The following is a 57671-nucleotide window of genomic DNA, read 5'->3' on the forward strand; positions in this document are numbered from 1 at the left end:
ACGTGTCACAGGCGCGGACGGAAGAACGCGAGGTAGAACTGGCTCGCGCCCGTGCCGAGCGAACCCGGCTCGAAAGCGCCACCAAAAATCTGCTGATCCTTATTGAGCAGGGCACCATGAGTCCGCGCGATCCGGCGTTCGCTGAGCGGATGGCAATAAACCGGACGGCATTGGCGGGTGTGATCAGCCGCATCGACATTCTTGAGGCCCAGTTAGCCAGGGGTAAGCGGAAGATCGACGAACGAACCGTCGACCGCTTCGGCGATATGCTGCGAGATAAGCTTCGCGGCGAGGACAACAGCTTACGCTCGGCCTATCTGCGGATGTTCGTTGCAGAGGTTAGGGTTGGACCGAGCGAGATCATCATCTCAGGTCCATTGTCGGCGCTGGAAAACGGCCTTGCTGTTGGACTTCCCGTCAAAGAGGGCACGGTGCCCATCTTTGACCGGGAGTGGTGCCGCTTACAGGACTCGAACCTGTGACCCCCGCATTACGAATGCGATGCTCTACCAACTGAGCTAAAGCGGCCCTGGACGGAATGCCGTCTGGAGGCGCGCGCTTACCAGCGGGTGGGGCGGGTGGCAAGGGGATTTGCGTTTTCCGTCGTCATGCGCCCGTTTTACCGGACGTTTACTCCGGTAGGTTCACAACCCGACCCAATCGGGCAGACCGCCCATGGGGACGGAATATGGACATCGTGCGCGGACCGAACGAACAACCGGGCGGTGACGACGATCGCGAAGGCGTCGGCGGCGACGTGTTGGTCGTGGGAACCGACGAGCGGCGGATGCATGTCCGCGCCTATAACCACTGGGTGTCGCTGCTGGCCGGGCGTCCGTGCCCCCTGATCGATGCGCTGGACCCGGCGGGAATCGCCGATTTCGGCCCGAACAGCGTGCTGCTGGATTTCACCGATGGGCACAATGACGGCGTGATCCGCTTTCTGGGCCACGCGCTGCGCGAGGAAAGCGGCACCGATTCGTCGATCGTGCGGCTGAGCCAGGTACCGCCACGGTCGCTGCTGTCGCGATTGACCGACCATTATATGCAGATCATCGCCAATCGCGCCCCGATCGGGTTCGAGGCGGAGTTCGTCGGCCATCGCGGGTTCCCGATGCTGTATCGCGGCATCCTGATGCCGTTTTCGTCGGACGGCGACACGATCGACTATCTGTACGGCGTCATCAACTGGAAGGAGGTGGTCGACACCGCCACCCAGTCGCAGCTGACCGCCGAACTGGCCGAATCGCGCCGTGCCGCACCGCGCCGGACGCTGCCCGCAGCGGCCTGGGCCGATGGTCCCAGCGCGGGGCTGTCCGAACCGGCGATCGCACCGTCGCTGGCCGAGCGGCTGGTCGAGGTTCGCCGCCAGGTCGAGGTCGCGCGCGGTACGAGCGATTCGTCGCCGGCGACGCAGGCCGCACTGGCCGCCGCCTATGATTTCCTGCTGTCGAGCGAGCGCGACTCGGCGGGCTATGCCACGATGCTGGTCGGTGCCGGCCTGACCGTCGATCCCCGCGCGCCGATCGATGCGCTGGTGCGGCTGACCTTTAGTGAGATGAAGGACGGCCATGCCCGCCTGCTGGCGCGCGCACACCGGGCCGGGGTGGGCGAGGGGGAGTTGTGCGACTGGATCGAACGTACTGCGGGCCGACCGGCGGCGGCGCCTGCCATCGTCGTGCCGGTGGCGCCGGGCGACGAGGGCTATGTCCTGTTGCTGGCGCGCGCGGTCGACGCCGGGTCGGTCGAGATAGTGGGCCGGGTCGATGCGGATCCGGCGCAGATCGCCGCTGCGCGCGACCAGTTGGGGGCGTAGAGCCTGCCTGCTTCATCGTAATATAATTACCGCACTGCGACATTTTGTTCGCAAGTGCCACAGGGGTTGAGCCTGTCGGCGAGGCAGCGCATAGCCCGCGCATGACACCGCAAAGCAAGCTCGCCCGCCCCCTGGAAACGCTGCTGGTCGACAGCGCCCTTCCCGGCGAAATCGAAGGTCTGGACGCCGCCGGGCGCGCCGATGCCGCGCAGTTCGTGGCGGCGACCGCCGCGCATCGTTCGCCCGGCACGGTCAGCGTCGCGCTGGAAACGCTGAGCCGGGGCGACCAGCGGCGGATGCGGCTGGCGGTGATCAACGACGACATGCCGTTCCTGGTCGATTCGATCGGCAGCACGATCGTCGCCCATGACATCGCGATCGACCGCATCCTGCACCCGGTGATCGCAGTGACCCGCGATGCCGCCGGTACGCTGACCGGGCTTGCCGGCGAAGGTCGTCGCGAATCGATGATCTATATCGAGATGGAGCGGGCCGAGGCGCGCGTCCGCCACGCGCTGGTCGCCGAGATCGAACGCAATCTGGAGCATGTCCGCGCGGCCGTCACCGATTGGCGGGCGATGCAGGCTGCGATGCAGGCCGATGCCGCACGGTTGACCGCGAATGCCGATACCGCCGAGGATGCGGCGCTGCTGAACTGGTTCGTCGCCGGCAATTTCACGCAGCTGGCGCATGAGAAATGGTCGCGCGACGGCGTGATCGGCGACCGGTTGGGTCTGTCGCGCGCGCGGCTGGAGGTGCCGCTGCTGGCCGATGCGTCGCGCCAGCGGGCGATCGAATGGTTCGATGCCGGCAATGTCCAGCCGCTGCTGCTGAAGTCCAACTGCATTTCGACGGTCCATCGCCGCGCGCCGGTCGACCTGGTCCTGGTGCCGCTTCGGGAGGGCGACACGGTGACCGGCGTGTCGATCCATGGCGGATTGTGGACCAGCGCCGCGTTGCAGGCCGATCCGGCCGAGGTGCCGGTCCTGCGCCGCAATCTGGCCGCGCTGCGCACCAAATTCGGGTTCGATCCGTCGGGCCATGCCGGCAAGGCGCTGAACCACGCCATTTCGACACTGCCCCATGATTTGACGACCGCGTTCAATCCCGAATCGCTGGAGCAATTGGCGCTGACCGCGATGTCGGTCGCCGACCGTCCGCGTTCGCGGCTGGTCCTCATCAAGTCGGCGCTGGGCCGGCACCTGTTCGCGTTCGTCTGGCTGGGTCGCGACGACGTGACGACGCAGCGCCGCCTGTCGATCGGCGACATGCTGGCGCAGGCGGCGAACGCGTCGATCCTGAACTGGTCGATCGCGATGGAGGATGGCGAGGCTGCGTTGATCCGCTACGTCCTCGACCTGCGGCAGGACGGTCGGATGCCCGACACCGCCGATCTCGACCGGCGGATCGAACGCATGGTGCGCGGCTGGCGCCCGGCGGTCGAAGGCGCGCTGGCGGAGATGGTGCCCGAGGGGGCGACGCGGATGGCGCTGCGCTTCGCCAACGCCTTTCCCGCCAATTACCGCAATTCGAACCAGCCCGAGGAAGCGGCGCGCGACATCGTGCGTGTCGCGGCGCTGACCGATGCGACGTCGCGGTCGGTCCGCATCCTGCCGGGCGACGGCGACCGGATGCGGATCAAGGTCTATCGCCGCGGCGGTGCGCTGGCGCTGTCGGACGCGGTGCCGGTGTTCGAGCATTTCGGCTTCCGCGTGGTCGAGGAACTGCCGACCCGGCTGGAGGATGACGAGAAGAGCTTCATTCATGACTTCGAGGTCGCGGTCGCATCGGGCGCCGCGCCGAAGTTCGACGTGGGGGTCGTCGAGCGCGCGATCGAGGCAGTGCTGGAAAACCGTGCGGAAAACGATGCGTTCAACCGCCTGACCGTCGAGGCCGGCATTGCGCCCGCCGCCGTCGTGCTGCTGCGCGCATGGTTCCGCTATCTGCGGCAGACGGGGCTGAGCTACAGCCTGGTCACTGTGGTCGACGCGTTGCGCCGCGCACCGGGCGTCGCGACCGCGCTGATCGAGCGGTTCAATGCCGCGCACGATCCGGCGCGTGGGGACCGTGAGGCAGGCGTGGCCGCCGCCGATGCGGCGATTGAGGCGGGCCTCGATGCCGTGTCGGCGATCGACGACGACCGTATCCTGCGCAGCTATCGCGGGGTGGTGGCCGCCACGCTGCGCACCAACGCCTTTGCGCCTGCCGCGCAGGAGGCGCTGGCGTTCAAGATGGATAGCGCCAAGGTGCCGGGCCTGCCGAAGCCGCTGCCGTGGCGCGAGGTGTTCGTCTATTCGCCACGGGTCGAGGGCATTCACCTGCGCGCCGGCCCGGTGGCGCGCGGCGGCCTGCGCTGGTCCGACCGGCGCGACGATTTCCGGACCGAAATCCTGGGGCTGATGAAGGCGCAGCGCGTCAAGAACGCAGTGATCGTCCCGACGGGCGCGAAGGGCGGTTTCTACCCCAAGCAACTGCCCGCGCCGTCGAACCGCGACGCGTGGCTGGCCGAGGGGACAGAGAGCTACCGCATCTTCATCCGCTCGCTGCTGTCGATCACCGACAATATCGTCGATGGCAAGGTCGTCCATCCGACCGGCGTCGTGATCCATGATGGCGAGGACCCCTATTTCGTGGTCGCCGCCGACAAGGGCACGGCGACGTTCAGCGACGTCGCCAACGCGCTGGCGCTGGAGCGCAAATTCTGGCTGGGCGACGCGTTCGCCTCCGGCGGTAGCGTCGGCTACGACCATAAGGCGATGGGCATCACCGCCAAGGGCGCGTGGATTTCGGTACAGCGCCATTTCCTCGAGATGGGCGTCGACGTGCAAACGCAGTCGATCGATGTCGTCGGGTGCGGCGACATGTCGGGCGACGTATTCGGCAACGGGATGTTGTTGTCGAAGGCGATCCGGCTGAAGGCGGCGTTCGACCATCGCCACATCTTCCTCGACCCCAACCCCGATGCGGCGGCGAGCTGGACCGAGCGGGATCGGCTGTTCCAACTGCCGCGCTCGAGCTGGGCCGATTACGACCCGACGCTGATTTCGGCAGGCGGTGGCGTGTTCCCGCGCACGGCCAAGACCATCCCCTTGAGCGAACCGGTCCGCGCGATGCTGGGGGTGAGCGAAACCGAGATGGAGCCGACCGCGCTGATTTCGGCCATCCTGCGCGCGCCGGTCGACCTGATCTGGTTCGGCGGTATCGGCACCTATGTGAAGGACCGGACCGAAAGCCATCTGGATGTCGGCGATCCGGCCAACGACCGCATCCGGGTGGACGCACAGACGCTGCGCGCGAAGGCGATCGGCGAGGGCGCGAACCTTGGCGTGACCCAGGCCGCGCGCATCGCGTTCAGCGCCCATGGCGGACGGATCAACACCGACTTCATCGACAATTCGGCCGGCGTCGATTGTTCGGACAACGAAGTGAACATCAAGATCGCGCTGAACCGCGAGGTGATCGAGGGGCGGCTGGCGATCGACGATCGCAACGCGCTGCTGGCGCGGATGACCGACGATGTCGCGCATCTGGTGCTGGAGGATAACCGGCTCCAGACCCTCGCGCTGTCGGTGATGGAGAATGACGGACCGGTCGCGGTGCCAAGCTATGTCCGCGTGATCGAGATGCTGGAGTCCGCCGGCAAGCTGGACCGGGTGGTCGAAGGCCTGAGCGCCAATGACGACTATGTGCGCCGTGCGCAGGACGGGCGGGGCCTTACCCGGCCCGAACTGGCGGTGCTGCTGGCCAGCGTGAAGCTGGCGTTGCAGGAGGCGATCGAACACGCCCCCATCGCGACCGATGCGGATATGGCGGGCGACCTGCTGGCGGCCTTCCCCAGGGAGATGCAGGAGACGCAACGCCAGGCGATCCTCGACCACCGGCTGCGCGGGGAAATCATCGCGACGAAGCTCGCCAACCGCATCGTCAACCGGCTGGGCGTGCTGCACGTCTTCGAACTGGCGGAGGAAGAGGGCGAGGCGCTGGCCGATATCGCGGCGATGTTCGTCGCGGCGGAACGGCTGTTCGACATCGATGCGCTGTACGACCGGATCGAGGGCGCCGATATTTCGGAACGCGCGCGCATCGCGTTGCTCGACGAGGTTGCGGTCGGCGTGCGTTCGCAGATCGCCGATCTGTTGCGCGCCTTCCCGGCCGGGACCACTCCGGCCCATGCCGTCGCGCATCTGCAAAAGGGGGTGGCGAGCCTGGCCGGGCAGACCAGCTCGTTGCTGCGGGCCGAAGCGGCGCAGCAGCGTGACCGGATCGCCGGGGTGCTGCAGGATGCCGGTGCGCCGCAGGAACTGGCCGGACAGGTCGTGCGCCTGTTCGAACTGGACGGCGCGGTCGGCCTCGCCGATCTCGGCCGGCGGTTGAAGCTGGACGAGACGAAGCTGACGCTGGCGTTCACCCATCTCGGCTTCGCGCTGGGGCTGGACTGGGCGCAGGCGGTGGCGGCGCGCATCCAGACCGGCGATCCGTGGGAGCGGTTGCTGATCGCCGGCTTGGCACGCGATTTCCAGCAGCTGCGCTTCGATTTCCTGAACCGCAACGCTGGCAAGGACCCGCAGGCGGCGGTGGAGAAGTGGCTGGAGGCGAACCGCGACCGCGTGGCGCAGTTCGCCGCACTGGTCCACCGCGCCCGGCAGGCGCCGGTGGCGAGTGCGGCGATGCTGGCGCAGATCGCCGGACAGGCGCGGGTGCTGCTGGCGCGGTAAGGCTCACGCTACACGGCGTATCCCCGCGCAGGTGGTGGGCCATGCCAACGAAGAGGCAATAATGGACGCTCGCAAAGCCCGTATCCCCGCGTGCGCGGGGATACGGGCTTTGGAGTGGAGACGGATCTCCCCATAGCCCGTACCCCGGCGGAGGCCGGGGTCCAGTTACGCCGGTCCTTCCGCATTTCGCGAGCGGCTCCTAACTGGACCCCGGCCTTCGCCGGGGTACGGCTTCTGAGTTACACCAACCCCGCCCCCTCCAACCGCACCACGGGCAGCATCGCCCCGGCGGGCGCCGGCGGCAACGACAGCGTCAGCCCGGCATCGCTACGCTGCATCTCGACGCTACCGCCCCCTAGCAGCGTCGCCCGCTCGATCCGCCCCGCCGCCCGGTCACCCAGCGCGGCGATCGTCACCGGCGCATCGGGCCAGCCGAGGAAAATCGCGTTGAGCGCGCCTCCCTCCGTCGTGAACCGCACGTCACGCGCGCCGAGCTTCGCGACCTGCCCTTCGTTGAACATGCCGCCGGCCAGGTCGGTCGGTCCTTCGCCGAACATCCGCCACGGCCGCGTGCCGTAGATCGCCGATCCGTTGACCCGTAGCCACGCGCCGATCTGGTCGACGATGCGTTCCTCCTCGCTGTCGATCGACCCGTCGCCACGCACCGGCACCGACAGCAGCAGGTTGCCGTTCTTCGACACGATGTCGGCCAGCCGCTGCAACACCGCGCGGGCGGGCACATAGGATTTCTCCTCGAACCGCCGTCGGTTGTAATGCCATTCGCCGATGCAGGTGCAGGTCTGCCACGGCTCGGCGCGCAGCCGGTCGGAAAAGCCACGTTCGATATCCTCGACCAATGCCTGCCGCTGGAACGCGGTCAGTTGCTTGGCGGTCAACACCACGTCGGCGCGACCGGTGCGTGCCGCCGCATGGTTGTAGAAATGGGCGATCGCCTCCAGCCCTACGGGTCCGAACGGCACGCCGAAGTCATCGAAATAGACGAGATCGGGGTCGTAGCGCTCGACCAGCGCCTTTTGCCGCGCCAGCCAGTTGGTCACGAAGCGCGGATTGGCGGCGGGCGCGAATTCCATCCATCGCCCGCTGGTCGCGCCCGCCCACGCGTCCATCTGCGCCTTCGTCGTGAAGCCATCGGGCGCGGCCAGCGTCTCGCCGGTATAGAGGTCCTGCGGGTCGAGGCCGTCCCACCATTTGCCGGCACCGTCCGCTTTGGTCCGTCGCGCTGCGTCATAGCGCTGCCCGGCACGCGGTCCTTCGGGATCATAGTTATACGCGACCTGATACCAATGCCACGCATGGCTCGAATGGTTGCTGACGCCGAAGCGCAGCCCCTCCGCCCGCGCCGCGTCGCGCCAGCCGGCGATCAGGTCGCGCTTCGGGCCGACGCGGGTGCTGTTCCAGGGGTGCGGGCTGTCGAACAGGTCGAAATTGTCGTGATGGCACGCCATGCCGACGAAGTAGCGCGCGCCCGCATCCTTGTAGCGCCTGACCAGCGCCGCCGGGTCCCAGCGTTCGGCGCGCCACGTGCCGATGATGTCCATGAAGCCGGTATCGGCCGGGTGGCCATATTTCTGGATGTGCAGGTCGTACGGCCCGCGCCCCTGTTCATACATCTGCCGGGCATACCAGTCGCCGGCCTCCGGCACGCATTGCGGCCCCCAATGCGCCCAGATGCCGAATTTCGCATCCCGGAACCAGTCGGGCACGGCATAGCCATCGGCCAGCGACGACCAGTTGGGCGCAAGCGGTGCGGCCTGTGCCGCGACCGGCCCGGCGGCGGCAAGGGCGGCGGTGCCGCGCAGGAATTGGCGTCGTTCCATGGACCATCCTCTTCCGAAAGCCGCGGCCGGCTGTTCCGATCCGCGTCGCGCCATGATAGCGCTAAGAACCAATTGTATGACATAGAAATCCTGCGTAAAGAGGCGTGACAACGCTGTCGGGTTCCGGACAACCGAGACCATGAATGGCGATCGAGGGTGAGGCGGGAGAGGGCGATATGGCGGCGTGGCGCAAATGGGCGATGGCGGGGGCGGCGCTGGCGATGATCGCCGGTCCGGTCGCCATCGCGAAGCCGGGCGATGCGCCCCTGCTGGTCCGCAAGGATGGTCGCCACGCGCTGCTGGTCGACGGGCGGCCGTTCCTGATGCTGGGCGTGCAGGCGAACAACTCCAGCAACTATCCCGACATGCTGCCGCAGGTGTGGCCGATGGTCGAACGGCTCCATGCCAACACGCTAGAAATCCCGGTCGCGTGGGAACAGATCGAACCGGTCGAGGGCAAGTTCGACTTCAGCTATCTCGACGCGCTGCTGCCGCAGGCCCGCCAACACGGCGTGAAGCTGGTGCTGCTGTGGTTCGGCACGTGGAAGAACACGTCGCCGGGCTATGTCCCCGCCTGGGTCAAGACGAACAATGCCCGTTTTCCCCGGATGCGGACCAAGGAAGGCAAGACGCATTATGCACTGTCGCCGCATGGGCAGGCGACGTTCGAGGCGGACAAGAAGGCGTTCGTCGCGCTGATGCGTTACCTGAAGGACCACGACCCCGACCACAATGTCATCATGGTCCAGCCGGAGAACGAAACCGGCGTGTACCAACAGGCGCGGGATTACTCGCCCGAGGCGAACCGGTTGTTCGCCGGTGACGTGCCGCCCGAACTGGCGAAGGCGACCGGTAAGCGCGGCAGCTGGACCGCGGTCTATGGCGACAATGCCGAACCGGCGTTCAACGCGTGGTACACCGCGCGCTATATCGACCGGATCGCCGCTGCGGGGAAGGCGGTGTGGAAGCTGCCGATGTACGTCAACGCGGCGGTCGGCGGCCCCTTCGCCCCGCCCGGCAAATCGGGCGGCGCGAGCGGCGGTCCCGACTGGCAGGTGATCGACGTGTGGAAGGCAGCGGCGCCCAACATCGATGCGGTCGCGCCCGACCTCTATACCCGCAGCGCCAAGGATTATCTGAAGTTCCTCGACCATTATAGCCGGCCCGACAATCCGCTGCTGGTGCCCGAAACCGGCAACGCCGCCGATTTCGCACGCTTCCTGTGGCCGACGATCGGGCATGGCGGTATCGGCTGGGCACCGTTCGGCATGGATGCGACCGGCTACTACAACCATCCGCTGGGCGCAGTGACGCTGGACGATGCGACGATCGAGGCGTTCGCCAGCAAATATCGCTTCCTCAACCCCATGGCGCGCGGCTGGGCGACGCTGGCGTTCCAGCATCCCGGCTGGGGCACGGCCAAGGGTGCGCCGGAGGAGGAACAGGCCAAGGTCATGGGCCGCTGGCGCGTGTCGGCCAAATATGGCGAATGGCAGTTCGGGTCGATGGACTCGCCATGGCTGAAGGCCGAACCGCCCGCCGCCGCCGCACAGCCGGTCGGCGGGGCCGCCGTGCTGCAGCTGGGGCCGGACCAGTTCCTGGTGACCGGCACCGATGTCCGCGTGTCGTTCGACGTCGCCGACAAGGCGAAGGGCGATACCGCCATGCTGATCAAGGTCGAGGAAGGGACCCTCAACGATGACGGCAGCTTCCGCGCGCGCCGGGTGATGAACGGCGACCAGACCGATTATGGATTGAACTTTACCGCCCAGCCGATGCTGCTGCGCGTGACCATGGGAACGTACCGCTGATGAAGACGCTTCGCTGGACGCTGTTGTCGCTGGCCCTGTCGGCCTCGTTCCCGGCGCTTGCCGCCGATGTGGCGAAGGTGCCGGGCGGGGTGGTCATCACCCCCGATGCGGGTCCTGCCAAGCGGGTGCGGGTGCTGGTCTATGGCCCCGACCGTTTCCGCGTGACGGCGGTGCCGGATGCCAGGCTCGACACGCCCGACAGCCTGATGGTGACCGCGAAGCCAGCGGGCGACTTCACCGTCAGCCAAGTACGCGGGGTCGTGGTGGTGAAGGCGGCGGGCGGTTCGGCCGAGATCGACCTGAACGACGGGCAAGTGCGCTTCCGCGATGCGGCGGGCAAGCTGACGCTGGAGGAAGCGCCGCGTGCCGGCTTCGTACCGGTGACCGCCGGTGGCGAGAAGTTCGTGGCTGTCCGCCAGCAGTTCAATCGCGGGACGGACGAAGGGTTCTACGGCCTTGGCCAGCACCAGAACCGGCAGATGAACTATAATGGCGAGGACGTCGAACTCGCCCAGCACAATATGGACATCGGCATCCCCTTCGTCGTGTCGACGAAGAATTACGGGGTGCTGTGGGATAACAACGGCATCACCCGCTTCGGCAATCCGCAGGCATACCGGCTGGTCGGCGACGGCATGAAGGTGATGTCGGGCGGCAAGCCCGGCTGGCAGGCGCAATATTATCTGGGCGACAAGCTGGCCGTCACCCGCACCGAGCCGACGATCAACTATCAGTTCATCAAGGACCAGGCGAACTGGCCTGCCGCCGCCAAAGCGCAGACGGTCGCCGCGACCACCGGTCAGAATACCGCCGGCAATGCGGTACAGACGCAGAAGGTCGTGTGGACCGGCACCGTCATGCCATCGGTCACCGGCGTTCAGAAATTCCGTCTCTATTCGTCGAGCTATGTGAAGGTGTTCGTCGACGGCAAGGAGGTCCTGAACCGCTGGCGGCAGAACTGGAACCCGTGGTTCCATAACTTCGACCTGCCGATGACTGCCGGCAAGGCTGCCGAGGTGCGGATCGAGTGGGAGCCGAATGCCGGCTATATCGCGCTGTTCCAGAACGATCCGCTGCCTCAGGCCGACCGCCATTCCTTGTGGTGGTCGTCGGACGTCGCCCATGCGCTCGATTATTATTATGTCGGGGGTAAGAATATGGACGGCGTGATCGCCGGCTATCGCGCGCTGACCGGGAAGGCGGCGCTGATGCCGCGCTGGGCGTACGGCTTCTGGCAGAGCCGCCAGCGCTACAACACGCAGGACGAACTGCTGGGCGTGGTGCGCGAATATCGCAAGCGCGGCCTGCCGATCGACAATATCGTGCAGGACTGGTTCTATTGGCCCGAGGACCAGTGGGGCTGCCACTGCTTCGATCCGAAACGCTTCCCCAAGCCGCAGCAGATGGTCGACGAGATCCACGCCAGCGACGCGCGGATCATGATTTCGGTGTGGCCGAAATTCTATCCGAACACGAAGAACGCGCAGGAACTGGCCGCCAAGGGCTATCTCTATCAGGGTAACCTGATCGCCAAGGAACGCGACTGGGTCGGCAAGGGCTATCTCAACACCGATTACGATCCCTACGCTCCCGGAGCGCGCGCGATCTATTTCCGGCAGATGAAGGAGGCCTTGGTCGACAAGGGCTTCGACGCATGGTGGATGGACGCGACTGAGCCGGACATCCATTCGAACCTGTCGATCGAACAGCGCATGGACCGGATGGGACCGACCGCTGAGGGGCCGGCACAGGAGTTCTTCAACAGCTACCCACTGGTCCATGCCGAGGGCGTGGCCGATGGCCTGCGCGCGGCCAAGCCCGATGTGCGGCCGTTCATCCTGACCCGGTCGGGCTATGGCGGTATCCAGCGCGCCAGTGCCGCCTTGTGGTCGGGCGACGTCGCATCGCGCTGGGACGATCTGCGCGACCAGATTTCGGCCGGGGTCAACCTGTCGATGTCGGGCATTCCCAACTGGACGCACGATATCGGCGGCTTCGCGGTCGAGGATCGCTACAGCAAGAAGGACCCGGCGCATCTCGCCGAATGGAAGGAACTGAACCTGCGCTGGTTCCAGTTCGGCGCGTTCAGCCCGTTGTTCCGCAGCCATGGCGAGACGCCGTTCCGCGAAATCTATGAACTGGGTGCCAGCGATCCGGCATTGTATCAGGCGCTCGGTAATTACGATCGCCTGCGCTACCGGCTGCTGCCATACATCCTGTCGCTTGCGGCCGAGAACTGGCACCGCGACGGTACGATGATGCGCGGGCTGGTGATGGACTTCGCCGCCGATCGCAAGACGTGGGGCATCGACGACCAATATATGTTCGGTTCGGCGTTCCTGGTGGCGCCGGTAACGCAGTTCGGCGCGCGCAGCCGGCAGGTCTATCTGCCCGCCGGGGCCGACTGGTACGACTTCGCCACTGGTGCGTATCTGAAGGGCGGGCGGACGATTACCGCTGCCGCGCCGCTGGCGATGATGCCGCTCTATGTCCGCGCCGGATCGATCGTGCCGACCGGTGCGGCGGTGCAGTCGACCGCCGAACAGCCCGATGGGCCGTATGTGCTGCACGTCTTCACCGGCAAGGACGGCAGCTATACGCTGTTCGAGGATGACGGCCTGTCCGAGGGCTATCGCAAGGGCCAGTCGGCGCAGATTCCGGTGACGTGGAACGAGACGAGCAAGACGCTGACCATCGGCGCGCGGCAGGGCAGCTTCCCCGGCATGGTCGCACAGCGGGCGATGTCGGTGCGCTTCCACACGCCGGGGAAAGCGGTCGCGCCGGACTTTGCTGATAGCAAGGCGACGACGTTCGTCTATGACGGGCGGGCGGTGACGGTTCCGCTGTCGGGGCGACCGGTCGTTCGTTAAGCGGCGTCACCCCGGCGTATCCCCGCGCAGGCGGGGATTCAGGGCCACCAGCGGACAGGTCGGTATGCTTGGCCCTGGACCCCCGCCTGCGCGGGGGTACGATGCTGGTCGTGACGGCCGAGTTGGAGAGTGTGCATGACGAATGCGGAGCGCGTGACCTTCGGTACGCTGGACGGCCAACCCGCCGAGGCGATCGAACTTACCGCCGGCGCCCTGTCCGCGCGCATCCTGCCGCTGGGCGCGACGCTCCAGTCGCTGTGCGTGCCCGACCGCGACGGCATGGTGGCCGACGTCGTGCTGGGGTTCGACGACGTGCAATCCTATCGCGACCGGCCCTCGTGGTTCGGGGTGACGGTCGGCCGCTATGCCAACCGCATTGCAAATGGCCGGTTCACCCTCGACGGCACGACCTACACGCTCGAAACCAACAACGCGCCCAACCACCTGCACGGCGGATCGGACGGGTTCGATCAGCGGCTATGGAATGTCGCGGAGGTCGGGCAGGACGCTGACGCGGCGTGGGTTCGCTTGACGCTGAGCAGCCCGGATGGCGAGGCCGGCTATCCCGGTACGCTCCATGCCAGCGCGACCTATACCCTGACGCCGGAGGCGCTGACCATCGCCTATGCCGCGACCAGCGATGCGCCGACGATCGTCAACCTGACCAACCACGCGTTTTTCGACCTGGGCGGGCAGGGGGAGGCGATGCGCCACCTGCTGACGATCGAAGCCGACCAGTTCCTGCCCGTCGATGCAACCTCCATCCCGACCGGGGAGCGGCGCGCGGTTGCCGGCACCCCGTTCGATTTCCGCGAAGTCCAGGCGATCGGCGCGCGGGTGCGCGACGGGCACGACGACCAGATCGCGATCGGGCGCGGTTACGACCACAACTTCATCGTACGTGGTGATGCGGGCGTGCTGCGCCCGGCGGCGGTGCTGGCCGATCCGGCGTCGGGACGGGTTATGACGCTGTCGGTGACGGCACCCGGTCTGCAGCTCTATGCCGGCAATTTCCTGAACGGGGCGCAAGCGGGCAAGGGGGGGCGATTGTACCGACAGGGCGATGCCGTCTGCCTCGAGCCGCAGGCATGGCCCGACACACCCAACCGCAGCGACTTCCCCCCGGCCAGGCTGGACCCCGGACAGAGGTGGGAAAGTACGATGCGGTTCGCCTTTTCCGTACGGTAGCGGTATCGGCTGCAGCGCCGCAACGATGTTGCGCGCCGCACAACGCGCCTTGACGAAATCGGTTGCATTTGCGAACGACCCCCTATGAAGCACCCCCTTCTCCTCGCCGCCACTGCCGCGGCCTTCGCCCTTTCGGCCTGCGGTCAGCAGCAGCCGGAACAGCTCGACACCCGCGCGCCCGATCCGCTGGCATCGCAGCTCGCCAACCGCGCGCCGATCGAACTGCCGCCGCCCGTCAAGGCGAGCGTGACATTCCGCTGCAAGGACAACAGCCTCGTCTATGTCGACTTCTTCGAAGGCGACACCCAGGCCAATTTCCGCGCGAAGCAGGGCGAGATGCCCGTCCGCCTGAAGGCTGCCGAAAAGGGCAAGCCGCTGACCGCCGAGGGCGGCTACAGCCTGACCGGCACGCCGAAGTCGATCACCCTGACCCAGCCGGGCAAGGGTGCGCAGACCTGCAACGCCTGATCCGAATTACCGGTGGCGGCTCCCTTCCGGGCCGTCATCGTTCGACATGACTGACGGCCGGCGGAGCGATCCGCCGGCCGTTTCTTTTTGCGAATGGGGTGCGCCTGTCGATTGCGTCTCTTACCCCACCAACCACGTCACCCCAGCGCAGGCTGGGGTCTCTCGCGGCTCCTGCCGCGCGCCATCACAGGGAGACCCCAGCCTGCGCTGGGGTGACGCTGTGGGCGCGAAGAAGGTGCCCGCCGAACCCCTCAATATTTCACCCGCGTCGCGCGCAGCTTGTAGCGCTTCAAGGCGTCCTGCACGCTGCCGCTGCCCGCCAGATGGCCGGCGCCGACCGCGACGAACACCGTGCCGGGGCGCTTCATCCGCTCCTCGATCCACTTGGCCCAGCGGGCGTTGCGGTCGGTCAGCAGCACGCGCTTCAATTCGGGGGAAACGGTCATTTCCTCGTTCATCGTCGCCGCCAGCGCGTCGGGATCGCCGCGGCGCCATTGATCGACCATCTTGTCGATCGACTGGCCGGCGGTCGGTAGTTCCTTGATCGTTTCGGTCAGGAAGGTGACCTGTGCCGCATCGGACAGCGAATCGAAGAAGCCGAACTGCTGTTCCAGCGTTTCGAGGCCGGTGACCGGCTTGCCCGCTGCCTTGGCGGCTTGCGAGATCGTCTGTTCCGCGCCGCTGGCCGGATCATAGCCCTGCTTCTGCAGCGTAACGAGCGTCAGCGTGGACGCAGCGAACCACGGGTCTAGCTGTTCCAGTGCGCCGGCCGGCAGTCCGGCATCGGCGACCGCCTTGGCATAGGCGGGACGTTCGGCGGCGGGCAGCTTTTCGCTGAGCTTCGGGCCGGTGACGTTCACCGCCGATTTCATCACCGCCGCCTGCGCCTGTTCCTGCGTCGGCATCGGGATTTCCAGCACGACTTCCCCCGACTTGTCGAACGCGGTCTTTACCGCTTGGTCGAACCACGACAGGCCGGGCTTCAGGACGTGGATCGTCCCGAACAGATAGATGGTCGTGTCCTTGTCCTTGACCACCCACAACGCGGGATCGGCCTCGCCCGCGGGCAGCTCGGCCGGCGCGGCGGCCGGCTTCGGGGCAGTCTGTGCCCAGACGGGCGCGGCGGTCATCAACGTGAATGCGGCGGCGAAACGCAGCAGGATCGAGGACATCATCGTCTCCATGGCGCCGGCGGTGCCGGCAGTTGTTCCGTCATAGCAGCGCGACCGGGGCCGCAACAGGCAATTTGCCGTTCATCGATAACGCAGGAACGTCCGGCCATCACGCTTCGTTGAGCCGATCCACCCCCCCTGATGTCAGGGCCTTGCCGGGAATTCCGCAATGTCGAACGCCTTTGCCCCCGACCCGTCCGACGCCGGGGGCGCACGCGTTCCGATCGGCCCTGTCGCCGCCGCGCTGGCGGGCAAGGTCACCACGACATCCCTGTTGTTCATCGCGTCGGACGAGGTGCGCGCGGCGGCGCTGTCCGATGTACTGGCGGCGTTCGCCCCCGACGCTGTGGTCGTCCATCTGCCCGCCAGTGACGCGCTGCCCGGTGACGACGCCCCGGCATCACCCGGCAACGCAGGGGCGCGGGTCGCCGCGCTCCGGCGGCTGCGCATCGCCCATGGCGAACGGCGGCCGATCGCGTGCATCACCACGCCGGAGGCGACCGCGCTGCGCATCGCCCCGCCGGCCGACTTCGACGCCGCGCCGCCGGTGCTGCGCGTCGGCGACGCCATCGACCTTGCCGACATTGCCGACCGCGCGGAGGAACTGGGCTATGTCCGCGACGACCGGGTCGATGAACCGGGCGAGGTCGCGGTGCGCGGCAGCGTGATCGACATCTTTCCCGCCGATGCCGAACAGCCGATCCGGATCACGCTCGAGGAGGATCGGATCGCGTCGATCCGCAGCTACGACCCGGCGAGCCAGCGGGGGGCGGCCGACCTGCCCGAGGTCACCATCGGCCGCGCGGCGGAACCGGCGGTGGGGAAGGGCGCAACGTTGCTCGACCATCTGCCCGATGCGGCGGTCGCGATGGATGGCGATGCCGCCCGGCGGCGCGAACGCTTCCTCGAACTGGCGCAGGACGCCACCCGTCGCCGGCGGTGCGATGCGGCTGCGCTGGTCGATGCCGCGCGTTGGGACGTGTTGTTCGACAAGCGCGAACGGATCGCCCTGCCGGACGCAGTGCGCGAGCCGCCGCGCTTCGTCACCGCCCGTGCCCCCGCACGCGCCTTCGGCAAGTTCGCGCGTGACGTGCTGGAGGAACAGCGACTGGTACTGGCGGGTAGCCCGCGCGACCTTCGTTTCCTGCGCAAGAAGCTGGCGAAGCTCGCCCGTACCGAGCCGGTGACGATCGGGTCCTGGGAGGAAGCGGTGGCGGCCAGTCCCGGTACCGCGATGCTGCTCCCCGCGCCGCTCGATCGCGGGTTCGTGATCGATGGCGTGACCGTGGTGACCGGCGGCGACCTGCTGGGCGGGCGGGCGCGCGGCGACGAACTGGCCGCGGCCAGCGCGAACCCGCTGTTCGCCGAAGCGGGCGAGCTGCGTATCGGCGATGTGGTCGTGCATGAGGATTTCGGCATCGGCTGCATCGCCGGGCTGGAGCCGCTGCCGGGGGAGGCGGCAGGCGACGCCATCGTGCTGACCTATGCCAAGGGCGCCCGGCGGCTGGTGCCGGTGATGGAGGCCGACCGCATCTGGCGTTACGGCGCGGATGGGGATGCGGTAACACTCGACGCGCTGGACGGCGCCAGTTGGCAGAAGCGGCGCGGGGCGATCGACACCGCCATCGCCGACAGCGCGCGCGAGCTGGCCGCGATCGCTGCGGCCCGCGACCAGCAGCGGGTCGACCCCATCGAGGTCGACATCGCCGCATACGAACGCTTCGCCGCCGGTTTTCCCTTCACCGAAACCCCCGATCAGGCCCGTGCCATCGCCGCCGCCCGCGCCGATCTGGGCGCAGGCAAGCCGATGGACCGGCTGGTCATCGGCGATGTCGGCTATGGCAAGACCGAGGTCGCGCTGCGTGCCGCCGCCATCGTCGCGCTGTCGGGCCGACAGGTCGCGATCGCCGCGCCGACCACCGTGCTGGTCCGCCAGCACGTCGAAACCTTCCGCCGCCGCTTCGAAGGGACGGGGATCGAGGTTGCCGGCCTGTCGCGCCTGTCCGATGCGGCGGAGAAGAAGCGGGTGAAGGCCGGCCTTGCCGACGGATCGATCGGGGTGGTCGTCGGCACACAGGCGGTGGCAGGCAAGGGCGTCGCCTATCGCGACCTCGCGTTGGTCGTCATCGATGAGGAACAGCGGTTCGGGGCGAAGGACAAGGCACGGCTGCGCGACCTTGCCGACCATGTGATGACGCTGTCGGCGACGCCGATCCCGCGTACGCTGCAAAGCGCGCTGATCGGGTTGCAGCAATTGTCGGTTCTCGCGACGCCCCCGGCGCGGCGTCAGCCGATCCGCACCGCCGTCGCCGATTTCGACGAGGTGACGGTGCGCACCGCGTTGCTGCGCGAGCGGACGCGCGGCGGGCAGAGTTTCGTCGTCGTGCCCCGGATCGAGGACATCGCCCCGCTGGAGGCACGACTGCGCAAGCTTGCCCCCGAACTCGATCTGGTCGTCGCGCATGGCAAGATGCCGGCGGCGGAGATCGACGCAGCGATGGTCGGTTTCGCGCATGGCGCCGGCGACGTGCTGCTGGCGACGAACATCATCGAGGCCGGGCTGGACGTGCCGCGTGCCAATACGATGATCGTCCACCATGCCGACCGCTTCGGCCTCTCGCAGCTGCACCAGCTGCGCGGGCGGGTCGGGCGCGGCGGGCGGCGCGGGCAGATATTGCTGCTGACCGATCCCGATCAATCCATTGCCGACGCCACGCTGAAGCGCCTGCGCACGCTGCAAGCCTTCGACCGGCTGGGCGCGGGCTTCGCGATCAGCGCGCGCGACCTCGACCTGCGCGGTGCGGGCGATCTGGTGGGGGAGGCGCAGGCCGGGCACATGAAGCTGATCGGTATCGACCTGTACCAGTATCTGCTTGGCCGTGCGCTCCGGGCCGAACGGGGCGAAAATGTCGACAGGGTTGTCCCCGAACTCCATGTCGGCATTGCCGGGGCCCTCCCCGAAGCGTGGATCCCGGAGGCCGAGGTTCGGCTGACGCTCTATGGCCGGCTGGCGCGGATCGAGAGCGAGGGTGCCCTCGACGCATATGAGGAGGAGCTGGAGGACCGGTTCGGCGCGCTGCCCGACGAGGCGCGGCTGCTGATCGAACTGGCGCGGGTCCGGTTGCTGGCGCGCGGTGCGGGCGTGGCGAAGGTCGATGCCGGCCCCGCCGCGATCGCGCTCACCCCGCAGCATCGCGGGGACGCGCCCACGGGGATGACCGAAAAGAACGGCCGCTGGATCATGCCCGCGCGGATCGACGATCCCGAAGAACGCCTCGCAAAGGTCGGTGAGGTATTGGAGGCGGTGGCCGCGTAACTTTGCTGGCGTTGCGGGCGATCCTGCCCGATGCTGCGCGGATGACGAAAGCGATCTTCATTACCGGCGGCGGGTCGGGCATCGGACGCGCGGTGGCGCGATTGTTCGCGGGCAACGGCTGGCGGATCGGTATCGCCGACGTGAACGCCGCCGGCTTGGCAGAAACAGCGGCGCTGTTGCCGAACGGCGCGCAAACCTTCGTCTTCGACGTGACCGATCGCGCCGCATGGGACGCACCCTTGATCGAGTTCGCGGGCGACGACGGGATCGACGTGGTGTTCAACAATGCCGGCATCGCATCGGGTGGCATCTTTGCCGAAATGACCCCGGACGCGGTCGAGCGGACCATCGCCGTCAACCTGACCGGCGTGGTCCATGGCGCGCACGCCGCGCACCGCTACCTGAAGGCCAGCGGCGGGTGCCTGCTCAACACCGCGTCGGCGGCAGGTATCTACGGGACGGCGGGCGCGGCGGTCTATTCGGCGACCAAGTTCGGGGTGCGCGGCCTGACCGAGGCGCTGGATGGCGAATGGGCGGCGGACGGAATCCGCGTGCGCTCGCTGATGCCGGGCTTTATTGACACGCCGCTCCTCGACGCGTCGCTGGCCGGCACGAACTACAATGTCCGGCAACAGGTCCGCGCGGCGGGGCTGGAGTTCACGCCCGTCGAGGTCGTGGCGCAGGCGGCATGGGACGCGGTGCAGGGCGACACGATCCACACGCCGGTCGGCCCGACCGCGAAGCGGATGCGCTTCGCTGCGCGCTGGATGCCGGGGAAATTGCGCCAGCAGATGCGGCGGCGCTGATTACTCGACCAGCGCGTCGATCGCCTGGGCCATGTCGATATCGCGATCCGACAGCCCGCCCGCGTCATGCGTGGTCAGCAATATGTCGACCCGGTTATAGACGTTCGACCATTCGGGATGATGGTCCGCCTTTTCGGCCAGCAGCGCGACCTGCGTCATGAACGCGAACGCCTGGCTGAAATTGTCGAAGGTGAAGCTGCGGACGATCGCGTCGCGGCTCGCGTCATGGTCCCAATCGGGCAGGCCGTCCAGCGCATCGGCGCGCTCTGCCTGGCTCAGCGGTTCCATTCATGCCCTCCCTTGTCTCGTGGTGGCGATGGCCTATTGCTTGGGCCATGTCCGATCAAGCGCGAACCGCCCCGAGTGCGGAAGAGATGGAAAAGCTCGCCCGCGCCGCGCTGGCGCGCATCCCCGCCCCCTTTGCCGGCCACCTGTCCGACATCGTGCTGCTGGTCGAGGAGTTCGCCGACGACGAAACCCTCGCCGCGATGGAGATGGAGCCGTACGAGCTGACCGGCCTGTATCATGGCAGCCCGATGGGGGAGAAATCGGCGTTCGACGGAATGCGCCTGCCCGACCGTATCCACCTGTACCGCCAACCGCTGCTGGCCGAATGGTGCGAGACCGGCGTCGATCTGCGCGACCTGATCCGCCATGTGGTGGTGCATGAGGTCGGCCATCATTTCGGCCTGTCCGACGACGATATGCACGCGCTGGAAGACGCCGATTGACCCTGTCGTTCACGCAAGTGACCGGTGCGCGGGGCGGGCGGGTGCTGTTCCGCGACCTGTCCTTTACGCTGAAGTCGGGCGGGGCGCTGTGGGTGCAGGGGCCGAACGGCGTAGGCAAATCGACGCTGGTGCGGATCGCTGCCGGACTGTTGCCGCCCGCCGATGGTGATGTCATCCGTAACGGGGCCGTCGCGCTGCTCGCCGAAGCGGCGGCACTGGATAGCGCGGTCACGCTGGGCGCCGCACTGGCCTTCTGGGCGAAGCTGGACGGCACGCGCGACCGGTTGGACGCGGCGATGACCGCAATGGCGATCGAGGGGCTGGCCGATGTGCCGGTGCGGATGCTGTCGACCGGGCAGAAGCGCCGCGCCGCCATCGCCCGCGTGATCGCCAGTGGCGCGCCGCTGTGGCTGCTCGACGAACCGGCCAACGGGCTGGACGCCGCCTCGCTCGACCGGCTGGAGGCCGCGATCGCGTGGCATCGCGGCGAAGGCGGCGCGGTGCTGGTCGCGAGCCATGTGCCCATCGCGCTGCCTGACGCGCAGGTCGTGGCGCTGTGATCGCGCTCATCGCCCGCGAGTTGCGCATCGCGTGGAGCGGCGGCGGGCTGATGCTGCCAGTCGCCTTTTTCCTGCTTGTTGCCACGCTGTTTCCCTTTGCGATCGGTCCCGATGCGGCGCTGCTGGCGCGGATCGGCGGCGGGGCGGCATGGGCGGCGGCGCTGCTCGCCGCGCTGCTGCCACTCGACCGGCTGGTCGCGCCCGACCTTGAAGCTGGGGTGGTCGATCAGCTGGCGGTCCGTGGATGGAGCGAGACGAGCATCGCGGTGGCCAAGACCATCGGCCACTGGCTGGGCTTTGCGCCCGCCGTCATGCTGGCGGCCGCGCTGTCGGCGGCGTTGCTGGGGATGGACGGGCCGACCCTGCTGGCGCTGGAGGTTGGGTTGTTGCTCGGCACGCCGGGGCTGGCGGCGCTGGGGGTGGCGACGGCGGCGCTGACCGCCGGCTTGCGCGGCGGCGGGGCGGTTGCGGGCCTGGTGATGCTGCCGCTGGCGTTACCGCTGGTGATCTTCGGCGCGGGCGGTCTGGAAGGCGGGGCAGGGGCGATCAAGCTGCTGGCGGCGACCAGCCTGCTACTCTGCGTCGGCGGGCCGATCGTAGCGGGCGTGGCAATGCGGATCGGGCGGACCTAAGTTCCTCCCCGCATAGCGGGGAGGAACTTAGCGGGACCACCGCGCAAAAATCGCCGTTGGCAGGGTCAGACCGCGCGTTTCCTCGCGTACGCCCAGTTCCCCGCATTCCACCGTGCCGCCCAGATCGCCGAGCGACTGGCGCAGCAATTCCCCGATCGCCAGTGCTGACATCCTGACCGCGTACACCGTCAGGAACAGGAACCGCGACTCATTGTCGAGCAACTGCCGGCAATCGGCGATCAGGCCGGGGAGATGCTCCTCCAGCTTCCACACCTCGCCATTCGGCCCGCGTCCCCATTTGGGCGGATCGAGGATGATGCCGTCATAGCGCCGCCCGCGCCGCACCTCACGGCTCACGAACTTCGCGGCATCCTCGACCAGCCAGCGCACCGGCTTGTCGGTCATGTCGGACAGCGCGGCATTGCCGCGCGCCTGCTCGACCGATTTCTTCGATGCGTCGACATGGACCACGCGCGCGCCCGCTGCCGCCAATGCCAGCGACCCGACGCCGGTATAGCCGAACAGGTTCAGGCATTCCGGATCGCTCGCCCCGTCGATCCGCCCGCGCATCCAGTCCCATACCGGCGCCATGTCGGGAAAGAAGCCGAGATGCCGGAACGGCGTGTTGCTCGCCGAAAAGCGAACCTCGCGCCATGTGAGCGGCCAGTCGCGCGGGGGTTGCTTGAAGAACTGCCAGCGCCCGCCGCCATCCTCGTCTGACCCCGGCACGAACTCGCCATGCGCGTCCCACTCCGCCAGCGCGGGTGCCCACATCGCCTGCGGTTCGGGCCGGATGAAGCGATAGGGGCCATAGCGTTCGAGCTTGCGACCATGGCCGCAATCGATCAGCCCGTAATCGCTCCACGGCTCCCCGATCAGCGCGATCGGGTCCATCAGGCGCGCGGCGTCGCGCGCTGCGCGATCCAGTCCGTCACCGCCTCGAACGTGGCGGGCAGGGTGACATAGCGCTCCTCGCGTTCGAACAGGTCGCCGACGCGGGGTGGCAGCGTCGCGCGGGTGCCGATCGCGCGTTCCACCGCATCGGGGAACTTCGCCGGATGCGCCGTCGCCAGCGTCACCATCGGCGCGTCGATCCCGCTGTCGAGCGCGGCGGCCAGCGCGATGGCAGTGTGCGGGTCGATCGTCTGCGCGGCATGGTCGCACGCCCAGCGCATTGCCTGTGCCATGCGGTCGGCATCGACGCGCGCGCTCTGGAACAGCGCGGCCGCACCCTGCTGCTGCGCGTTGGTCAGCCGCATCGCGCGCGTGCCCTCGAACCCGCGCATCTGTTCGCCCAGCGCCACGCCGTCGCGCCCGCCCAGATCGTGCAGGAGTCGCTCGAAGTTCGAACTGACCTGGATGTCCATCGACGGTGTGGCGGTCGGCGTCACCGTCGCGCTCGAATAATCGCCGTTCGACAGCGCGCGGTGGAGGATGTCATTGACGTTGGTCGCGACGATCAGCTTGGCGATCGGCAGCCCCATCTGCGCCGCGACATAGCCAGCGAACACATCGCCGAAATTGCCGGTCGGCACCGAGAAGGCGATCGCCTTGTCCGGCCCGCCCAGCCGTACCGCGGCGTAGAAATAATAGACGACCTGCGCCATCAACCGCGCCCAGTTGATCGAGTTCACCGCTGACAGCCGGAAACGCCCCGAAAAGCCGGGGTCGTTGAACATCGCCTTGACCAGCGCCTGCGCGGTGTCGAAATCGCCCTCGATCGCGATGTTGTGGACGTTGGGCGACAGCACGGTCGTCATTTGCCGCCGCTGCACGTCGGACACGCGGCCCGCCGGGTGCAGCATGAAGATGTCGATATTCTCGCGCCCCGCCACCGCATCGATCGCCGCAGAGCCAGTGTCGCCGCTGGTCGCGCCGACGATGGTCAGCCGGTCGCTGGTGCCGGTCAGGAACTTCTCGAACAACAGCCCCAGCAGTTGCAGCGCGACGTCCTTGAACGCCAGCGTGGGCCCATGGAACAGCTCCAGCAGCCACTGGTCATGGTCGAGCTGGACCAGCGGGGTCACCGCCTTGTGGCTGAACCGGCCATAGGCGGTTTCGCACAGCGCGCGCAATTCGGCTGCGCTCAGGCTGTCGCCGACGAACGGCAGCATCACGCGCACCGCCGTTTCGGCATAGCTGAGGCCCGCCAGCCCGGCAATCTCGTCGTGGGTCAGCGTCGGCCACTGCGTCGGGACATACAGCCCGCCATCGCGCGCCAATCCGGCCAGCGTTGCGCCGGCGAAGTCGAGTTCGGGCGCATCGCCCCTGGTGCTGACATACCGCATGGGCCTGCGGTTAGCGGCTGCGGCGACGAAGTGCCAGCACGTATATGATGACCGCGGCCAAGGCGAAGCCGAACCACTGGATCGCATAGCCCAGGTGGTTGTCGGGCAGACTGGCCGGATCGGGCCGGCGGCTGGGCGTCAGGCCGGGCGCGGCGGTGTCCGATACGATCATCGGTGCGGGCGGCGCGGCATGACCGGTCATCCGGTCGAGCAGCGTCGGACCGCCCGGCGCGTGGCTCAATGTCCCCGCCACCGCGCCGCCGGCCCAGACCGGGCGCAGCTTCGGATCGGTCGCGACGCCCATGTCGACGCGAAAGCGTTGTCCCGTGGGCGATACGCAGGCGGCAATGTGGCGATAGCCCGACGTGCCGTCGGCGGTGCGGCCGGCACCCATGGTCCAGTCCCCGACCTGCGCGCAGGTGGCGGTGACGCGAGCGAACAGCAGGTCGTCGGTGATCCTCGCCGGCAGCGGTTGCGCCGGGCGGTCGAGATTGGCGACGGCGTGCGCGATCAGCGCGGCCTTTTCGGTGCGGCGCTGCAACTGCCAGATGCCCAGCGCCACCATGGCGGCGACAGCCAGCAGGACGATCAACGTGGGAAGGATGGGCAGGCGCTTCATGGCCGGGGATCGATCTTCCCTTCGCGCGCGGCATTGCGATATTCCAGCGCCAGCAACACGCCCTTGGCCACCCGCAGCGATCCGACCACGCCGCCGATGGTCAGCGGGACCCACAGCATGACATGCACCCACCAGGGCGGACCGACCTTCAGGTCGAGCCAGATGGCAGCCACGGTGACGATACCACCCAGGATCAACGTCAGGAACGCCGCAGGCCCGTCGCCGACGTTGAACGCAGTGAAATCAAGGGCGCAGGCGCCGCACCGGTCGGCAAAGGCAACGGGGCCACGAAACAAGGTCGTGGCCCCGCACCGCGGACACAGGCCGCGCACGCCGCAATCGAAAGGCGCGGGACCGCCCGCGCCCGTCTGCTCAGGCATCAGCCACCATGGATCGGCGCGCCCCAGCCGCCCCACACATAGATGACGACGAACAGGAACAGCCACACCACGTCGACGAAGTGCCAGTACCACGCCGCCGCTTCGAAGCCGAAATGCTGCTTGGGCGTGAAGTCGCCCTTGTACGCGCGGATCAGGTTGACGGCCAGGAAGATGGTGCCGACCAGCACGTGGAAGCCGTGGAACCCGGTCGCCATGTAGAAGGCGGCGCCATAGTTCAGCCCCTTGAACGGCATCGGCGCGTGCATGTATTCATAGGCCTGGATGCACGAGAACAGCGCACCCAGCAGGACGGTGAGCCACAGCCCCTTCTTCACGCCGTCATTCTCACCAACGCCGATCGCGCCCCACAGCCCCTTCAGCTTGCCGCCACGCTGGTTGTGGATCAGCGCATGGTGCGCCCAGGTCACGGTCGTGCCCGACAGCAGCAGGATGAAGGTGTTGAGCAGCGGCAGTTCGAAGGCGTTCAGCACTTCGAGGCCGGCGGGCGGCCACTGCGCCTTCACGGCGGTATCACCCGCCTCGATCAGCGCGGTGCCGCCGTCATGGCTCCACTGCACGGCGGCAGGGAACAGCGAGAAGTCGAACCACGACCAGAACCAGCCGACGAAGAACATGACCTCCGACGCGATGAACAGGATCATGCCATAGCGCAGGTGCAGCTGCACCACGGGCGTATGGTCGCCCGACTTCGCCTCGCGGATGACGTCGGCCCACCAGAAGCCCATGCAGGACAGCGTGGCGATCAGCCCCGCGCCGAACACCAGGCCGCCCAGCGCCGCCTCGTTCATCCACATGATGCCGCCCGCCGCCAGCATGAGCGCGGCCATCGAGCTTGCCAGCGGCCAGATGCTGGGGGGCAGGATGTGAAAATCGTGGTTCTTCGCGCCTGCCATCATCCGTCCCTATTATGCGTCGCGCCTATGCTGGCACGTGTTTGCGCGCGATCTTAGCTGGTCGTCGCGGCCGAATCCACCGGGTAAAATGTGTAGGACAGCGTGATCGCGCGAATGTCCTTCGCATCGGGATCGGCCAGCATCTTGGGATCGACGAAGAAGATGACCGGCATCCGCACCTTCTCGCCCGGCCGCAGCGTCTGCTGCGTGAAGCAGAAGCACTGGATCTTGGTGAAATATTTGCCGGCCTGCGACGGCGTCACGTTGAAGGTCGCGGTGCCGGTGACCGGGCGGCCCGACACGTTCTTCGCGGTGAAGAACGCCATGTCGCGCGCGCCGATGTCGACGGTTTCCGACGCGCGTTCGGGCTTGAATTCCCAACCCAGCGCCGGATTGGTGTTGGTGTCGAACCGCACCACGACCTTGTCGCCGATACCGCCGGGTGCATCCTGTCCGCGCTGGGTCGTGCCGTTGAAGCCGGTGACCTGACAAAACATGCGGTACAGCGGCACGCTGGCGAAGCCCACGCCCGTCATGCCGGCCACCGCCGCGGCGGACAACAGTGCGGTACGCAGGTTCCGGGTCATGCGCCCATCCCGGCCCGGATCTTGACGATGGTGATCGCGAACATCAGCAGGACGAATGCGCCCAGCAGCCATGCCATCACCCGCGCGCGCTCGCGCTGGCGGGCGCGGATCCGGTCGTCATGTTCGCTCATGCCAATACCCATCGGTCGGCGACCAGCGCGCCGAACATTGCAAAGAGATACAGGATCGAAAAGGCGAAGAGCCGCTTTTCGGGCTTCATCCTGTCGTCCTGCCCGGTCGTGCGCGTCGCGACCTGCACCGCCATCACGCCGAACGTCGCGGTCAGCACGCAGGCGGCGATGCCATAGATCGCCCCTGTCAGTCCCAGCGGCCACGGCGCCACCGCCACCGCCGCCATCGGGATCGTGTAGAGGCCGATCTGCGTCCGCGTAACCCGCTCGCCCGCGACCACCGGCAGCATCGGCACGCCGGCATTGGCGTAATCGGTCTTCACGAACAGCGCGAGCGCCCAGAAATGCGGCGGCGTCCACAGGAAGACGAGGCTGAACAGCAGGAATGGCAGCAGCGCGACATCGCCGGTCGCCGCCGCCCATCCGATCAGCGGCGGAAACGCCCCCGCCGCACCACCGATGACGATGTTCTGCGGCGTGCGGCGCTTCAGCCACACGGTATAGACCAGCACGTAGAACAGGATGGAGACGGTCAGGATGATCGCGGCGGGGACATTCACCGCCAGCCCCATCAGTACGACCGAGAAGATGGCGAGGCCAACGCCGAAATGCAGCGCCGATTCGCGGTCCATCCGCCCGGCGGGCAGCGGCCGACCCTGTGTCCGCTTCATCTTGGCGTCGAGATCGGCCTCGTACCACTGGTTCAGCGCACCGGCCGCGCCCGCGCCCAGCGCGATGCACAGCACGGCGGTAAAGCCCAGCACCGGATGGATCGGCACCGGTGCCGCCAGCATCCCGCACAGCCCGGTGAACACGACCAATGTCATCACCCGCGGCTTGGTCAGGGCCAGGAAGTCGCGCCAGTCGGCGGGCAGGGTGATCGTCTGGGCGGTCATCGCCGCTGTATAGAGAGTTGTGCGGGCGGGGGAAAGCGGCGTGAGGTTCGCGCCGTCTGCACCTCATTTTTCATTCCCGCGCAGGCGGGGGGCCATTGTGTCGGGTGCTATCGATCGAACCGCGCCCGTCCCCCCATCCATGCATTCCGGCCTGCGCCGGAATGACGAACGGGGGGAGGGCAGGGACCTGTTACCGGAACTTGCCCGACAGCGACACGCCCACGATCCGCGGATCGTTGAACACCGCAGCCATATAGTTCTCGATCACGCCCTTCAGGTTCTTCTCATTCGTGATGTTGCGCGCAAACACCGACAGCTCCCACGCATCCGATGCGGGTGCGTAACCGATCTTCAGCCCCCCTTCGAAATTGCCGTTCGCCGTGAATTCGGGCGCGCGGTACAGGGTGAACTGGGTATAGCCCTGCAAATTCCAGTCGGTGGCGATGAACACCCGCGACCCGTCGTTCAGCGGCTGGTCCCAGCGCGCGGTCAGGTCGAGCGTATATTCCGGCGCGTTGGGCAGCGGTTCGCCGTCGATCTGCGCGAAAACGTTGCTGCCGATGCGGATCGTCGGGTCCTGCACGGTGCAGACGACCTGCCCGTTCAGCGCGCAGACCTGTGCGAAGACGCGCTTGTCGCGGATCGCCGAATGCAGCCAGCTGCCGCCCAGACCCAGCGTGAGCTGCGGCACCGGCTTCCAGTCCAGCTCCGCCTCGACGCCGTATGCCTGCGCCTTGTCGGCATTGAACAGCACGCCGTTGCCGTTCGAATCATTGCCGTTCAGCTGGATGTCCTTGACGCGGTAGCCGAAGACGGTGGCATTCAACCGCAGCGTGTTGTCGAGCAGGTTGCTCTTGAACCCGGTTTCGAACGATAGAATCGTCTCCGAATCCGCCGAGGTGAAATCGGCGTTGAATACCGCCGACCGCCCCTGGATCGTCGGCCCGCGGAAACCGCGTGCCACGCGCGAATAGAGGCTGAGGTCGTCGCTCGCCTTGTACAACAGGCTGACGTCCCAGCTCGGTTCGGTCGACGACAGCTTGACGTCGGTGCGCCCGCGATAGGTGACGACGTTCGCGGCGGTATTGGCGGTCTTCACCAGCCGGGTATGCTTGCTATCCTCGGTGATGCGCGCACCGGCGGTCAGCGTCAGCCGGTCGGTGAAGTCGTAATGCGCCTGGCCGAACGCCGCCCACGACGTGTTCACGTCGCGCAAGCGCACCCAGTTGTTGGGGTTGCGCGCGGCGGTCGTCAGGAAGAACCCGCGCTGGTAGAATTCGGTAACGTCGCGATTGTCGAAATAGAAGCCGCCGACCTGGAAACCGAACGGACCGGTGCCGGTCGAGGCAAGGCGCACTTCCTGCGACCATTGGTCGAGATCGCGGATGTTGCCGCGGCTCTGTCCGAAGCCGTTGGGAACACCATTGACGGGGAACAGCGCCGCCGCGCCGCCATCGGTGTCGCCCCGGCTCGATCCGCTGGTCGTCTCGTACGCAGTGATCGAGCTGAGCGTCACCGGACCGACATCGAACGCCAACCGCGCCGATGCGCCATAGGTGTTGTACGCCTGCGGATTGTTATGCCCTTCGTCCAGCGCGACGCGATCGCGCGGGGTCCCCGACACGTCGTTCGATCCGCGCTTGAGCGCCGCACGGTGGAAGATGGTCGAGGTGCCTTCGTACCAGCGGGCATGACCCGACAGGTCGAGCGTGATCGCATCGGTCGGCTGCGCGCGGACCTGCACGCGCAGGTTGCGGTCGTCGAACCCGCCCATCGCGTCCTTCTTGGGCGCCTGTGTCCCGTCCGCGCTGGTGCCGGTATAGGTGTTGTCGACCCAGTCGTCGCGGTGCTGGACCAGCGCCGACACGCGTACCATCAGCCCGTCGGCGATCGGACCGCCGACGCCCGCGTCGAAGCTGGCGCTGTTGTACGTGCCGTACGACGCCTGCGCGCGGCTCTGGAACGTGGCCGACGGGCGGATCGTGTCGAACTTGATGATGCCGGCGGTCGTGTTGCGCCCGAACAGCGACCCCTGCGGCCCGCGCAGCACCTCGACCTGCGCCACGTCATAGACCGGGTTCGACTTCAGCACGACATGTTCGAGGATCACATCGTCCTGGATGACGGTGACCGGCTGCGACGCGCCGAGATAGAAGTCGATATTGCCGAGGCCACGGATGTAGAAGCGCGGGAAGATGCGACCGGTGGTCGTCTCGGCATACAGGCCGGGGATGCGGCCCGACAGCGACAGTAGCGTGTCCTCGCCGCCCGACTGGAACTGGCGCAGGTCGTCGCCGGTCGCGACACCGACCGACAGCGGCGTGTCCTGCAACCGCTCTTCACGGCGTTCGGCGGTGACGACGATCTCGTCCAGCCCGGTTTCCTCCGCGGCGGCGGGCGCGGGAGTCGCGGCGGTCTGGGCGAACGCCGGGCTGGCGAGCGCGATCATGGCGGCGCCAGCGAGCAGCGGCAAACGTGTCTTCATCGGTGTTTCCTTCCCTGAAGGACGATCACCTGCCCCATGCACGCGAGGCCGCCCGGCGATTCCCCCGAACCCCCGGACGGTGTTGCACCCCTGTGCGGCAGGCCGTCCCTGCCGGCGCGCTAGGCGCGCAATATTTCGTTACGATGACAATCTTTCGCGGATGCGATCAGGCGAAGCCCTGCGACCAGGTGGATTTGTCGTAATTGCCGATATTGGGCAGCACGGTCGTCAGGTCGCCGTCCGACACCCCGAACCAGCGCGCCAGGGTCGACGAATATTGGTCGACCGACATGGTCGGGATCAACCGGCCCTGCCCTACATCGTCATTGGTGTTGTGGCCGATGGCGGGGGGCGTGCCGTAGAATCGCTTGCCCTTCACCGCGCCGCCCATGACGAAATGCATCGATCCCCAGCCATGGTCGACGCCATTGCCGTTCGATGCCAGCGTGCGGCCGAAATCGGACCCGGTAAAGGTCGTCACCTTGTCCGCCACGCCCAGCGCGGCGGTGGTGTCGTGGAACGCCCGCATCGCGGTGGCGAGGCGGCCGAGCAGCGTCGGCTGGATCGTCGCCAGATTGTCGTGCAGGTCGAAGCTGCCGGTCGATACGAAGAAGACCTGCCGCTTGACGCCCAGGTCGCCCGAAATCGCGATCATCCGTGCGACCATCCGCAGCTGATCGGCCAGCGAATTGCCGCTGGGGAACAGGTTGAACTGCGATTCGGGGGCGCCGGCCAACAGGTTGGCCAGCTGGGCCTGCGTATCCATCGCCCGCTTGTTCACCCGCGCATATTCGGTCGCGAACATGTGCGGGTTCGTTTCGGTCATCATCTGGCGCAGCGTCGCTGCAGCGGCGCTCGACCCGTAGAGCGAGGTCGCCCCGCGCAACAGCGATACCGGCCCGCCGGTGCCGACATTATACTGGATCGCCTGCCGCCCGGTCAGAAAGACCGCATTGCCCGATGCGTTGATGCACGTCATCGTCGCCGACCCGTTGCCCGACTGGTACAGGTCGCCGATCCGCCCGCCCCAACCCGACACCGCGCCTTCGGGGCTGGACGCCTGGAAAAAGCTCTGCTGGTCGTTGTGGCTGAACAGCTTCGGCGGCAGGCGCACTGACTTGTTCAGATATTGGGCGCGCGTCGTCGGCTGGATCAGCGTGCCGACGTTCAGCGCGACCGCCAGCCGCCCGGCATCGAACAGCGGGTTGAGCGGCGCCATGGCGGGGGCAAAGGCATAGGCTCGCCCACCCAGGTCGGCACCCGGCATCAGCGCGGTCGACTGCAGCGCGTCGCGACCGAACGCCAGTGCGCCGCGCGCCGCCGCGTACAGCGCGTGCGACGTCGGGTCATAGGGGACCAGCGTGTTGTAATGGTCGTTCCCGCCCTGCAGAAACACGCACACCAGCGCCTTGTAATCGGTGGCGGTGGCCGCCGCCGCCTCGCCGATCGCGCCCAGCGTGGTGGCGAAGGGCGCGGCGACACCCGCCACCCCCAGCGCGGCGGTGCGCTGCAGAAAGGCGCGTCGCGAGACGTCATGCAGGATCGTCGGAGCGTTCATTTCAGCACCAGATAGTCGGGGGAGGCGAGGGTCAGCAGGATCGCGACCCCCGTGCGGTTCAGCGTGGCGTTGTTCGCGGTCAGCGGGATGCTGTCGACCGCGGCGCGGATCGCGGTCACGGTCGCCGTCCGCAACTGTCCGGCGGCAAGGACCAGGTTCACTTCGTCGACCAGCTTCTGGCTGTCCGGGGCGAGGGCCATCATCGGCGCATAGTCCGCCTTCACGTCACCCGTGCCGCCGCCGACCAGCGACTGCATGTAGTTCACATAGGCGATGTTGGTCTGTTCGCTGGCGATCTGGAATTCGGGCGCGGTCATACCCGCCTGCGCCACCGCGGTGCCCGGCGGGGCATAGCCCGGTCGCAGGAAGCCAAAGACGCTGGGCGCACGGCCGATCGACTGGCCAAGGCGCGTCGTGGTGTTGGTCGTGTCGCCGATCGCCCAGGCATCGCTGGGGGAGGTGACGCCGAACGCGCGCGCCCAGTTGGTCAGCCGCTGGACCGGATCGCGCAACCGGCCGGCGGTCGTGCTGGCCAGCGCGGCTGCGTCGTCGCGGGCTTCGGGATCGAGCAGGATCGCGCGGATCACCGCCTTCATGTCGCCGCGCACGCCGCTGCCATTATTGGCGAAGGCGGCGGCGACCCGCCCGACATAGGCCCGGCTGGGGTTGGATGTCACCATCCGCTGGATCAGCTGCCGCGACACGAACGGCGCGACATTGGGGTGGCGAAAGAGAATATCGAGCGCGGCATCGATCGCCGCGAACCCCCCGCCCGACACCGTGCTTCCCAGGAAGCTGGCCGATCCGGTTTCGTTGGCGGAAGCGGTGATGGCCAGCGGCAGCCGCATCCGCTCGGGGGTCGTGTTGTCGTTCGTCGCCAGGTTCAGCCCGGTGAATACGCGCGCCAGTTGCGACACGTCGTCCTGGGTATAGGTTTCCAGCGGCACGCCGTTCGACGTGCGCACGGTGCCGTCCTGTTCCAGCTGGTAAAGGCCGAGCGTGAACAGCTGCATCAATTCGCGGGCGTAATTCTCGTCGGGCATCTGGCCGGTCGACGGATTGGCCTTGCGGCTGCCCATGAAGCTCAGGAACGACCCCATCGCCGCATTGCGCGTGATCGCACCCAGCAGGTCGCGATAGTTGCCGAACGCGTGGTCGAGCAGCAGGTCGTTATACGCCGCCATCGCAAAGGTCTTCCACGACATGTTGATGCCGTTGATGCCGATGACGAGGAAGTCGAGCAGCGCCAATGCGACCCGTTGGCGTAGCGGATCGCCCCCGGCGATCGCCTGGCGCCACACGCTGGGGTCATAGCCGTTCTGGCCGCCGATATTGTTGTTGTTCGTGGCGTCGTTGTAGTTCTTCGACACCAGCCAGTCCCAGTGGCTGGTGTCGCGCGGGCGGGCGAACTGGGCATCGATCCAGGCGGCGATGCCGGTGTTGAGGACGGCATCGATCGACGTGCGATTGGCGCCCATCGTCGCCTGCGCGAGGAACCGGCTGGCCCCCTGTGCCGTCAGTGCGGCGACGGTCGGGGTGGGGCTGGGCGTGGGGGCCGGTGTCGGGGTCGGCGCTGGGACCGAGACGAGGCCGCCGCTGCCGCCGCTCGCGCCGCCGCCCGAATCGCACGCTGCCAACAGGATGGCCGCACTCAGGACGCCATGGGTTTCGAGTTTCGTCCGCGTTTCGCGTGGCCCGTGATGCTGCCCCCCATCCGGTTCCGAAACCGCCACCATTTCCATTTCGTCGATGATCGACGGACCGCCTGACATCGGTATTCCCCTACGCACTCTCCCGTCCGGCGTAGGGCTTCATGGTTGGGAAATGCTTAACGAGCCGATAAATGTAGACAAAACAGGTTATAACGATGCGCTGGTGCGACAGGTTCCAACGATTCCGGAATAATCATTACGTATTCGTACTGACCGAAGCCCGTCGTTGCCGTTGCCGCTGTCATCGTACGTTTGCGGATCGACAAACAAAAACGCCCCGGATTGCTCCGGGGCGTCTCTGATGTGGAACGAATGCTGCGGATCAATCGATCTTGGGCAGGGTTTCGAACTGGTGGAACGGCGGCGGCGAGCTGAGCGTCCATTCCAGCGTCGTCGCCCCTTCGCCCCACGGATTGTCCGCCGCCTTGCGGCCGGCCATCAGCGAGATGACGACGTTCACGAAGAAGAACACCATGCCGATCGCCATGATGCCATATCCGGCCGAGGCGATATGGTTGAAGAAGGCGTAGGCGTCCGGATAGTCCGGATAGCGCCGCGGCATCCCCTGCGTGCCGAGGAAGTGCATCGGGAAGAACATGACGTTCACGCCGATGAAGAACACCCAGAAGTGCAGCTTGCCCAGCAGCTCGTTGTACATCTTCCCCGACATCTTCGGGAACCAGTAGTAGAAGCCGGCGAACAGCGCGAATACTGCGCCGAGCGACAGCACGTAGTGGAAGTGGGCGACGACATAATAGGTGTCGTGCAGCACGTCGTCGACGCCGCCATTGGCCAGCACCACGCCGGTCACGCCACCGACGGTGAACATGAAGATGAACCCGATCGCCCACAGCATCGGCGTGGGGAAACGGAGCGATCCGCCCCACATCGTCGCGATCCACGAGAAGATCTTGATGCCGGTCGGCACCGCGATCAACATCGTGGCGGCGGTGAAGTACATCTTGGTGTTCACCGACAGGCCGGTGGTGAACATGTGGTGCGCCCACACGACGAACCCGACCGCGCCGATCGCGACCATCGCGTACGCCATGCCGAGATAGCCGAACACCGGCTTCTTGCTGAACGTGGCGACGATGTGGCTGATGATGCCGAAGCCCGGCAGGATCATGATGTACACTTCGGGGTGGCCGAAGAACCAGAAGAGGTGTTGGTACAGGATCGGGTCGCCACCGCCGGCAGGATCGAAGAAGGTCGTGCCGAACTTGCGATCAGTCAGCAGCATCGTGATCGCCGCGGCCAGCACCGGCAGCGCGAGGAGCAGCAGGAAGGCGGTCACCAGCACCGACCACACGAACAGCGGCATCTTGTGCAGGGTCATGCCCGGCGCGCGCATGTTCAGGATGGTGGTGATGAAGTTGATCGCGCCCAGGATCGACGACGCACCGGCGAGGTGGAGCGACAGGATCGCCATGTCCACACTGGGTCCGGGTTCGCCATAGGTCGACAGCGGGGCATAGACCGTCCAGCCCGTACCTGCGCCGCCGCCGAACGCCGTGCTGCCCAGCAGCAGGAGGAAGGCGGGGATCAGCAGCCAGAACGAGATGTTGTTCATCCGCGGGAACGCCATGTCCGGCGCGCCGATCATGATCGGCACGAACCAGTTGCCGAAGCCGCCGATCATCGCCGGCATCACCATGAAGAACACCATGATGAGGCCGTGCGCGGTGATGAGGACGTTCCAGAAGTGCAGCGCCTGGTCGCCTTCATGGCCCGACAGCCATGGCAGCCACTGAATGCCCGGCTGGGCCAGTTCGAGCCGCATCAGGCCCGAAATCGCGCCACCGATGATCCCCGCGACGATCGCGAAGATCAGGTAGAGCGTCCCGATGTCCTTGTGGTTGGTCGACATGAACCAGCGGGCGAAGAAGCCCGGCTTGTGGTCCGCATCGTGATGGTGCGCGTCATGGCCGTGTCCGTGCGCGTCGAACGCGTGGTGGCCGGGAAGGGCGGTATCGGTCATCTTACTGGTCCACGTTGCCGACGCCGCCGCCGTTGCCGGTGGCGCGCTGGGTGGAGGGAGAGGCGGCTTCGGTCGCGTTGACCACCGGCACGTCCGCCGCATCGCTGGCGTTCGACGTCGCGTCGGCGGCATCGGCGCCCGGCTGCGGGATCACGGCGTTGGTCGGTGCGGCGGCTTCCTTGGCGCCGGGCAGCGTGCCGCCCTTAGCCTGGATCCACCGGTTGAACTGCGCCACCGGCACCGCTTCGACGGCGATCGGCATGTACGCGTGGCGCGCACCGCACAGCTCGCTGCACTGGCCGAAATACAGGCCCGGCTTTTCGATGGTGAAGCTGGTTTCGTTCAGCCGTCCGGGCACCGCGTCGAGCTTGACCCAGAACGCCGGCATCGCCCAGCTGTGGATCACGTCGGTCGCGGTGGTGATCAGGCGGATTGGCACGCCGACCGGCAGCACGATGCGGTTGTCGACCGCCAGCAGGCGCGGGCCGTCGGCATCGGTGCGATACCGCTGCCCGGCGGCAACCTCGTTCTTTTCCTTCAGCATGTTGGCGGTCACCGACACGCCGCCATAATCGGGATATTCATAGGACCAGAACCACTGGTTGCCGATCGCCTTGATCGTCACCGCATTGTCCGGGGCCGGCTTGAACTGGCGCGCGAGAAGCCCGATCGAGGGGACCGCGATCGCCGCCAGGATCAGCACGGGGGCTGCGGTCCACACGATTTCGATCATCGTGTTGTGCGACGTCTTCGACGGGACCGGGTTCGCGCTTTCGCGGAAACGGATCACGACATAGGCCAGCAGGAACAGCACCAGCAGCGAGATGACGACGATCACCGGCATCAGGATGTGGTTGTGGAAGGCCTTTGCCTCGCGCCCGTTCGGCGTCACCTGCTGCTGCAGGTCGACCTTGCGGTCGGTCGGCTGGCCGATGCCCGGCGTCGCGATCAGCAGCGGCGCGCCGTTGCCGTCCAGCGTCGGGTCCTGCACCTTCGCCGGTGCCGGCGCTGCGGCGGTCGTGGGCGGTGTGACCTGCCCGGTCGGTGCCGCTTCCGCCGATCCGGGGGGCGGTGCGCCCGCTTGCGGCGCGGTCGCAACCTCACCGGTGCCCGGCGTCACCGCTTTCGGCGTGGCGGCATGGGCGCCCCCCGCCAGCGCGGCGGCCGCCGCCAGTACCAACATCCTCATCCCAATGCGTCGCATCGTGTCGTGTCACCCCGTTAGTGGGCACGCGGCACGCTTCTTATACGGCGTGGTCGCGTGCTGTGGGCGTTTGGAAACCCTAACCCACCGGGCTATACGCGGCATGTCGCCTGTCCTCAAGCGATGGTTGCGAACGGGCCGTGCGCGGTACTAGAGCGGCGCGCAAAGGCAATGGGCAGGACGACAGCCATGAACGACGACGCGATCCTCGACGAATTCCGTGCAGCGGAAGCGCTGTTGGAGGGGCATTTCATCCTGTCGTCGGGCCTCAGGTCCTCGCGCTACCTGCAATGCGCCCGTGTGCTGATGGACCCGCGCCGCGCCGCACGGCTGTGCGACGAACTGGCCAGCCGCTTCCCCGCCGAGCTGCGCGAACGAATCGACGTCGTGATCTCGCCCGCGATGGGCGGGGTGATCGTCGGCCATGAAATGGGCCGGTCGCTGGGCGTGAGCGCCATGTTCCTCGAACGGCCGACCGGCACGTTCGAACTGCGCCGTGGGTTCCGCATCGATCCGGGCACCCGCGTGCTGATGATGGAGGATGTGGTGACCACCGGCCTGTCGTCGCGCGAAGCCATCGCAGCGATCCGGGCGGCGGGCGGCGAGGTCGTGGCCGCCGCGTCGCTGGTCGACCGGTCGAACGGTTCGGCGGACCTGGGCGTGCCGTTCCTGCCGCTGATCCGGCTGGACGTGCCGAGCTATCACCCCGACGCGCTGCCCGCCGACCTCGCGGCGATCCCGGCGATCAAGCCGGGGAGCCGGGCGGCATGACCGGCCCCTTGCGCCTGGGCGTCAACATCGATCACGTCGCGACGGTGCGTAATGCGCGGGGGAGCGGCTATCCCGATCCGGTGCGCGCCGCGCTGCTGGCGGCCGAGCATGGCGCCGACGGCATCACCGCCCATCTGCGCGAGGATCGCCGCCATATCACCGATGCCGACATCGCCCGGCTGTCGCGCGAACTGACGCTGCCGCTCAACCTCGAAATGGCGGCGACCGAGGAGATGCTGGGCATTGCGCTGAAGCATCGCCCGCACGCCGCGTGCATCGTTCCCGAAAAGCGCGAGGAGCGCACGACCGAGGGCGGGCTGGACGTCGCCGGGCAGCAGGACAAGCTGGCGCCTATGGTGCGGGCGCTGGCGGATGCGGGGGTGCGGGTGTCGCTGTTCATCGAACCCGACGCCGCACAGATTGCCGCCGCCGTGGCGCTGGGCGTACCGGTCGTCGAACTGCACACCGGGCGGTACGCCGAATTGTCGGGCGAGGAACAGGTCGCCGAATTGCGCCGCATTGCCGATGCCGCCGCGCTCGCCGCCAAGAACGGGATCGAGGTCCATGCCGGCCATGGCCTGACCTTCGACAATGTGGTGCCGATCGCGGCGATCCCGCAGGTGCGCGAGCTGAATATCGGCCATTTCCTGATCGGCGAGGCGATCTTCGGCGGGCTGGGGCCGGTGGTCGCCCGCATGAAGGATCTGATGGAGACCGCGCGGTGAACGCGGATTCCTCCCCGGCACGGGGAGGGGGACCAGCCGCAGGCTGGTGGAGGGGGGCGTCCTCCTCTACAACGGTTGCGACCGGGGACACCCCCCTCCACCACCGCTGCGCGGCGGTCCCCCTCCCCGTGTCGGGGAGGAATTGCGTATGATCCTCGGCCTCGGCTCCGACCTCTGCAATATCGAGCGCATCCAGGTGTCGCTCGACCGGTTCGGCGACCGCTTCGTCCAGCGGGTCTTCACGCCCGTGGAACAGGCGAAGGCCGAGAAGCGACCCTTCACCCGCGCAGGCACGCTGGCGAAGCGCTTCGCTGCCAAGGAAGCGTTTTCCAAGGCGGTCGGCACCGGTTTTTCGCGCGGCGTGTTCATGCGCGACATCGGCGTGGTCAACGCGCCATCGGGGGCGCCGACGCTGCACCTGACCGGTGGTGCGAAAGCACGGCTTGACGCGATGACGCCCGAGGGCCACGTCGCAGTGGTGCATCTGACGATGACCGACGACCATCCCTGGGCCCAGGCGTTCGTCATCATCGAGGCGTTGCCCAGGGTAGAGTAGGACGTTTGATGGCCGATCATCTGGCGCTGGAAGAAAACGTATCCGCGCCGTCGCAGCCGACCCCCGCCGCCGTTCCGCAAGCGTCCGCCCATCGGCGGCTCGACTGGAAGGGCGAATTGCGCGGGCTGTTCTGGCTGTTGCTGGTGGTGCTGGGCTTCCACAGCTTCATCGCCAAGCCATTCTACATCCCGTCCGAATCGATGCTGCCGGGCCTGCGCGTCGGCGACCGGCTGGTGGTGAGCAAATATGCCTATGGCTGGTCGTTCGTGTCGCCGACCATCCCCAATCCGGTCGCGATGTTCCGCGACATCGTGCTGCGCGAACCGCAGGAGACGTGGAGCGTCCAGCTGCCGGCATGGCATGGGCGGCTGTGGGGATCGCTGCCCGAACGCGGCGACGTGGTGATCGTCAAGCCGCCGGGGAGCAACACCGACCTGATCAAGCGGGTCATCGGCCTGCCGGGCGACCGGCTGGAGGTGGCGGGCGGCGTCGTCTATATCAACGACGTCGCGATCCCGCGGAAGGCGATGGGCGATGCGATGATCCCGGTCGACGCCAATACGAAGTGCGATCCCGACCAATATCCGGGCGCGCTGGTGCGTACCGACAAGGGCGCGTTCTGTCGCCTGCCGCTGTTCCGTGAGACGCTGCCCAATGGTCGCCAGTACGACACTATCGACTTCAAGCAAGGTTCGCAGGGCGACAATTTCCCCGCGATTATCATTCCGGCCAACCATGTCTTCCTGATGGGCGACAATCGCGACAACAGCGCCGACAGCCGTTTCTCGGAGGCCGAGCGGGGCCTTGGCGGGCCGGTGCCGTGGGAGAATATCGGCGGCCGGGCCGAGTTCATCACCTTCTCGCTCGACGGCACGACCAGCCTGAACCCGGCGACATGGTTCAGCGCGTTCCGCAGCGGCCGGGCCGGCACCTCGCTGGTCCCGGCGAGCGGCGCCGCCAAGTGAGCGGCTATACCCTCTACGACTATCACCGATCGTCGGCGGCCTACCGCGTCCGCATCGCGCTGAACCTGAAGGGCGTGGCGTGGGCCAGCGTGCCGGTGGCGCTGCTGAAGGGCGAGCATCGCGCGGCCGAGCATCTGGCGCGCAACCCGCAAGGGTTGATCCCTGCGCTCCACATCGGCGGCGGCACGGTGCTGACCCAGTCGCTCGCCATGCTCGACTGGCTGGACGCGGCGCATCCCGAACCCCGTCTGTTCCCACGCGATCCGGTCGAACGAGCGGGGGCGATGGCACTGGCGCTGGTGATCGTCGCCGACATCCACCCGATCGACAATCTGCGCGTGCTGCAACGGCTGGAGGCGCAGTTCGGCGCGGACGCGGCGGCGAAGGCCGACTGGTATCGCCATTGGATAGCGGAAGGGCTGGGCGCGCTGGAGGCGGCGGCCCCGGCGGACGGGTTCTTCGGTGGCGATACGCCGGGGGTGGTCGACTGCTGCCTCGTGCCGCAACTCTACAATGCGCGCCGCTTCGACCTCGACCTGACGCCGTGGCCACGGCTGGTGGCGATCGATGCGCGGACGGCCGACCTGCCGGCCTTCGCAGCGGCACATCCTGATGCGGTGGCACCGGCGGCATGACGCTGGCGGCAACGAGCGTGAGCCGTTAGGACGTCGCGCGACATGGTAACCGATGCCGACACCGCAGGCGCGCGTCCCGATCTGGCCGGGCTGGAGCCGCTGGACCGGCTGCGCCCCCGCTGGCCGCGCATCCTGGGGGCGTTGCTCTCCGGGCTGATGATCGTCGGGCTGGCGTGGGAGCTGTTCGACCATGGCTGGGCCGGAATCGAACTGGCCGCGCCGGATTCACCGTGGTTCTACCTGTTCTTTGCGCTCGCCTATTTCGCGCCGCCGCTGTTCGATTTCATCATTTTTCGTCGGCTTTGGCGGTTGCCGTTCGACGGGTTCGGCGCGCTGGTGCGCAAGCGGATCGCGAACGATGTCGTCATCGGCTATTCGGGCGACGTGTTCTTCTATGCCTGGGCGCGTGCCCGGTTGAAGATGGTGACCGCCCCGTTCGGTGCGGTGAAGGACGTGACGATTCTGTCGGGCATCGCCGGCAACATCGTGACGGTCGGGATGCTGGCGGTCACGCTGCCCTTCGCGTTCGAACTGTTTCCGCCCAAGCAGCTGGAAATGCTCGGCTGGTCCTCGGCGGTGGCGGTCGGAATTTCGGGCGTGCTGCTGCTGTTCTCGCGCCGCGTCTTCTCGCTGCCGGGCGCCATGCTGCGCTGGATCTTCGGCGTGCATTGCGCGCGGCTGGTGCTGGGGTCGCTGGCGTTCGGTATCGCCAGCTATTTCGCGATGCCCAACGTCTCGATCACCTGGTGGCTGTTCCTGGCTGCCGGACGGCTGGTCGTGGCACGCCTGCCGCTGTTGCCGAACAAAGACCTTCTTTTCGCCAACTTCGCGATTATGTTTATCGGGCATGGCGAAGCCTTGTCCGACCTGGTCGCATTCATCGCGACTCTCACCCTGTTCACGCATGTGGTGTTGATGGCGGCATTCGGGCTTCCTGCGCTCGCAAGGAAAGAATGATGAAATTGCCCCTGACGCTGCTGGGTGCGGCGTTGCTCGCCGCCGGTCCTGCCGCCGCCCAGTCGATCGGCAGCGATGCCGCCGCGTGCAATGCGAACCAGGGTCCGGCGATCCGCGTCAACGTGACCGGGCTGAAGGACCGCACCGGGCGGCTGAAGCTCGAACTCTATCCGGCGAACGACGACGATTTCCTGAAGGACGACCACGACCTGCGCAAGGAGGGCAAGTTCTTCCGCCGGGTCTGGGCCGACATGCCCCCATCGGGCAACGTGCAGCTGTGCATCCGCGCGCCGTCGCCCGGTCGTTATGCGCTGCTGTTCACCCATGACCGCGATGGCCGCAACAAGTTCAACTTCATGCGCGACGGGGCGGGCTTTCCAGGCGCGGGCAAGCTCGGCCGGTCGCGGCCCAAGCTGGCGCAGGCGATCATCGTCGTGCCCGCCGGCGTGGTGACGACGACGGTGCGCGCCCAGTATCTGCGCGGGCTGGGCGGTTTCGCCCCGCTCGACTGACGCCATCCCCCGATGCGTGTCATCGACGTCAACGAATTCTACTCGCCGACCGGCGGGGGGGTCCGCACCTATATCGACCACAAGATGACGATCATGGCCGAGCTGGGCCATGAGCTGATCGTGATCGCTCCGGCCAAGGAGAATGCGGTCGAGGAACGGCCGGGCGGTGGGCGCATCTATTGGGTAAAGGCGCCGACACTGGTGCTCGACCCCAATTACGGCATCTTCGTGCGCGGCGCAGCGATCCACGCGCTGCTCGACGAACTGCACCCCGATGTGGTCGAGGCGTCGAGTCCCTGGCGGCCCGCGACGATCGTCGCCGACTGGCTCGGCCATGCGGTGAAGGTCTATTTCGCGCATAACGACAATGTCGGGGCCTATCCGCTGCGCTGGTTCGAACGGCTGGCCAGCCGCGAGCGGATCGAGGAGGCGTTCATGTGGTGGACGCGCTACATGGCGCGCTACCTCGAAAAGATGGATGCGTTCGTCACCAACGGCCCGGCGCTGGAAAAGCGTCATGCGGCGCGCGGGTTGACGGTCCATGCCTCCATGCCGCTCGGCATCCAGCGCGGGTTCTTCTCGCCCGAACATCGCGACGAACAGTTGCGGGCATCGCTGCTCGAACAGCTTGGCCTGCCGCTGGAGGGGTATCTGCTGCTCGGGCTGGGGCGGCATCATGCCGAAAAACGCTGGCCGATGATCTTCGACGCGGTGGAGATGGCGGGCGAGCATCTGCCCGTCGGGATGATCCAGATCGGCAGCGGCGTGCATACCAGCCGTCTGGAACGCCGGCTGAAGAACAGCCCGCATATCAAGCTGTTCCGCCCCGTCTATGACCGGGTGCGCCTTGCGCGGATCATGGCCAGTTGCGACGCGCTGATCCACGGGTCGGATGCCGAACCGTTCGGGCTGGTCGGGCTGGAGGGCTTGGCATCGGGCCTGCCGCTGATCGTGCCGGACGAGGGTGGGTGCGCCGAGATCGCCGAGCCGGATTTCGCCGAAACCTACGCCGCGCGCGATCCGCGATCGGCAGCGGACGCGATCGAACGGATGTTCGCGCGGGACTATGATGTGGTTAAAGCGGCGGCGAATGCGGCGGCGGCGCGGGTCCGGACCGACCGCGACCATGCGGTTGACCTGATGCGCTACTACGAAACGTTGGTGGCGGAAAAGGCTCAGCGCTACCCGGAGTGGTTCGCGAAATAATTCCTCCCCGTGCCGGGGAGGAGCTTTACGACAAACTCTTCCCCACCTGCTCCAGCATATCCTTCGACAGTCCCGGCACCGACAGGATCCGGTCCAGTTCCCTGCGCATCAATTCCCCCCGCGCCCGGTCGAACCGGCGCCAGCGGCCGAGCGGGGGCAGCATTTTCGCTGCGGTCTGCGGGTTGATCCGGTCGAGCGCGATCAGCTGGTCGGCGAGGAACCGGTATCCAGCGCCGTCGGCGCGGTGGAACGCGCGCTGGTTCATGCTGAACGCCCCGATCAGCGCGCGGGCGCGATTGGGGTTGGTCAGGGTGAAGTCGCGATGCCCGGCCAGCTCCTCGACCTGTTCGAACGTGTCGGCGCGCGTCGACAGCGCCTGGGTGGTGAACCATTTGTCGAGCACCAGCCCGTTGTCGCGGTAGCGGTTGTAGAAGATGTCGAGCGCGGCGATCCGGTCGTCCGAATCCGAATTGACCAAAGTCATCAACGCGCCCTGCCGGTCGGTCATGTTGTCGGCGCGTTCGAACTGGGTAAAGGCGATGGCGTCGGCATCGCTCGCCCCCGACGCGGCGATATAGCCAAGCGCGACCGTACGCAGCCGCCGCTTGCCCTTGGCATCGGGGGTATATTCGAACCCCTGTGCCTCCGTCGCGGCATAGGCGGAACGCCATTCGGGCAGCAGCGCCCGACCTATGTCACTGCGCAGCGCCTCGCGCGCGGCGAAGATCGCATCCGGATCGACCACCCCCATCTGGTCGCCGATAAAGCTGTCCGACGGCAGCAATACCGCCTCCGCTACGAATGCCCGGTCGAGCCGGTCGTCGGCCAGCGTGTTGGCGATGGCGTCGATCACCGCCGCGTGGTTGCCATGGCCGCTGGCGACCGAGGCGACCAGTGTGTCTAGCATCAGCTGCTGCATCGCTTCGTAGCGGGCGAACGGATCGTCGTCATGCGCGCTGAGGAACGCGAGATCGGCCGAGGTCCGGTCGGTCTCAACGATCACCGGTGCCGAGAACCCGCGGTTGATAGACAGCACCGGGCGTTCGGTAACGGTTTCGAACGTGATCGTCGCCGCATCCTGATCGAACAGGAACAGGCGTTCGTCGCTGAGCGGTCGACCGGTTTCCGCGCCGAACAGGCGGAGTTTCAGCGGCAGCACCATCGGCTGTTTGGTCCCTTGGCCCGGCGTCGGCGGCACCGTCTGGCGCAGCGACAGCGTGGCGCGGCCGCCGCCCGGCACATGCTCCAGCGTCGCCGACACGCGCGGCGTACCCGCCTGTTCGTACCAGCGACGGAAGGCGGAAAGGTCAGCGCCCGAGGCATCTTCCATCGCCACCACGAAATCCTCGCAGGTCGCGGCGGTGCCGTCATGGCGGCTGAAATACAGGTCGGTGCCGGCACGGAAGGCGGCGTTCCCCAGGATCGTGGCGATCATGCGCACGACCTCCGCGCCTTTGTTATAGATGGTCGCGGTGTAGAAGTTGCTGATTTCCTGATAGGCGTCGGGCCGGATCGGATGGGCGAGCGGCCCGGCATCCTCGGGAAACTGCGATGCGCGCAGGCTGCGGACATCCTCGATCCGCTTGACCGCTGCCGACCCCTGATCCGCCGAGAATTGCTGGTCGCGCAGGACGGTGAAGCCCTCCTTCAGCGACAGCTGGAACCAGTCGCGACAGGTGACCCGGTTGCCCGACCAATTGTGGAAATATTCATGCGCCACGACGGCGGCGATGCCGTCATAATCGTAATCGGTCGCGGTGTCGGGGTCCGCCAGGATGTAGCGGCTGTTGAAGATGTTCAGCCCCTTGTTCTCCATCGCCCCGAAATTGAAATCGTCGACCGCGACGATGTTGAACACGTCGAGGTCATATTCGCGGCCATAGACCCGCTCGTCCCACGCCATCGATGTCTTCAGCGCGCGCATCGCATGGTCGGTCTTCGCCAGGTCGGGCGCGCGGACCCAGATGCCGAGCTGTACCTCGCGGCCCGAGGCGGTAACGAACTGCCCGCGATTGGCGACCAGATCGCCTGCGACCAGCGCGAAGAGGTAGCTGGGCTTTGGGAAGGGGTCCGACCATTCCGCCCAGTGGCGACCGTCACTCAGGTCACCGGATGCGATGGGATCGCCATTGGCCAGCAGCACCGGGAAGCGCGCCTTGTCGGCGGTCATCCGCACGCGGTAACGGCTGAGGATGTCGGGCCGATCGGGGAAGAAGGTGATGCGGCGGAACCCCTCCGCCTCGCACTGGGTGCACAGATTGCCGCCCGAGGCATAGAGGCCCATCAGCTGGGTGTTCGCCTGCGGCTCGATCACGACCTCGGTCGTCACGTCATGCCGGTCACCGGTCAGGTCGAGGACCAGCGCGCCATCCTCCAGCCGCCAGTCGTCGTGCGACACCCCATCGACCAGTACCGAACGCGGCGTGAGGCCGTCGCCGTCCAGCCGCAACGGTCCGTCGCCGTTGCGCGTGACGGTCAGGGTCGCGGTGACGCGGGTCGCCATGGGGTCGAGGTCGAATTCCAGAGCGATCTCCGGCACATGCCATGCCGGGGGGCGATAATCGCTGCGGCGGATGACGGGCGGGGTCATCGGAGTACGCGTCGCATCGACCATCATCATTCTCGACCTTCATTCAGGTTCGGACCCCGCGTTGCGCAGGGCCACGGCACAAGCTACGCCTGTATCTATGATCGCTTGTCGAAGGATTCCAATGTTCCGTCCAGCCTTGTTGCTCGGTCTTCTCATCAGCACCGCCGCCATCGCGCAGGATGCGCCGCCGGCCCCCGCCCAACCCGCCCCCACCGCCGCCGAACTTCAGGCGCGCAATGGCGAGATCAACGCCGTCCTGCCGCCCGCGCAGGCGGCGATGAAGGCGCATGTCATGTTCCTGGCGAGCGACGCGATGCGCGGGCGCGATGCCGGATCGGCCGAATATGACATCGCTGCGCAATATGTCGCATCGCAATTCTATGCCGCGGGCCTGCGCCCGGCGGGCGACGATGGCAGCTATCTGCAGAAGGTGCCGCTCATCAAGGTCGGCCCGGCGGACATGGGCAAGCTGAGCCTGAACGGGCAGGCGCTGACCTTCGGCCAGGATTATCTGCCGGGCGTCAATCCGGCGGCGGCGGAGACGACGATCGCGGCACCGGTGGTCTATGTCGGCTATGGCGTGTCGTCGCCCAAGCGCGACGATTATGCCGGCCTCGACGTGCGTGGCAAGATCGTGGCGGTGGTGCGCGGCGCGCCCACCGGCCTCGACAGCGAGGAAGCGGCGCATTTCGGCGGCCTGCCGACCAAGGCGGCGATCGCCAAGGCGAAGGGCGCGATCGGCATCATCGCACTCCAGACGCCGGAGGTTTCCGCCCGGATGCCGATGGCCAAGACCGTCGCCACCGCCCAGCCGACCAGCGTCAGCTGGGCCGAAGCCGATGGCAAGGGGCACATCATGGGTGGCGGCGTGCCGACGCTCGCGACGCTCTCCGCTGCGGGAGCCGAGAAGCTGTTCGCCGGATCGGGCACGAGCTGGGCCAAGGCGGCGGCCGCCCTGCCGGGTAGCGCCAGGTTCCGTGGGATCGCGCTGAAGCCGCGTCTCGACGTGGCGATCAAGACCGTAACCACCCCGCTGCCCAGCTCCAATGTCGCCGGGCTGTTGCCGGGCAGCGACCCGACCGTCGCGCCGGAAACGGTCGTGCTGTCGGCGCATCTCGACCATGTCGGCGTCGGCACGCCCAACAAGAACGGCGACACGATCTACAACGGCGCGATGGACAATGCGGTCGGCATCGCCTCGCTGATCGAGGAGGCCAAGCGCTTCAAGGCGTCGGGCAAGGCACCGCGCCGCTCGATCCTGTTCCTCGCGGTCACTGCCGAGGAAAAGGGGCTGGTCGGCTCCGATTACTTCGCGCACAACCCGACGATCGCGAAGGTGATGCCGGGTGCCAAGATGGTCGCTGACGTCAATCTCGACATGCCGATCATCACCTACAAGTTCACCGATGTCATCGCGTTCGGCGCGGTGCGCTCGACCTTGGGCGATATCGTGAAGCGCGCGGCGGCGACGGCAGGGGTCAGCTTCTCGCCCGATCCGATGCCCGACATGGCGCTGTTCGTGCGCTCGGACCATTATCGCTTCGTGCAGCAGGGCGTGCCGTCGGTCTTCCTGTGGCCGGGCACGTCGGGGCCAGGCAAGGCGGCGGTCGATGCGTTCTTCGCCAACAACTATCACCAGCCGTCGGACGAAGTGGTGCAGGGGCCGCCGATCGACTGGGAATCGGGCGAACGCTTCATCAACGTCAATTACCAGATCGCCCGCGACATCGCCGACGCACCCCAGCGTCCGGCGTGGAACAAGGGCGATTTCTTCGGCACGCTCTATAACGGCTACGGCGCGAAGTAAGCGCCGCTGCCCCATGACGTCGCCCCAGCGCAGGCTGGGGCCTCCCCGTGGCGGGCGTCGCACTTCGCCACGGGGAGATGCCAGCCTGCGCTGGCATGACGATCTTTCGCGCGACGCAGAAGGAATTGTCGATGCGTGCCCTGATCCCCCTGCTGCTCCTCGCCACGCCGGCGTTCGCCCAGACCGCCCCGCTGACCCCGGACGAGGCGGCGATGCGGGCGCATGTCGCGTTCCTCGCGTCCGACGAGATGAAGGGCCGCGCGCCCGGTACGCCCGAATATGACCGCGCCGCCGCCTATGTCGCCGACCAGATGCGCGCCGCGGGCCTGCAGCCGGCGGGCGACGACGGCACCTATCTGCAACGCGTGCCGCTCGCCTCGGCGGTGCCGGTGGGCAAGGGGAGTCTTACTGCCGCCGGACGTCCGAAGCTGACCTTCGGTAGCGATTACCTGACCTCGACCAGCTTCCTCGAACCCGATCTGCGGCGCTCGGGCGAGGTCGTGTTCGTCGGGCGCGGTGTGGTCGATGCGGCGAACGGTATCGACGATTATGCGGGCCTCGACGTGCGCGGAAAGATCGTCGCCTATCTCTATGGCGCGCCGGCCAGCCTGCCGAGTGAAATCCGCGCGCATCTGGGCAGCGGCGATACCAAGCGGGCGGCGGCGGCGGCGCATGGCGCGATCGGCGTGATCCAGATCGAGAATACCGAGCAGACGCATCGCTACCCCTTCAGCTATCTCATGTCGGTCTATCGCAGCCCGCGTATGACGTGGGTCGGCAAGGATGGCCGTCCGCAGGTGCCGGGCAGCGGCGCACCGTCGATCGCGTCGCTGAGCGCTGGCGGGGCCGCCAAGCTGTTCACCGGCTCGACGCTCGACTGGGCAGCGGTGATGAAGGCGGAGGCCGCCGGACAGGGCGTACCGCGCGGAGCGACCGGGGTGCGCGTGACGACGCGCCAGCGCTCGAAGGTCACACGCTTCACCAGCAGCAACGTCGTCGGCGTGTTGCCCGGCAGCGATCCGGTGCTGAAGGGCGAATATGTCGCGCTGTCGGCGCATCTCGACCATATCGGCATCTCGACCGGCCCCACCCTGCCCAAGGGCGCCGACCGAATCAACAACGGCGCGATGGACAATGGCGTCGGCACGGCAGCGATGATCGAGGTCGCGAAGCAGTTCGCGGCGGACCCGCGCAAGCCCCGCCGCAGCCTGATCTTCGTCAGCGTGACGGCCGAGGAAAAGGGGCTGATCGGCAGCGAATATTTCGCGACCCATCCGACCGTGCCCGCCGGCTCGATCGTCGCCGACGTCAATCTCGACATGCCGATCCTGTCCTATCGCTTCGAGGATATGGTCGCGATCGGCGCGGACCATTCGACCGTTGCGCAGGCGGTGGCACGGGCGGCGGGCAAGCGCGGTATCGCGCTCAGCCCAGATCCCGAACCCGAAGAGGCGATCTTCGTCCGGTCCGACCATTACAGCTTCGTCAAGGCGGGCGTGCCCTCGGTGTCGCTCGACACCGGGTGGAAGGGGCCGGGCAAGGCGGCGGTCGCCGACTTCCTCGAGCATCGCTATCACCAGCCGGGTGATGACATGCGCCAGACGTTCGACTGGACGGCGGGGCGGGTGTTCGTGGCGATCAATCACGACATCGCGCTCGACCTCGCCGATGCGGAAGCCCGGCCACGGTGGAACAAGGGCGATTATTTCGGGCTGCTCTACAACGGCTACGGCGCGAAGTGAGCTGCTCTACGCCGTGCCTCCGCGCAGGCGGGGGGCCAGGGTCACGAACGGACCCGGTCATTGCTTGGCTCTGGACCCCCGCCTGCGCGGGGGTACGGTCGGGGCAAAGATGAACCGATGCGCCTCCTGATCTTCGGCTTGGGCTATGCCTCGCGCGCGATCGCCGCACGATTGGTACCGCATGGCTGGCGCGTCGTCGGCACCACCCGCGACGGCCGCGATGGCACGATCGCCTTTGCCGACCATGACCGCGTGGCGTTCGAAGCGAAACAGGCGACCGCGATCCTCTCCAGCGTGCCGCCCGATCGGGACGGCGACCCGGTGCTGCGCGACTATCGCGAGCTGCTGGACGGGCCGACGCTCGCCTATCTCTCCTCGACCGGCGTGTACGGCGATGCCGGCGGCGGCTGGGTCGACGAAAGCGCTCCCGTCGCCGGTCGCCGGGCGAACCGTAACGAAGCGGATGCGACATGGCTGGCGCTGGGCGCGCGGGTGTTCCGCCTGCCGGGCATCTATGGCCCTGGCCGCTCGCCGCTCGAACGGGTCGCAAGCGGCGAGGCGCACCGCGTCGACAGCCCCGGACAGGTATTCAGCCGGGTGCATGTCGCCGATATCGCCGATGGCGTCGCGCGCGGGCTGTCGGGGCCAGCCGGCGCGTACAACCTGTCCGATGATTGCCCCGCGCCGCAGAACGACGTGGTCGTCTATGCCGCGCGGCTGCTGCGCCTCCCGCCGCCGCCGTTCGTGCCGCTGGAGACGCTCAGCCCGATGGCACGCGCCTTTTACGGCGAGAACCGGCGGGTGGCGAACGGGCGGGCGAAGCGGGTGCTGGGCTGGCGTCCGGCCTATCCCGATTACCGGTTCGGCCTGCGCGCTTTGAGCGCCACGACCAGCCCGGCCAGCGCCAGTGCCGCGCCGGCCCCGGCGAGCGGCGACCAGCGATAGCCCTCGAACAGGGTCGACAGCAGCATCGCGATCACCGGCACGATGACGCCGTTATATGCCGCCTTGGCGGGGCCGATCACGCGGATCAGCCCGAAATAGAGCGTGAAGGCGACCGCCGACGCGACGATGCCGAGGTAGAGCAGCCCGCCGACATAGGCCCAGCGCCAGTCGAACACCGGCGGCCCGACGGTCGCGGCGGCATAGCTTGCGTCGATGGCGGCCCCGATCAGCATGGCGATGCCGAGCAGCGGGACCATCGGATAGGCCCTGGCGGTCGGCGTCGCCTGCATGACATTGGCGGTCGATGCCGCGAACACCCCGGCCAGCGCGATGGCGAGGCCGAGCAGCACCGCGCCGCCATTTTCGGGATGGACGCGCGCTTCGTGCAGGAACAGCAGGGCGACGCCGCTGAGCGCGATCGCCGACCCGACCAGCAGCTGTCGCCCCATACGCTGGCCCAGGAAGATGCGGGCGAGGATCGAATTGGGCACGATCAGCAGCGCGTACATCAGCGCCACCAGACCCGAAGTCACATATTCCTCGGCACGATAGACGAAGTTGAAGTTCAGGCAGAATTGCGCGAGGCCGAGCCCCGCGGCGAACAGCAATCCGCGCCGGTCGAGTGCGATCCGATCGCCGCGCCACCGGCCCCAGGCGAGCATCGTGACGCCCGCGATCAGGAAGCGATAGGTGACCGACCACGACGCCGGCACCACCCCCAGCTGGTCGCGGATCACGATCCACGTCGATCCCCAGATCAGCGTGACGATGGCGAAGGGGATCAGGACCGCTGGGGTCGCCGATCTTGGCGTGTCGCTCACAAGGCGGTGATCGCGTCGGCGAGCGGGGCGACGGTCGCCGCATCCTGATCCCACGCCACCACCAGCCGCGCCTGGCCTGCGCCCCAGTCATAGAAATCAAACCCTTGCGCGCGCAGGTCGGCGGCTTCTTCGCCGGTGAGGCGCAGGAACACCTCGTTCGCCTCGACCGCATGGATCAGCCGGTTCCCCGCCGCCTGCGCCAGCATCGCCGCCCCGGCATTGGCGGTGCGGGCATTGGCGAGCCACACATCGCCGTCCAGCATCGCCAGCAACTGCGCCGCGAGGAACCGTCCCTTCGACGCCAGCAGGCCGGCCCGCTTGCGGCGATAGCGCGCAACCTTCGCCAGTTCGGGGCGGAAGAATACCAGCGCCTCCGCCGACATGCCGCCATTTTTGATGAAACCGAACGACAGCGCGTCGACGCCGGCCTGCCACGTCAGCTCGGCGGGCGAACAGCCGAGATGCGCCACCGCATTGGCGAAGCGCGCGCCGTCCATGTGCAGGCCAAGGCCGCGTGTCCGGGCCAGCGCGCCGATCGCCGCAACCTCGTCCGGGGTATAGACCCCTCCGGCCTCGGTCGCCTGGGTGATCGAAATGGCGTGCGGCTGTACCTGATGCACGTCGTCACGGATGGTCGACAGGAACGCTTCGATCGTCGGCGCGTCGAGCTTGGCGCCATCGCCACCCAGCAGCATCAACTTGGCACCATGCGTATAGAATTCGGGAGCGCCGCCCTCGTCATTCTGGATATGCGCTTCCCGGTGGCAGATGATGCCGCCGTGCGGCGGGCACATCGCGGTCAACGCGAGGCAGTTCGCCGCCGTCCCGCTCGGCACCCACAGCACCGCCACCTCGCAGCCGAACAGTTCGCCGAACCGCGCATCGAGCCGCCGGCTGAGCGCGTCACCGTCATAGGCGGTGTCCTGCCCGTTCGCCGCGACGATGGCGTTCAGGACGGCGGGGCAGGCGGGGGCGGCATTGTCGGAAAAGAAGCGCATGACGAAGCCTTGGCGGGGCGGCGGGCGGGGGTCAATGGTGCCGGCCGGTAATCCCCACCACTCGCGTCACCCCAGCGAAGGCTGGGGTCTTCAGCGGCTCCTGCCCCGCATGATCGCCGGGAGATCCCAGCCTTCGCTGGGATGACGCAGGTGGCGCCGGGGAAGATCGTTTGCCCCTATTGCTGATCCTCTTCCGGTGGGCGGCGCTCTTCCTGCGGGACCGGTTCCTCCTCGCGGCGGCGGCGGTCGTTGGGGCCGAAGCGGACCTGTCCGTCGCGGTCAAGCGACACGTCGAAGCCCGGTCCCTCGACCGTCATCGGCCCTTCGTCGGGAATGCCCAGCGCGTCCTGTACCGCATCGATCGCATTGTCGATCGGTTCGGGTTCGGGCGCCGCGACCGGTACCGGATCGCGCAGGTTCAGCGCCTGCCGCATGAAGTCGCGCCAGATCCGCGCGGGCAGGCCGCCGCCGGCCAGCCCCGGATTGGGGGTGTTGTTATCGTTGCCCAGCCACACCCCGGCGACGATCCCGCCGGCATAGCCGACGAACAGCGCGTCGCGATTGTCCTGCGTCGTACCGGTCTTGCCGAAGGCTTCCACCGGCAGGTTGGCGGCGACGCCGGTCCCCTGGCGGATCGACGCGGCGAGCAGCGTGCGCATCCCCTCCAGCTCGTCCCGCGACAGGGTTCGCCGGGTCGAGCGCAGCCGGTCGAGCCAGGTCGGTTCGTCCTGCTGCGCCAGCCCGCGCGGGATCACCGGCGCCTCGCCCGCTGCGATCGCGGCATAGGCGCTGGTCAGTTCGATAAGCGAGGTGGTGGAGGTGCCGAGCGCGATCGACGCTTCGTTGGCGATCGGGGTGGAAATGCCGAGGTCGCGCGCGGCACGGATGACGTTCTTGACGCCGACCTCCTTGGTCAGCCGCGCGGCGGCGACATTGCTCGACCGCTGGAACGCGCGTTCGAGGGTGATCGTGCCCAGATAGCGGCCGTCGCTGTTCTTGGGACTCCAGTCGCCGATCGTGACCGGTTCGTCGACGACCTGGCTCTGCGGGTTCAACCCAGAGCGCATCGCCGCCAGATAGACGAACAGCTTGAAGGTCGATCCCGGTTGCCGCCGGGCCTGTACCGCGCGGTTGAACGGGCTGTCGGCGTAATTCTTGCCGCCGACCATCGCGATGACCCGGCCGTCGGGGCGCATCGCGACGATCGCGACCTGCGTCTGCTTCAGCCCGGCGTTGCGCACGGCGCGCTCGGCGGCACGCTGCATCCGGATTTCCAGCGTCGTCGTGACCTTGCGGTCCGCACCGACGCCGCCTTCCCGGTCGCGCGCCTGCGGCAGCACCCAGTCGGCGAAATAGGTGCCCGAGGGCAGCGTGCTGCTGTCGGTGACGTGCAGCACGGCGGGCTTCACCCGATCCGCTTCGGCCGACGTCAGATAGCCCGCGGCCTCCATCGCGCCGACGACCACCGCCTGTCGCGCCCGCGCGCCCTTCAGGTTGCCGGTGGGAGCAAGGCGCGAGGGCGCCTTGACCAGCCCGGCCAGCATCGCCGCCTGACCGACGGTCAGGTCCTTGGGCGCCCGCCCGAAATAATGGTGCGCGGCAGCGTCGAGACCATAGGCGTTGTCGCCGAAATAGGCGTTGGACAGGTACCGGGACATGATCTCGTCCTTGGTCAGCCATGCCTCCAGCCAGAACGCGATCAGCACTTCGCGGATCTTGCGCGCGGCGGTCCGGTCCGAATCGAGGAACGCATTCTTCGCCAGCTGCTGCGTGATCGTGCTGGCGCCCTGTCGCACGCCGCCCGCCGCGGTATTGGTCCACATCGCGCGGGCGATGCCGCGCGGGTCGATGCCCCAATGCGTGCGGAAGCGGCGGTCCTCGATCGCCATGAACGCTTCGGTGACGTGCGCGGGCAGCTTGGTCGCGTCGACCGGCTTGCCGATATTGGCGCCACGCTCGGCGATCGGCGTTCCCTCCGCCGACAGCAGGGTGATTGACGGCGGCGCGGGCGGTTCGAGCGATTTCGACAGCGGCGCGGTCAGCGCCAGCCAGCCGATCGCAAGGATCAGCAGCAGGATGAACACCCCGAAGCCACGCATGATCCAGCGGAGCCACCAGCGAAGCGGGCGGCGCTTCTTCGCGGCGGCGGTGGTCGGGGCCTCGGGGGGCGGTGGCGGAGAATTGCCGGCACCGGGAAAGCTGCGGTCGTAATCGGCCAGCGCATCGTCGAACGCGGCCAGCCGCCGGCGCCGCTCCAGCGCCTCGCCCGTCAGCGGGGTCGACAGGCGCCCGATCCGGCTGGGATCGACGGGGCCGGAGGGCGGGGACGGGGGATCGTAAGCCATGATACCCGCCGTGTATTATCGGTCTGACACAGCCTCGGCAAGCAGACTTGCGGCGGGGCGAGCGTACCGGAAGGGCGACGGGCGGAACCGGCACGATCCCCGTACGCTAAGCACCGGCAACGACAGGAGAATCGCGGTGGACGACGATCGCATCTGGAATTTCGAGGAAAGCCTGTGGACCGCCGATGCGGCGCATTACGAGGAATCGGTCGACGACGAATGCCTGATGGTGCTGCCGACGCCGCCGTTCGTCTTCACCGGACGGCAGGCGATCGACACGGTGAAAGACACGCCGCGCTGGGAACAGGTGTCGCTGACCGAACGGCAGGTCGCGCGCCCGCAGGAAGGGCTGATCGTCGTCGCCTACAAGGCGGAGGCGCATAAGGGTGGCGAGGCGTATACGGCCTATTGCACCTCGACCTATCGCTGGATCGAACACGGCGTGTGGACGGTGGTGCAGCACCAGCAGACCCCGCCGCTGACGTTGAAGGGCGGGTGAGGTCTAGCCTCCGTCATTCCCGCGAAGGCGGGAATCCATAGCCGCTGTCGTCCGCGTCTGAGTCGCTGCGGTTGCGTTTATAGGTTCCCGCCTGCGCGGGAGCGACGAGGGGCGGGCGGGGCGTCAGCCGCAGCCCGCTGGTTGTCCGCGGGGCGTCGAACGTCATCGGGTCGTGGCCGATCGCCGGATGATGTATTTTAGAGACGCGGCCTTCGCGCCGCATCCGACGGTCGGCTTCGTCCCACGGAGGTAAAGCTGTCTCGTGCTGTACCCAATGCACGACACTCGCCTGATCGCACCAGCGCATGAGCTTCGGCATGGTGCGACGATGCGGTCCGGCGGTCATGTACGCACGCATCGATGCCGCATCGTCCCATGCGGTCATCGTCCAATAGGTGCGCCGCCGATCCGCCAGCATCCGTCCGTCACGATAGCCCTTGGCGCGCTTTACCTGTCGTGCACTCAACCACGTATCGATCAGGAAGGCCGGCAGGAAGCGCGCGGACCGGATGCGCAGCCGGGTGATGCTGACAAAGGTCACGCCTCCAGCTCGACGTCCCAGTAGAGCCAGTCGTGCCACGTTTCGTGCAGATGGTTGGGCGGGAAGCGGCGGCCCTGTTCCTGCAGCTGCCAGCTGGTCGGGCGGATCGGCTGGACATGCAGCGGCATCGCCGCCTGTTTCGGCGTCCGCCCCCCCTTGCGCAGGTTGCACGGCGCACAGGCGGTGGCGACGTTCTCCCACGTCGTCCGCCCACCCTGCGCGCGCGGCACGACGTGATCGAAGGTCAGGTCGTGGGTCGCGCCGCAATATTGGCAGCTGAAACGGTCGCGCAGGAACAGGTTGAACCGGGTGAAGGCCGGAAATTCCGATGGCCGCACATATTGCTTGAGCGCGATGACCGAGGGCAGCTTGATGCGTGCCGTCGGGCTGCACACTTCGCGATCATATTGGGCGACGATGTCGACCCGGTCGAGGAATACGGCCTTAACCGCCGTCTGCCATGGCCATACGCTGAGCGGATAATAGCTCAACGGCGTATAGTCCGCGTTGAGCACCAGCGCGGGGCAGCCATCGGGATGGCGGAGGCGATCGGGATGGTACATGAAGTCCCCCTCGCGTAAACGTCGCGGCCGATATGATCGGCAACGATGACGCGGACATGACAGCACGGCGCGATACCCAAAGTCAAACCGGCGCGGTCGTCACCCGCTTCGCACCCAGTCCTACGGGGGCGTTGCACGCCGGCCATGCGGTGGCGGCGATCGCGGCGCATGACCGCGCAAGGGGCGCGGGCGGGCGATTCCTGTTGCGGATCGAGGACATCGATACGGGGCGCAGCCGGCCCGAACATGTCGCGGGCATCCTTGCCGACCTGCGATGGTTGGGGTTGCATTGGGATGGGGAGGTCGTGTTCCAGTCACAGCGGATGGCGCTCTATGCCGCCGCGCTCGATCGGCTGCGCGCGGCCGGGCTGGTCTATCCGTGTTTCTGTACCCGCGCCGACATTGCCCGCGAACTGGCGGCGAGTGCGTCGGCGCCGCATGGGGTGGACGGTGCGGTCTATCCGGGCACTTGCCGCATGATCCCGCCGACGGTCGCGGCGACGCGGCTGGGCGAGCCGCACGCGTGGCGGATCGACATGGCACGGGCGGTGGCGCTGGCCGGGCCGCTCAAGTGGACCGACGAGCTGGCGGGCAGGGTGTCGGCAGATCCGCTGGCACAGGGCGATGTGGTGCTGGCGCGCAAGGATGCGGGCACCAGCTACCATCTGGCGGTCACGATCGACGATGCCGCGCAGGGAGTGACCCATGTGGTACGCGGCGTCGACCTGTTCGCCGCGACCCATATCCACCGGCTGTTGCAGGCACTGCTCGGCCTGCCCGTCCCGATATGGCGGCATCATCCGCTGCTGCTGGGGCCGGATGGCACGCGGCTGGCCAAGCGCAACGGCGCGCCGACGCTCGCGGCGCTGCGCGAACAGGGTCTCGACGGGCGCGACCTCGCCGACGATCTGCGTGCAGGGCGACTGCCCATTGGCTTTGCGCTGGCAAAGGCTTAGCTTCACGCCATGAACACGTTCCTGGTCCTGTTGTTGATCGCGGCGATGATCGCGGTCGTCGTCGCGCTGATCCGCGGCATCGTGTCGTTCCTGGCACAGGGAAGCGCCGAGGTGCGCGGCGAGGGGCCGAGCGACCATGCGCTGAAATCGAACAAGATGATGCAGGCGCGCGTGTTGTTTCAGGCGATCGCCATCCTGATCGTCGTCGTGCTGCTGTTCCTGTCCGGGCGCAGCTGAACCGCCTCATGGTCAAGCTGACGAAGATCTATACCCGTACCGGCGACGGCGGGACCACCGGGCTGGTCGACGGATCGCGCGTGGCGAAGGATGCCGCCGTGATGCAGGCGATCGGCGATGTGGACGAGGCGAATTCGGCGCTGGGCGTCGCCATCGCCGCGCTGGGCGAGCATCCAGACGCCGCGACGTTGCTGACCATCCAGAACGACCTTTTCGACCTGGGCGCGGACCTCGCCACCCCCTCGGCGATTACGGGCGCGCTGCGGATATTGCCCGAACAGGTGACCGCGCTGGAGAATGCGATCGACCAGGCGAATGCCGGCCTGTCGCCGCTCACCAGCTTCATCCTGCCCGGTGGATCGGCGGCGGCGGCCGCGCTGCATCTGGCCCGCGCCATCGTGCGGCGGGCGGAGCGATCCGCGGTGGCGGCGTCGCATGGCACCGCGCTCAACCCGCATCTGCTCGCCTATCTCAACCGGCTGTCGGATTTTCTGTTCGTTTTTGCGCGGCTTGTGAACCAAAGCGCCGGTGGAGACGTTCTGTGGGTACCGGGTGGAGAGCGTCCGGCATCCTAGGGGAGCGATTTCATGCGAGCGACACCGGCCGACCGGTCCGACCACCC

Annotated in this window: 50 protein-coding genes and 1 tRNA gene (1 of these 51 running past the window's edge); 28 read left to right on the forward strand and 23 right to left on the reverse strand. The window is 67.4% G+C overall.

The annotated features are described in order from the left end of the window. A partial coding sequence (locus QZ755_RS11325) for a hypothetical protein (protein ID WP_294322868.1) occupies positions 1-482 on the forward strand: 482 nt, incomplete at its 5' end. On the opposite strand, the gene QZ755_RS11330 is transcribed toward QZ755_RS11325, so the two are convergent. Next, positions 453-528 (reverse strand) — tRNA-Thr (locus QZ755_RS11330). The genes QZ755_RS11325 and QZ755_RS11330 overlap by 30 nt on opposite strands. Positions 529-688: 160 nt before the next feature. On the opposite strand from QZ755_RS11330, the gene QZ755_RS11335 reads away from it, so the two are divergent. Then, positions 689-1816 (forward strand): hypothetical protein, encoded by a 1128-nt coding sequence (locus tag QZ755_RS11335; protein WP_294322871.1) that lies wholly within the window; start codon positions 689-691, stop codon positions 1814-1816. 101 nt (positions 1817-1917) lie between these two features. Further along, positions 1918-6531, forward strand: a complete 4614-nt coding sequence (locus QZ755_RS11340) for an NAD-glutamate dehydrogenase domain-containing protein (RefSeq protein WP_294322873.1) — start codon at positions 1918-1920, stop codon at positions 6529-6531. Positions 6532-6770: 239 nt separating this feature from the next. On the opposite strand, the gene QZ755_RS11345 is transcribed toward QZ755_RS11340, so the two are convergent. After that, complete coding sequence (locus QZ755_RS11345; protein WP_294322875.1) at positions 6771-8369, reverse strand: alpha-L-fucosidase; 1599 nt, start codon at positions 8367-8369, stop codon at positions 6771-6773. Positions 8370-8512: 143 nt separating this feature from the next. Here QZ755_RS11345 and QZ755_RS11350 point away from each other — a divergent pair, with 143 nt between their 5' ends. The 4 genes from QZ755_RS11350 to QZ755_RS11365 all read left to right on the forward strand — a co-directional run bounded on the left by QZ755_RS11350 (position 8513) and on the right by QZ755_RS11365 (position 14706). Next, a complete protein-coding gene (locus tag QZ755_RS11350; protein WP_294322877.1) occupies positions 8513-10180 on the forward strand; it encodes a DUF5597 domain-containing protein in 1668 nt (555 codons plus the stop codon). Next, complete coding sequence (locus tag QZ755_RS11355; protein ID WP_294322880.1) at positions 10180-13050, forward strand: TIM-barrel domain-containing protein; 2871 nt, start codon at positions 10180-10182, stop codon at positions 13048-13050. Before QZ755_RS11350 ends, QZ755_RS11355 begins: the two co-directional genes overlap by 1 nt. Before the next feature lie 135 nt (positions 13051-13185). Continuing rightward, positions 13186-14238 carry an aldose epimerase family protein gene (locus tag QZ755_RS11360; RefSeq protein ID WP_294322881.1) on the forward strand — a complete coding sequence of 351 codons (1053 nt, stop codon included), beginning with the start codon at positions 13186-13188 and terminating at the stop codon, positions 14236-14238. 84 nt (positions 14239-14322) lie between these two features. Next, complete coding sequence (locus QZ755_RS11365) at positions 14323-14706, forward strand: hypothetical protein (RefSeq protein ID WP_294322883.1); 384 nt, start codon at positions 14323-14325, stop codon at positions 14704-14706. Between the two features lie 251 nt (positions 14707-14957). Here QZ755_RS11365 and QZ755_RS11370 read toward each other — a convergent pair whose 3' ends face one another. After that, positions 14958-15881: a TraB/GumN family protein gene (locus QZ755_RS11370; RefSeq protein WP_366509175.1), complete on the reverse strand. Its 924-nt coding sequence runs from the start codon at positions 15879-15881 to the stop codon at positions 14958-14960. A 166-nt stretch (positions 15882-16047) separates the two neighbouring features. Here QZ755_RS11370 and QZ755_RS11375 point away from each other — a divergent pair, with 166 nt between their 5' ends. Continuing rightward, complete coding sequence (locus QZ755_RS11375) at positions 16048-19194, forward strand: TRCF domain-containing protein (protein ID WP_294322884.1); 3147 nt, start codon at positions 16048-16050, stop codon at positions 19192-19194. Positions 19195-19235: 41 nt separating this feature from the next. Next, on the forward strand, positions 19236-20000 hold the full coding sequence (locus tag QZ755_RS11380; RefSeq protein WP_294322887.1) for an SDR family oxidoreductase: 765 nt from the start codon (positions 19236-19238) through the stop codon (positions 19998-20000). On the opposite strand, the gene QZ755_RS11385 is transcribed toward QZ755_RS11380, so the two are convergent. Further along, a complete protein-coding gene (locus QZ755_RS11385; protein WP_055762614.1) occupies positions 20001-20288 on the reverse strand; it encodes a 4a-hydroxytetrahydrobiopterin dehydratase in 288 nt (95 codons plus the stop codon). It abuts the gene before it with no gap. A gap of 47 nt (positions 20289-20335) precedes the next feature. Between QZ755_RS11385 and QZ755_RS11390 the strand changes: the two genes are divergently transcribed. The 3 genes from QZ755_RS11390 to QZ755_RS11400 are packed head-to-tail and all read left to right on the forward strand — an operon-like array spanning position 20336 to position 21923. After that, positions 20336-20731, forward strand: coding sequence for a metallopeptidase family protein (locus QZ755_RS11390; protein WP_294322893.1), 396 nt, complete (start codon positions 20336-20338; stop codon positions 20729-20731). Next, on the forward strand, positions 20728-21291 hold the full coding sequence (gene ccmA, locus QZ755_RS11395) for a heme ABC exporter ATP-binding protein CcmA (protein WP_294322894.1): 564 nt from the start codon (positions 20728-20730) through the stop codon (positions 21289-21291). The genes QZ755_RS11390 and ccmA overlap by 4 nt, the downstream gene beginning before the upstream one ends. Then, positions 21288-21923: a heme exporter protein CcmB gene (locus QZ755_RS11400; protein ID WP_294322896.1), complete on the forward strand. Its 636-nt coding sequence runs from the start codon at positions 21288-21290 to the stop codon at positions 21921-21923. Before ccmA ends, QZ755_RS11400 begins: the two co-directional genes overlap by 4 nt. Positions 21924-21950: 27 nt before the next feature. Here QZ755_RS11400 and QZ755_RS11405 read toward each other — a convergent pair whose 3' ends face one another. The 13 genes from QZ755_RS11405 to coxB all read right to left on the reverse strand — a co-directional run bounded on the left by QZ755_RS11405 (position 21951) and on the right by coxB (position 36678). Beyond that, positions 21951-22817 (reverse strand): class I SAM-dependent methyltransferase, encoded by an 867-nt coding sequence (locus tag QZ755_RS11405; protein WP_294322899.1) that lies wholly within the window; start codon positions 22815-22817, stop codon positions 21951-21953. Further along, positions 22817-24211 carry a threonine synthase gene (gene thrC / locus QZ755_RS11410; protein WP_294322901.1) on the reverse strand — a complete coding sequence of 465 codons (1395 nt, stop codon included), beginning with the start codon at positions 24209-24211 and terminating at the stop codon, positions 22817-22819. Before thrC ends, QZ755_RS11405 begins: the two co-directional genes overlap by 1 nt. Positions 24212-24221: 10 nt before the next feature. Then, on the reverse strand, positions 24222-24830 hold the full coding sequence (locus QZ755_RS11415) for an SURF1 family protein (protein ID WP_294322902.1): 609 nt from the start codon (positions 24828-24830) through the stop codon (positions 24222-24224). Further along, entirely contained in the window at positions 24827-25210 is a 384-nt protein-coding gene (locus tag QZ755_RS11420) for a DUF983 domain-containing protein (protein WP_294322904.1), read from the reverse strand. The genes QZ755_RS11415 and QZ755_RS11420 overlap by 4 nt, the downstream gene beginning before the upstream one ends. Beyond that, positions 25210-26124 (reverse strand): cytochrome c oxidase subunit 3, encoded by a 915-nt coding sequence (locus tag QZ755_RS11425; RefSeq protein WP_294322906.1) that lies wholly within the window; start codon positions 26122-26124, stop codon positions 25210-25212. The genes QZ755_RS11420 and QZ755_RS11425 overlap by 1 nt, the downstream gene beginning before the upstream one ends. 53 nt (positions 26125-26177) lie before the next feature. Then, positions 26178-26711: a cytochrome c oxidase assembly protein gene (locus QZ755_RS11430; RefSeq protein ID WP_294322908.1), complete on the reverse strand. Its 534-nt coding sequence runs from the start codon at positions 26709-26711 to the stop codon at positions 26178-26180. Next, entirely contained in the window at positions 26708-26842 is a 135-nt protein-coding gene (locus tag QZ755_RS11435) for a hypothetical protein (RefSeq protein WP_277990988.1), read from the reverse strand. The genes QZ755_RS11430 and QZ755_RS11435 overlap by 4 nt, the downstream gene beginning before the upstream one ends. Then, the gene (locus tag QZ755_RS11440) at positions 26839-27738 is read right to left on the reverse strand and encodes a heme o synthase (protein WP_294322912.1); all 900 of its coding nucleotides are present in this window, start codon (positions 27736-27738) and stop codon (positions 26839-26841) included. The genes QZ755_RS11435 and QZ755_RS11440 overlap by 4 nt, the downstream gene beginning before the upstream one ends. Positions 27739-27928: 190 nt before the next feature. Continuing rightward, complete coding sequence (locus QZ755_RS11445; RefSeq protein ID WP_294322914.1) at positions 27929-30223, reverse strand: TonB-dependent receptor; 2295 nt, start codon at positions 30221-30223, stop codon at positions 27929-27931. A 166-nt stretch (positions 30224-30389) separates the two neighbouring features. Next, the gene (locus QZ755_RS11450) at positions 30390-31781 is read right to left on the reverse strand and encodes a DUF1501 domain-containing protein (RefSeq protein ID WP_294322916.1); all 1392 of its coding nucleotides are present in this window, start codon (positions 31779-31781) and stop codon (positions 30390-30392) included. Continuing rightward, complete coding sequence (locus QZ755_RS11455) at positions 31778-33553, reverse strand: DUF1800 domain-containing protein (RefSeq protein WP_294322919.1); 1776 nt, start codon at positions 33551-33553, stop codon at positions 31778-31780. Before QZ755_RS11455 ends, QZ755_RS11450 begins: the two co-directional genes overlap by 4 nt. A 262-nt stretch (positions 33554-33815) precedes the next feature. Continuing rightward, positions 33816-35474: a cytochrome c oxidase subunit I gene (gene ctaD / locus QZ755_RS11460; RefSeq protein WP_294322920.1), complete on the reverse strand. Its 1659-nt coding sequence runs from the start codon at positions 35472-35474 to the stop codon at positions 33816-33818. A 1-nt stretch (position 35475) separates the two neighbouring features. Then, positions 35476-36678: a cytochrome c oxidase subunit II gene (gene coxB / locus QZ755_RS11465; protein ID WP_294322922.1), complete on the reverse strand. Its 1203-nt coding sequence runs from the start codon at positions 36676-36678 to the stop codon at positions 35476-35478. A gap of 189 nt (positions 36679-36867) precedes the next feature. On the opposite strand from coxB, the gene pyrE reads away from it, so the two are divergent. From pyrE to QZ755_RS11505, 8 genes are all read left to right on the forward strand, one after another. After that, positions 36868-37449, forward strand: a complete 582-nt coding sequence (gene pyrE / locus QZ755_RS11470) for an orotate phosphoribosyltransferase (RefSeq protein ID WP_294322924.1) — start codon at positions 36868-36870, stop codon at positions 37447-37449. Next, positions 37446-38174 (forward strand): pyridoxine 5'-phosphate synthase, encoded by a 729-nt coding sequence (locus tag QZ755_RS11475; protein WP_294322926.1) that lies wholly within the window; start codon positions 37446-37448, stop codon positions 38172-38174. Before pyrE ends, QZ755_RS11475 begins: the two co-directional genes overlap by 4 nt. A 148-nt stretch (positions 38175-38322) precedes the next feature. Further along, positions 38323-38730, forward strand: a complete 408-nt coding sequence (acpS, locus tag QZ755_RS11480; protein ID WP_294322928.1) for a holo-ACP synthase — start codon at positions 38323-38325, stop codon at positions 38728-38730. 8 nt (positions 38731-38738) lie between these two features. After that, positions 38739-39695: a signal peptidase I gene (gene lepB / locus QZ755_RS11485; protein WP_294322930.1), complete on the forward strand. Its 957-nt coding sequence runs from the start codon at positions 38739-38741 to the stop codon at positions 39693-39695. Continuing rightward, positions 39692-40330, forward strand: a complete 639-nt coding sequence (gene maiA, locus QZ755_RS11490) for a maleylacetoacetate isomerase (protein ID WP_294322932.1) — start codon at positions 39692-39694, stop codon at positions 40328-40330. The genes lepB and maiA overlap by 4 nt, the downstream gene beginning before the upstream one ends. 42 nt (positions 40331-40372) lie before the next feature. Then, positions 40373-41287 (forward strand): hypothetical protein, encoded by a 915-nt coding sequence (locus QZ755_RS11495; RefSeq protein WP_294322934.1) that lies wholly within the window; start codon positions 40373-40375, stop codon positions 41285-41287. Further along, on the forward strand, positions 41284-41799 hold the full coding sequence (locus QZ755_RS11500) for a DUF2141 domain-containing protein (RefSeq protein ID WP_294322936.1): 516 nt from the start codon (positions 41284-41286) through the stop codon (positions 41797-41799). The genes QZ755_RS11495 and QZ755_RS11500 overlap by 4 nt, the downstream gene beginning before the upstream one ends. Before the next feature lie 12 nt (positions 41800-41811). Then, the gene (locus QZ755_RS11505; RefSeq protein WP_294322939.1) at positions 41812-43005 is read left to right on the forward strand and encodes a glycosyltransferase; all 1194 of its coding nucleotides are present in this window, start codon (positions 41812-41814) and stop codon (positions 43003-43005) included. A gap of 25 nt (positions 43006-43030) precedes the next feature. Here QZ755_RS11505 and pepN read toward each other — a convergent pair whose 3' ends face one another. After that, positions 43031-45619: an aminopeptidase N gene (pepN, locus tag QZ755_RS11510; protein ID WP_294322973.1), complete on the reverse strand. Its 2589-nt coding sequence runs from the start codon at positions 45617-45619 to the stop codon at positions 43031-43033. A gap of 97 nt (positions 45620-45716) precedes the next feature. Between pepN and QZ755_RS11515 the strand changes: the two genes are divergently transcribed. From QZ755_RS11515 to QZ755_RS11525, 3 genes are all read left to right on the forward strand, one after another. Beyond that, positions 45717-47402, forward strand: coding sequence for a M20/M25/M40 family metallo-hydrolase (locus QZ755_RS11515; protein ID WP_294322940.1), 1686 nt, complete (start codon positions 45717-45719; stop codon positions 47400-47402). Positions 47403-47497: 95 nt separating this feature from the next. Further along, positions 47498-49144: a M28 family metallopeptidase gene (locus QZ755_RS11520; protein ID WP_294322942.1), complete on the forward strand. Its 1647-nt coding sequence runs from the start codon at positions 47498-47500 to the stop codon at positions 49142-49144. A gap of 117 nt (positions 49145-49261) precedes the next feature. Next, entirely contained in the window at positions 49262-50089 is an 828-nt protein-coding gene (locus QZ755_RS11525; protein WP_294322943.1) for an NAD(P)-dependent oxidoreductase, read from the forward strand. Here the strand turns inward: QZ755_RS11525 and QZ755_RS11530 are convergent. The 3 genes from QZ755_RS11530 to QZ755_RS11540 form a co-directional block, all read right to left on the reverse strand. Then, positions 49999-50910 (reverse strand): EamA family transporter, encoded by a 912-nt coding sequence (locus tag QZ755_RS11530; RefSeq protein ID WP_294322945.1) that lies wholly within the window; start codon positions 50908-50910, stop codon positions 49999-50001. The two genes, QZ755_RS11525 and QZ755_RS11530, sit on opposite strands and share 91 nt — an antisense overlap. After that, entirely contained in the window at positions 50907-51908 is a 1002-nt protein-coding gene (locus QZ755_RS11535; RefSeq protein ID WP_294322947.1) for a beta-eliminating lyase-related protein, read from the reverse strand. The genes QZ755_RS11530 and QZ755_RS11535 overlap by 4 nt, the downstream gene beginning before the upstream one ends. A gap of 176 nt (positions 51909-52084) precedes the next feature. Continuing rightward, the gene (locus QZ755_RS11540; RefSeq protein ID WP_294322949.1) at positions 52085-54253 is read right to left on the reverse strand and encodes a transglycosylase domain-containing protein; all 2169 of its coding nucleotides are present in this window, start codon (positions 54251-54253) and stop codon (positions 52085-52087) included. 136 nt (positions 54254-54389) lie between these two features. Between QZ755_RS11540 and QZ755_RS11545 the strand changes: the two genes are divergently transcribed. Further along, entirely contained in the window at positions 54390-54752 is a 363-nt protein-coding gene (locus tag QZ755_RS11545) for a DUF4440 domain-containing protein (protein ID WP_294322950.1), read from the forward strand. Between the two features lie 13 nt (positions 54753-54765). On the opposite strand, the gene QZ755_RS11550 is transcribed toward QZ755_RS11545, so the two are convergent. After that, on the reverse strand, positions 54766-55293 hold the full coding sequence (locus tag QZ755_RS11550; protein ID WP_294322952.1) for a hypothetical protein: 528 nt from the start codon (positions 55291-55293) through the stop codon (positions 54766-54768). Next, positions 55290-55856: an HNH endonuclease gene (locus QZ755_RS11555; protein ID WP_242116865.1), complete on the reverse strand. Its 567-nt coding sequence runs from the start codon at positions 55854-55856 to the stop codon at positions 55290-55292. Before QZ755_RS11555 ends, QZ755_RS11550 begins: the two co-directional genes overlap by 4 nt. A 56-nt stretch (positions 55857-55912) precedes the next feature. On the opposite strand from QZ755_RS11555, the gene gluQRS reads away from it, so the two are divergent. The 4 genes in view from gluQRS to egtB are tightly spaced (at most 12 nt apart) and all read left to right on the forward strand, a layout consistent with a single transcriptional unit that may run on beyond the window. Then, the gene (gene gluQRS, locus QZ755_RS11560) at positions 55913-56812 is read left to right on the forward strand and encodes a tRNA glutamyl-Q(34) synthetase GluQRS (RefSeq protein ID WP_294322975.1); all 900 of its coding nucleotides are present in this window, start codon (positions 55913-55915) and stop codon (positions 56810-56812) included. Positions 56813-56821: 9 nt separating this feature from the next. Continuing rightward, positions 56822-57049 (forward strand): twin transmembrane helix small protein, encoded by a 228-nt coding sequence (locus tag QZ755_RS11565; protein WP_294322956.1) that lies wholly within the window; start codon positions 56822-56824, stop codon positions 57047-57049. Positions 57050-57057: 8 nt separating this feature from the next. Further along, positions 57058-57624 (forward strand): cob(I)yrinic acid a,c-diamide adenosyltransferase, encoded by a 567-nt coding sequence (locus QZ755_RS11570; RefSeq protein ID WP_294322958.1) that lies wholly within the window; start codon positions 57058-57060, stop codon positions 57622-57624. 12 nt (positions 57625-57636) lie between these two features. Next, positions 57637-57671: the start of an ergothioneine biosynthesis protein EgtB gene (gene egtB / locus QZ755_RS11575; protein WP_294322959.1), read on the forward strand. Its footprint extends 1222 nt past the window's final position; only the first 35 of its 1257 coding nucleotides appear in the window; it begins with the start codon at positions 57637-57639; its stop codon lies off the right edge, out of view.

Origin of the sequence: uncultured Sphingomonas sp., from assembly GCF_913776855.1 — a bacterium.
Classification (GTDB): Bacteria; Pseudomonadota; Alphaproteobacteria; order Sphingomonadales; family Sphingomonadaceae; genus Sphingomonas.

What these genes read in the sequence shown, in the direction of transcription:
- QZ755_RS11335 (WP_294322871.1), top strand. Translation starts at nt 689, where the DNA reads ATGGACATCGTGCGCGGACCGAACGAACAACCGGGCGGTGACGACGAT.
- QZ755_RS11340 (WP_294322873.1), top strand. Translation starts at nt 1,918, where the DNA reads ATGACACCGCAAAGCAAGCTCGCCCGCCCCCTGGAAACGCTGCTGGTC.
- QZ755_RS11345 (WP_294322875.1), bottom strand. Translation starts at nt 8,369, where the DNA reads ATGGAACGACGCCAATTCCTGCGCGGCACCGCCGCCCTTGCCGCCGCC.
- QZ755_RS11350 (WP_294322877.1), top strand. Translation starts at nt 8,513, where the DNA reads ATGGCGATCGAGGGTGAGGCGGGAGAGGGCGATATGGCGGCGTGGCGC.
- QZ755_RS11355 (WP_294322880.1), top strand. Translation starts at nt 10,180, where the DNA reads ATGAAGACGCTTCGCTGGACGCTGTTGTCGCTGGCCCTGTCGGCCTCG.
- QZ755_RS11360 (WP_294322881.1), top strand. Translation starts at nt 13,186, where the DNA reads ATGACGAATGCGGAGCGCGTGACCTTCGGTACGCTGGACGGCCAACCC.
- QZ755_RS11365 (WP_294322883.1), top strand. Translation starts at nt 14,323, where the DNA reads ATGAAGCACCCCCTTCTCCTCGCCGCCACTGCCGCGGCCTTCGCCCTT.
- QZ755_RS11370 (WP_366509175.1), bottom strand. Translation starts at nt 15,881, where the DNA reads ATGATGTCCTCGATCCTGCTGCGTTTCGCCGCCGCATTCACGTTGATG.
- QZ755_RS11375 (WP_294322884.1), top strand. Translation starts at nt 16,048, where the DNA reads ATGTCGAACGCCTTTGCCCCCGACCCGTCCGACGCCGGGGGCGCACGC.
- QZ755_RS11380 (WP_294322887.1), top strand. Translation starts at nt 19,236, where the DNA reads ATGACGAAAGCGATCTTCATTACCGGCGGCGGGTCGGGCATCGGACGC.
- QZ755_RS11385 (WP_055762614.1), bottom strand. Translation starts at nt 20,288, where the DNA reads ATGGAACCGCTGAGCCAGGCAGAGCGCGCCGATGCGCTGGACGGCCTG.
- QZ755_RS11390 (WP_294322893.1), top strand. Translation starts at nt 20,336, where the DNA reads ATGTCCGATCAAGCGCGAACCGCCCCGAGTGCGGAAGAGATGGAAAAG.
- QZ755_RS11405 (WP_294322899.1), bottom strand. Translation starts at nt 22,817, where the DNA reads ATGGACCCGATCGCGCTGATCGGGGAGCCGTGGAGCGATTACGGGCTG.
- thrC (WP_294322901.1), bottom strand. Translation starts at nt 24,211, where the DNA reads ATGCGGTATGTCAGCACCAGGGGCGATGCGCCCGAACTCGACTTCGCC.
- QZ755_RS11415 (WP_294322902.1), bottom strand. Translation starts at nt 24,830, where the DNA reads ATGAAGCGCCTGCCCATCCTTCCCACGTTGATCGTCCTGCTGGCTGTC.
- QZ755_RS11420 (WP_294322904.1), bottom strand. Translation starts at nt 25,210, where the DNA reads ATGCCTGAGCAGACGGGCGCGGGCGGTCCCGCGCCTTTCGATTGCGGC.
- QZ755_RS11425 (WP_294322906.1), bottom strand. Translation starts at nt 26,124, where the DNA reads ATGGCAGGCGCGAAGAACCACGATTTTCACATCCTGCCCCCCAGCATC.
- QZ755_RS11430 (WP_294322908.1), bottom strand. Translation starts at nt 26,711, where the DNA reads ATGACCCGGAACCTGCGTACCGCACTGTTGTCCGCCGCGGCGGTGGCC.
- QZ755_RS11435 (WP_277990988.1), bottom strand. Translation starts at nt 26,842, where the DNA reads ATGAGCGAACATGACGACCGGATCCGCGCCCGCCAGCGCGAGCGCGCG.
- QZ755_RS11440 (WP_294322912.1), bottom strand. Translation starts at nt 27,738, where the DNA reads ATGACCGCCCAGACGATCACCCTGCCCGCCGACTGGCGCGACTTCCTG.
- QZ755_RS11445 (WP_294322914.1), bottom strand. Translation starts at nt 30,223, where the DNA reads ATGAAGACACGTTTGCCGCTGCTCGCTGGCGCCGCCATGATCGCGCTC.
- QZ755_RS11450 (WP_294322916.1), bottom strand. Translation starts at nt 31,781, where the DNA reads ATGAACGCTCCGACGATCCTGCATGACGTCTCGCGACGCGCCTTTCTG.
- QZ755_RS11455 (WP_294322919.1), bottom strand. Translation starts at nt 33,553, where the DNA reads ATGTCAGGCGGTCCGTCGATCATCGACGAAATGGAAATGGTGGCGGTT.
- ctaD (WP_294322920.1), bottom strand. Translation starts at nt 35,474, where the DNA reads ATGACCGATACCGCCCTTCCCGGCCACCACGCGTTCGACGCGCACGGA.
- coxB (WP_294322922.1), bottom strand. Translation starts at nt 36,678, where the DNA reads ATGCGACGCATTGGGATGAGGATGTTGGTACTGGCGGCGGCCGCCGCG.
- pyrE (WP_294322924.1), top strand. Translation starts at nt 36,868, where the DNA reads ATGAACGACGACGCGATCCTCGACGAATTCCGTGCAGCGGAAGCGCTG.
- QZ755_RS11475 (WP_294322926.1), top strand. Translation starts at nt 37,446, where the DNA reads ATGACCGGCCCCTTGCGCCTGGGCGTCAACATCGATCACGTCGCGACG.
- acpS (WP_294322928.1), top strand. Translation starts at nt 38,323, where the DNA reads ATGATCCTCGGCCTCGGCTCCGACCTCTGCAATATCGAGCGCATCCAG.
- lepB (WP_294322930.1), top strand. Translation starts at nt 38,739, where the DNA reads ATGGCCGATCATCTGGCGCTGGAAGAAAACGTATCCGCGCCGTCGCAG.
- QZ755_RS11495 (WP_294322934.1), top strand. Translation starts at nt 40,373, where the DNA reads ATGGTAACCGATGCCGACACCGCAGGCGCGCGTCCCGATCTGGCCGGG.
- QZ755_RS11500 (WP_294322936.1), top strand. Translation starts at nt 41,284, where the DNA reads ATGATGAAATTGCCCCTGACGCTGCTGGGTGCGGCGTTGCTCGCCGCC.
- QZ755_RS11505 (WP_294322939.1), top strand. Translation starts at nt 41,812, where the DNA reads ATGCGTGTCATCGACGTCAACGAATTCTACTCGCCGACCGGCGGGGGG.
- pepN (WP_294322973.1), bottom strand. Translation starts at nt 45,619, where the DNA reads ATGGTCGATGCGACGCGTACTCCGATGACCCCGCCCGTCATCCGCCGC.
- QZ755_RS11515 (WP_294322940.1), top strand. Translation starts at nt 45,717, where the DNA reads ATGTTCCGTCCAGCCTTGTTGCTCGGTCTTCTCATCAGCACCGCCGCC.
- QZ755_RS11520 (WP_294322942.1), top strand. Translation starts at nt 47,498, where the DNA reads ATGACGATCTTTCGCGCGACGCAGAAGGAATTGTCGATGCGTGCCCTG.
- QZ755_RS11525 (WP_294322943.1), top strand. Translation starts at nt 49,262, where the DNA reads ATGCGCCTCCTGATCTTCGGCTTGGGCTATGCCTCGCGCGCGATCGCC.
- QZ755_RS11535 (WP_294322947.1), bottom strand. Translation starts at nt 51,908, where the DNA reads ATGCGCTTCTTTTCCGACAATGCCGCCCCCGCCTGCCCCGCCGTCCTG.
- QZ755_RS11540 (WP_294322949.1), bottom strand. Translation starts at nt 54,253, where the DNA reads ATGGCTTACGATCCCCCGTCCCCGCCCTCCGGCCCCGTCGATCCCAGC.
- QZ755_RS11555 (WP_242116865.1), bottom strand. Translation starts at nt 55,856, where the DNA reads ATGTACCATCCCGATCGCCTCCGCCATCCCGATGGCTGCCCCGCGCTG.
- gluQRS (WP_294322975.1), top strand. Translation starts at nt 55,913, where the DNA reads ATGACAGCACGGCGCGATACCCAAAGTCAAACCGGCGCGGTCGTCACC.
- QZ755_RS11565 (WP_294322956.1), top strand. Translation starts at nt 56,822, where the DNA reads ATGAACACGTTCCTGGTCCTGTTGTTGATCGCGGCGATGATCGCGGTC.
- QZ755_RS11570 (WP_294322958.1), top strand. Translation starts at nt 57,058, where the DNA reads ATGGTCAAGCTGACGAAGATCTATACCCGTACCGGCGACGGCGGGACC.